The sequence below is a fragment of the Oryzobacter faecalis genome (assembly GCF_046764005.1).
In the GTDB taxonomy this organism is placed as follows: Bacteria; Actinomycetota; Actinomycetes; order Actinomycetales; family Dermatophilaceae; genus Oryzobacter; species Oryzobacter faecalis.
The window spans coordinates 224783-280134 of sequence record NZ_JBKOFW010000005.1 but is presented as its reverse complement, the minus strand read 5'-3'; the positions used below and the strand labels follow the sequence as shown (position 1 = coordinate 280134).

60 protein-coding genes (2 of these 60 running past the window's edge) are annotated in these 55352 nt (G+C 74.2%); 16 read left to right on the top strand and 44 right to left on the bottom strand.

Going from position 1 to position 55352, the window contains the following annotated elements; genetic code table 11:
* The 13 genes from nuoL to ACK8HX_RS12010 all read right to left on the bottom strand — a co-directional run.
* On the bottom strand, positions 1-206 hold the 5' portion of the coding sequence (gene nuoL, locus ACK8HX_RS12070; RefSeq protein WP_411940944.1) for an NADH-quinone oxidoreductase subunit L. The gene continues 1729 nt to the left of window position 1, outside the view; 206 of the gene's 1935 nt are visible here — the first part of the coding sequence; it begins with the start codon at positions 204-206; the stop codon falls past the left edge of the window.
* Positions 207-215: 9 nt separating this feature from the next.
* Positions 216-515 carry an NADH-quinone oxidoreductase subunit NuoK gene (nuoK, locus tag ACK8HX_RS12065; RefSeq protein ID WP_411940943.1) on the bottom strand — a complete coding sequence of 100 codons (300 nt, stop codon included), beginning with the start codon at positions 513-515 and terminating at the stop codon, positions 216-218.
* Positions 512-1282, bottom strand: a complete 771-nt coding sequence (locus ACK8HX_RS12060; RefSeq protein WP_411940942.1) for an NADH-quinone oxidoreductase subunit J — start codon at positions 1280-1282, stop codon at positions 512-514. The genes nuoK and ACK8HX_RS12060 overlap by 4 nt, the downstream gene beginning before the upstream one ends.
* On the bottom strand, positions 1279-1893 hold the full coding sequence (gene nuoI, locus ACK8HX_RS12055; protein ID WP_411940941.1) for an NADH-quinone oxidoreductase subunit NuoI: 615 nt from the start codon (positions 1891-1893) through the stop codon (positions 1279-1281). Before nuoI ends, ACK8HX_RS12060 begins: the two co-directional genes overlap by 4 nt.
* The gene (nuoH, locus tag ACK8HX_RS12050; protein WP_411940940.1) at positions 1886-3268 is read right to left on the bottom strand and encodes an NADH-quinone oxidoreductase subunit NuoH; all 1383 of its coding nucleotides are present in this window, start codon (positions 3266-3268) and stop codon (positions 1886-1888) included. The genes nuoI and nuoH overlap by 8 nt, the downstream gene beginning before the upstream one ends.
* On the bottom strand, positions 3265-5754 hold the full coding sequence (locus tag ACK8HX_RS12045) for an NADH-quinone oxidoreductase subunit G (RefSeq protein ID WP_411940939.1): 2490 nt from the start codon (positions 5752-5754) through the stop codon (positions 3265-3267). The genes nuoH and ACK8HX_RS12045 overlap by 4 nt, the downstream gene beginning before the upstream one ends.
* The gene (nuoF, locus tag ACK8HX_RS12040) at positions 5751-7073 is read right to left on the bottom strand and encodes an NADH-quinone oxidoreductase subunit NuoF (protein WP_411940938.1); all 1323 of its coding nucleotides are present in this window, start codon (positions 7071-7073) and stop codon (positions 5751-5753) included. Before nuoF ends, ACK8HX_RS12045 begins: the two co-directional genes overlap by 4 nt.
* On the bottom strand, positions 7073-8008 hold the full coding sequence (gene nuoE / locus ACK8HX_RS12035; RefSeq protein WP_411940937.1) for an NADH-quinone oxidoreductase subunit NuoE: 936 nt from the start codon (positions 8006-8008) through the stop codon (positions 7073-7075). The genes nuoF and nuoE overlap by 1 nt, the downstream gene beginning before the upstream one ends.
* The gene (locus tag ACK8HX_RS12030; protein WP_411940936.1) at positions 8008-9408 is read right to left on the bottom strand and encodes an NADH-quinone oxidoreductase subunit D; all 1401 of its coding nucleotides are present in this window, start codon (positions 9406-9408) and stop codon (positions 8008-8010) included. The genes nuoE and ACK8HX_RS12030 overlap by 1 nt, the downstream gene beginning before the upstream one ends.
* Positions 9408-10253 carry an NADH-quinone oxidoreductase subunit C gene (locus tag ACK8HX_RS12025; protein ID WP_411940935.1) on the bottom strand — a complete coding sequence of 282 codons (846 nt, stop codon included), beginning with the start codon at positions 10251-10253 and terminating at the stop codon, positions 9408-9410. The genes ACK8HX_RS12030 and ACK8HX_RS12025 overlap by 1 nt, the downstream gene beginning before the upstream one ends.
* Positions 10250-10849, bottom strand: coding sequence for a NuoB/complex I 20 kDa subunit family protein (locus tag ACK8HX_RS12020; protein WP_411940934.1), 600 nt, complete (start codon positions 10847-10849; stop codon positions 10250-10252). The genes ACK8HX_RS12025 and ACK8HX_RS12020 overlap by 4 nt, the downstream gene beginning before the upstream one ends.
* Positions 10850-10910: 61 nt before the next feature.
* Positions 10911-11273, bottom strand: coding sequence for an NADH-quinone oxidoreductase subunit A (locus tag ACK8HX_RS12015; RefSeq protein WP_411940933.1), 363 nt, complete (start codon positions 11271-11273; stop codon positions 10911-10913).
* Between the two features lie 268 nt (positions 11274-11541).
* The gene (locus tag ACK8HX_RS12010; RefSeq protein WP_411940932.1) at positions 11542-12234 is read right to left on the bottom strand and encodes a demethylmenaquinone methyltransferase; all 693 of its coding nucleotides are present in this window, start codon (positions 12232-12234) and stop codon (positions 11542-11544) included.
* A gap of 298 nt (positions 12235-12532) precedes the next feature.
* Here ACK8HX_RS12010 and ACK8HX_RS12005 point away from each other — a divergent pair, with 298 nt between their 5' ends.
* Positions 12533-13867: an isochorismate synthase gene (locus tag ACK8HX_RS12005; RefSeq protein ID WP_411940931.1), complete on the top strand. Its 1335-nt coding sequence runs from the start codon at positions 12533-12535 to the stop codon at positions 13865-13867.
* A gap of 71 nt (positions 13868-13938) precedes the next feature.
* Here the strand turns inward: ACK8HX_RS12005 and ACK8HX_RS12000 are convergent, their stop codons facing one another.
* From ACK8HX_RS12000 to ACK8HX_RS11980, 5 genes are all read right to left on the bottom strand, one after another.
* A complete protein-coding gene (locus tag ACK8HX_RS12000; RefSeq protein ID WP_411940930.1) occupies positions 13939-15195 on the bottom strand; it encodes a geranylgeranyl reductase family protein in 1257 nt (418 codons plus the stop codon).
* Positions 15196-15386: 191 nt separating this feature from the next.
* Entirely contained in the window at positions 15387-17099 is a 1713-nt protein-coding gene (menD, locus tag ACK8HX_RS11995) for a 2-succinyl-5-enolpyruvyl-6-hydroxy-3-cyclohexene-1-carboxylic-acid synthase (protein WP_411940929.1), read from the bottom strand.
* A gap of 46 nt (positions 17100-17145) precedes the next feature.
* On the bottom strand, positions 17146-19230 hold the full coding sequence (locus tag ACK8HX_RS11990; protein ID WP_411940928.1) for a PQQ-dependent sugar dehydrogenase: 2085 nt from the start codon (positions 19228-19230) through the stop codon (positions 17146-17148).
* Positions 19231-19263: 33 nt separating this feature from the next.
* Positions 19264-20433: a hypothetical protein gene (locus tag ACK8HX_RS11985; protein WP_411940927.1), complete on the bottom strand. Its 1170-nt coding sequence runs from the start codon at positions 20431-20433 to the stop codon at positions 19264-19266.
* A gap of 64 nt (positions 20434-20497) precedes the next feature.
* Entirely contained in the window at positions 20498-20800 is a 303-nt protein-coding gene (locus ACK8HX_RS11980) for a hypothetical protein (RefSeq protein WP_411940926.1), read from the bottom strand.
* 148 nt (positions 20801-20948) lie between these two features.
* Between ACK8HX_RS11980 and ACK8HX_RS11975 the strand changes: the two genes are divergently transcribed.
* Positions 20949-22346: a mycothione reductase gene (locus ACK8HX_RS11975; RefSeq protein ID WP_411940925.1), complete on the top strand. Its 1398-nt coding sequence runs from the start codon at positions 20949-20951 to the stop codon at positions 22344-22346.
* A 59-nt stretch (positions 22347-22405) separates the two neighbouring features.
* Here ACK8HX_RS11975 and ACK8HX_RS11970 read toward each other — a convergent pair whose 3' ends face one another.
* Positions 22406-23149, bottom strand: coding sequence for a VOC family protein (locus tag ACK8HX_RS11970; RefSeq protein WP_411940924.1), 744 nt, complete (start codon positions 23147-23149; stop codon positions 22406-22408).
* Positions 23146-24177, bottom strand: a complete 1032-nt coding sequence (locus ACK8HX_RS11965) for an o-succinylbenzoate synthase (protein ID WP_411940923.1) — start codon at positions 24175-24177, stop codon at positions 23146-23148. Before ACK8HX_RS11965 ends, ACK8HX_RS11970 begins: the two co-directional genes overlap by 4 nt.
* Before the next feature lie 113 nt (positions 24178-24290).
* On the opposite strand from ACK8HX_RS11965, the gene ACK8HX_RS11960 reads away from it, so the two are divergent.
* Entirely contained in the window at positions 24291-25232 is a 942-nt protein-coding gene (locus ACK8HX_RS11960; protein WP_411940922.1) for a 1,4-dihydroxy-2-naphthoyl-CoA synthase, read from the top strand.
* A 35-nt stretch (positions 25233-25267) separates the two neighbouring features.
* On the top strand, positions 25268-25966 hold the full coding sequence (locus ACK8HX_RS11955) for a Type 1 glutamine amidotransferase-like domain-containing protein (RefSeq protein WP_411940921.1): 699 nt from the start codon (positions 25268-25270) through the stop codon (positions 25964-25966).
* On the opposite strand, the gene ACK8HX_RS11950 is transcribed toward ACK8HX_RS11955, so the two are convergent.
* Complete coding sequence (locus ACK8HX_RS11950; protein ID WP_411940920.1) at positions 25936-26388, bottom strand: hypothetical protein; 453 nt, start codon at positions 26386-26388, stop codon at positions 25936-25938. The two genes, ACK8HX_RS11955 and ACK8HX_RS11950, sit on opposite strands and share 31 nt — an antisense overlap.
* 137 nt (positions 26389-26525) lie before the next feature.
* Between ACK8HX_RS11950 and ACK8HX_RS11945 the strand changes: the two genes are divergently transcribed.
* The 8 genes from ACK8HX_RS11945 (at position 26526) to ACK8HX_RS11910 (ending at position 33428) form a co-directional block, all read left to right on the top strand.
* Complete coding sequence (locus ACK8HX_RS11945; RefSeq protein ID WP_411940919.1) at positions 26526-28184, top strand: NAD(P)/FAD-dependent oxidoreductase; 1659 nt, start codon at positions 26526-26528, stop codon at positions 28182-28184.
* 11 nt (positions 28185-28195) lie between these two features.
* On the top strand, positions 28196-29605 hold the full coding sequence (locus tag ACK8HX_RS11940; RefSeq protein ID WP_411940918.1) for a sensor histidine kinase: 1410 nt from the start codon (positions 28196-28198) through the stop codon (positions 29603-29605).
* 21 nt (positions 29606-29626) lie between these two features.
* Positions 29627-29995 carry a UBP-type zinc finger domain-containing protein gene (locus ACK8HX_RS11935; RefSeq protein WP_411940917.1) on the top strand — a complete coding sequence of 123 codons (369 nt, stop codon included), beginning with the start codon at positions 29627-29629 and terminating at the stop codon, positions 29993-29995.
* Positions 29992-31194, top strand: coding sequence for an o-succinylbenzoate--CoA ligase (menE, locus tag ACK8HX_RS11930; protein WP_411940916.1), 1203 nt, complete (start codon positions 29992-29994; stop codon positions 31192-31194). The genes ACK8HX_RS11935 and menE overlap by 4 nt, the downstream gene beginning before the upstream one ends.
* 30 nt (positions 31195-31224) lie before the next feature.
* Complete coding sequence (locus ACK8HX_RS11925) at positions 31225-31524, top strand: PLDc N-terminal domain-containing protein (protein WP_411940915.1); 300 nt, start codon at positions 31225-31227, stop codon at positions 31522-31524.
* 8 nt (positions 31525-31532) lie between these two features.
* Positions 31533-32417: a 1,4-dihydroxy-2-naphthoate polyprenyltransferase gene (locus ACK8HX_RS11920; protein ID WP_411940914.1), complete on the top strand. Its 885-nt coding sequence runs from the start codon at positions 31533-31535 to the stop codon at positions 32415-32417.
* Positions 32418-32482: 65 nt separating this feature from the next.
* Positions 32483-32908 (top strand): DUF2200 domain-containing protein, encoded by a 426-nt coding sequence (locus ACK8HX_RS11915; RefSeq protein ID WP_411940913.1) that lies wholly within the window; start codon positions 32483-32485, stop codon positions 32906-32908.
* A 319-nt stretch (positions 32909-33227) separates the two neighbouring features.
* Complete coding sequence (locus ACK8HX_RS11910; RefSeq protein WP_411940912.1) at positions 33228-33428, top strand: hypothetical protein; 201 nt, start codon at positions 33228-33230, stop codon at positions 33426-33428.
* A 41-nt stretch (positions 33429-33469) separates the two neighbouring features.
* On the opposite strand, the gene ACK8HX_RS11905 is transcribed toward ACK8HX_RS11910, so the two are convergent.
* The 14 genes from ACK8HX_RS11905 to ACK8HX_RS11840 all read right to left on the bottom strand — a co-directional run bounded on the left by ACK8HX_RS11905 (position 33470) and on the right by ACK8HX_RS11840 (position 43912).
* Positions 33470-33715, bottom strand: a complete 246-nt coding sequence (locus tag ACK8HX_RS11905) for a hypothetical protein (RefSeq protein ID WP_411940911.1) — start codon at positions 33713-33715, stop codon at positions 33470-33472.
* Positions 33716-33846: 131 nt separating this feature from the next.
* A complete protein-coding gene (locus tag ACK8HX_RS11900; RefSeq protein ID WP_411940910.1) occupies positions 33847-34242 on the bottom strand; it encodes a DUF1801 domain-containing protein in 396 nt (131 codons plus the stop codon).
* A gap of 67 nt (positions 34243-34309) precedes the next feature.
* On the bottom strand, positions 34310-34762 hold the full coding sequence (locus ACK8HX_RS11895) for a hypothetical protein (RefSeq protein WP_411940909.1): 453 nt from the start codon (positions 34760-34762) through the stop codon (positions 34310-34312).
* Between the two features lie 71 nt (positions 34763-34833).
* Positions 34834-35535 carry an FMN-dependent NADH-azoreductase gene (locus ACK8HX_RS11890; RefSeq protein ID WP_411940908.1) on the bottom strand — a complete coding sequence of 234 codons (702 nt, stop codon included), beginning with the start codon at positions 35533-35535 and terminating at the stop codon, positions 34834-34836.
* Between the two features lie 351 nt (positions 35536-35886).
* Entirely contained in the window at positions 35887-36405 is a 519-nt protein-coding gene (locus ACK8HX_RS11885) for a putative immunity protein (protein ID WP_411940907.1), read from the bottom strand.
* 26 nt (positions 36406-36431) lie between these two features.
* A complete protein-coding gene (locus ACK8HX_RS11880) occupies positions 36432-36929 on the bottom strand; it encodes a GNAT family N-acetyltransferase (RefSeq protein WP_411940906.1) in 498 nt (165 codons plus the stop codon).
* Between the two features lie 25 nt (positions 36930-36954).
* Positions 36955-37263 (bottom strand): DUF4229 domain-containing protein, encoded by a 309-nt coding sequence (locus tag ACK8HX_RS11875; RefSeq protein ID WP_411940905.1) that lies wholly within the window; start codon positions 37261-37263, stop codon positions 36955-36957.
* A gap of 3 nt (positions 37264-37266) precedes the next feature.
* A complete protein-coding gene (gene ccsB / locus ACK8HX_RS11870) occupies positions 37267-38253 on the bottom strand; it encodes a c-type cytochrome biogenesis protein CcsB (protein ID WP_411940904.1) in 987 nt (328 codons plus the stop codon).
* Positions 38250-39812 (bottom strand): cytochrome c biogenesis protein ResB, encoded by a 1563-nt coding sequence (gene resB / locus ACK8HX_RS11865; protein ID WP_411940903.1) that lies wholly within the window; start codon positions 39810-39812, stop codon positions 38250-38252. The genes ccsB and resB overlap by 4 nt, the downstream gene beginning before the upstream one ends.
* Entirely contained in the window at positions 39809-40585 is a 777-nt protein-coding gene (locus ACK8HX_RS11860) for a cytochrome c biogenesis CcdA family protein (protein WP_411940902.1), read from the bottom strand. The genes resB and ACK8HX_RS11860 overlap by 4 nt, the downstream gene beginning before the upstream one ends.
* Positions 40585-41187, bottom strand: a complete 603-nt coding sequence (locus ACK8HX_RS11855; protein ID WP_411940901.1) for a TlpA family protein disulfide reductase — start codon at positions 41185-41187, stop codon at positions 40585-40587. Before ACK8HX_RS11855 ends, ACK8HX_RS11860 begins: the two co-directional genes overlap by 1 nt.
* Positions 41184-41861 carry a histidine phosphatase family protein gene (locus ACK8HX_RS11850; RefSeq protein WP_411940900.1) on the bottom strand — a complete coding sequence of 226 codons (678 nt, stop codon included), beginning with the start codon at positions 41859-41861 and terminating at the stop codon, positions 41184-41186. The genes ACK8HX_RS11855 and ACK8HX_RS11850 overlap by 4 nt, the downstream gene beginning before the upstream one ends.
* 184 nt (positions 41862-42045) lie before the next feature.
* The gene (hemL, locus tag ACK8HX_RS11845) at positions 42046-43401 is read right to left on the bottom strand and encodes a glutamate-1-semialdehyde 2,1-aminomutase (protein ID WP_411940899.1); all 1356 of its coding nucleotides are present in this window, start codon (positions 43399-43401) and stop codon (positions 42046-42048) included.
* Between the two features lie 25 nt (positions 43402-43426).
* Complete coding sequence (locus tag ACK8HX_RS11840) at positions 43427-43912, bottom strand: MarR family winged helix-turn-helix transcriptional regulator (protein ID WP_411940898.1); 486 nt, start codon at positions 43910-43912, stop codon at positions 43427-43429.
* A 184-nt stretch (positions 43913-44096) separates the two neighbouring features.
* Between ACK8HX_RS11840 and ACK8HX_RS11835 the strand changes: the two genes are divergently transcribed.
* A complete protein-coding gene (locus ACK8HX_RS11835; RefSeq protein ID WP_411940897.1) occupies positions 44097-44630 on the top strand; it encodes a YceI family protein in 534 nt (177 codons plus the stop codon).
* A 183-nt stretch (positions 44631-44813) separates the two neighbouring features.
* Positions 44814-45383, top strand: a complete 570-nt coding sequence (locus ACK8HX_RS11830) for a hypothetical protein (protein ID WP_411940896.1) — start codon at positions 44814-44816, stop codon at positions 45381-45383.
* A gap of 10 nt (positions 45384-45393) precedes the next feature.
* Here ACK8HX_RS11830 and ACK8HX_RS11825 read toward each other — a convergent pair whose 3' ends face one another.
* A complete protein-coding gene (locus ACK8HX_RS11825; RefSeq protein WP_411940895.1) occupies positions 45394-46116 on the bottom strand; it encodes a VOC family protein in 723 nt (240 codons plus the stop codon).
* A gap of 133 nt (positions 46117-46249) precedes the next feature.
* On the opposite strand from ACK8HX_RS11825, the gene ACK8HX_RS11820 reads away from it, so the two are divergent.
* The gene (locus ACK8HX_RS11820; RefSeq protein ID WP_411940894.1) at positions 46250-46678 is read left to right on the top strand and encodes a nitroreductase family deazaflavin-dependent oxidoreductase; all 429 of its coding nucleotides are present in this window, start codon (positions 46250-46252) and stop codon (positions 46676-46678) included.
* On the opposite strand, the gene ACK8HX_RS11815 is transcribed toward ACK8HX_RS11820, so the two are convergent.
* On the bottom strand, positions 46665-47681 hold the full coding sequence (locus ACK8HX_RS11815; RefSeq protein ID WP_411940893.1) for an ABC transporter permease: 1017 nt from the start codon (positions 47679-47681) through the stop codon (positions 46665-46667). The two genes, ACK8HX_RS11820 and ACK8HX_RS11815, sit on opposite strands and share 14 nt — an antisense overlap.
* Positions 47682-47790: 109 nt before the next feature.
* On the opposite strand from ACK8HX_RS11815, the gene ACK8HX_RS11810 reads away from it, so the two are divergent.
* A complete protein-coding gene (locus ACK8HX_RS11810) occupies positions 47791-48399 on the top strand; it encodes a TetR/AcrR family transcriptional regulator (RefSeq protein ID WP_411940892.1) in 609 nt (202 codons plus the stop codon).
* Positions 48400-48482: 83 nt separating this feature from the next.
* Here ACK8HX_RS11810 and hemB read toward each other — a convergent pair whose 3' ends face one another.
* The 7 genes from hemB to ACK8HX_RS11775 all read right to left on the bottom strand — a co-directional run.
* A complete protein-coding gene (gene hemB, locus ACK8HX_RS11805) occupies positions 48483-49454 on the bottom strand; it encodes a porphobilinogen synthase (RefSeq protein ID WP_411940891.1) in 972 nt (323 codons plus the stop codon).
* A 14-nt stretch (positions 49455-49468) separates the two neighbouring features.
* A complete protein-coding gene (locus ACK8HX_RS11800; protein ID WP_411940890.1) occupies positions 49469-51100 on the bottom strand; it encodes a bifunctional uroporphyrinogen-III C-methyltransferase/uroporphyrinogen-III synthase in 1632 nt (543 codons plus the stop codon).
* Between the two features lie 49 nt (positions 51101-51149).
* Complete coding sequence (hemC, locus tag ACK8HX_RS11795) at positions 51150-52124, bottom strand: hydroxymethylbilane synthase (RefSeq protein ID WP_411940889.1); 975 nt, start codon at positions 52122-52124, stop codon at positions 51150-51152.
* Positions 52121-53431 (bottom strand): glutamyl-tRNA reductase, encoded by a 1311-nt coding sequence (locus ACK8HX_RS11790; protein WP_411940888.1) that lies wholly within the window; start codon positions 53429-53431, stop codon positions 52121-52123. Before ACK8HX_RS11790 ends, hemC begins: the two co-directional genes overlap by 4 nt.
* Positions 53428-54090, bottom strand: coding sequence for a redox-sensing transcriptional repressor Rex (locus ACK8HX_RS11785; RefSeq protein WP_411940887.1), 663 nt, complete (start codon positions 54088-54090; stop codon positions 53428-53430). The genes ACK8HX_RS11790 and ACK8HX_RS11785 overlap by 4 nt, the downstream gene beginning before the upstream one ends.
* A gap of 259 nt (positions 54091-54349) precedes the next feature.
* Positions 54350-54613, bottom strand: a complete 264-nt coding sequence (locus ACK8HX_RS11780; RefSeq protein WP_411940886.1) for a glutaredoxin family protein — start codon at positions 54611-54613, stop codon at positions 54350-54352.
* A 16-nt stretch (positions 54614-54629) separates the two neighbouring features.
* Positions 54630-55352, bottom strand: the 3' end of a protein-coding gene (locus ACK8HX_RS11775) for a 1-acyl-sn-glycerol-3-phosphate acyltransferase (RefSeq protein WP_411940885.1). It continues 879 nt past the right edge of the window; only the last 723 of its 1602 coding nucleotides appear in the window; its start codon lies beyond the right edge, outside the window; its stop codon occupies positions 54630-54632.

The following is a 55352-nucleotide window of genomic DNA, read 5'->3' as shown; positions in this document are numbered from 1 at the left end:
TGGAGGAGCACGACGAGCCCGACGACGAAGGAGCCCCACGACAGGCCGGTGGCCAGCAGCGGACCCCAGCGGTCGGTGCGACGCCCGCCGAGCAGGAGGACCGCGGACCCGAGCAGCGGCAGCGCGACGAGCAGCCAGGCGACCCCGGCGGCTCCGGTCGCGTCGACCGCGGCGAGCCCGCTGTCGGCGGTGATGAGTGACGTCACAGGTGCTCCTTACAGCTTCAGCAGGTTCGCGTCGTCGACCGAGGCCGACCGGCGGGACCGGAAGATCGCCATGATGATCGCGAGGCCGACGACGACCTCCGCGGCCGCGACGACCATGACGAAGAGGGCGAGGACCTGGCCGTCGAGGTTGCCGTGCATCCGCGCGAACGTCACGAAGACGAGGTTCGCCGCGTTGAGCATGAGCTCGACGCCCATGAAGACGATGATCGCGTTGCGCCGGGTCAGCACGGTCGCGCCACCGATGACGAAGAGGATCGTCGCCAGGTAGATGTAGTTGACCAGGCTCATCGCTCGCTCCCCTCGCGCAGGTCGCGCTCGATCTCGGCCTCGTTCTCGCGGTAGATCTCGGGCGAGGTGTTCTGCTCGCGCGCGGTGAGCACCCGCGAGACCGACAGCTCGGACGCCGTGCCGTCGGGCAGCAGGGCCGGGGTGTCGACGGCGTTGTGCCGCGCGTAGACGCCGGGGGCCGGGAGGCCGGCGAGGTGCTCGCCGTCCTTGAAGCGCCGCTTGCTCCACTCCTTCTGGTCCGGGCCCTTGCCGAGGCGCTCGCGGTGGGCGAGCACCATCGCGCCGAGGGCGGCGGTGATGAGGAGGGCGCTCGTCATCTCGAAGACCCAGACGTACCGGCCGAAGATCAGCTGCGCGACGGCGCTGACGTTGCCGGTCTGGGCGTTGATCGACTCCACGCCGGCCGGCTCCGGGAAGGTCACCCGCCCGATGGCGGCGGCGAGGAAGCCGCCGAGCCCGAGGCTGAGCAGGGCGGTGGCCCAGCGCTGCCCGGTGATCGTCTCGACGAGGCTGTCGGAGGAGTCGACGCCCACGAGCATGAGGACGAAGAGGAACAGCATCATCACCGCGCCGGTGTAGACGAAGATCTGGATGACGCCGAGGAAGTCCGCGCCCTGGGTGACGTAGAAGACGCCGAGGACGATCATCGTCAGCGCCATGCCGAGGGCCGCGTGGACCGCCTTGCGCGCGAAGACCAGCCCGAGGGCGCCGAGGACGGCCGTCGGGCCGAGGATCCAGAACAGGACGGCCTCACCGGTGCCGGTCACGAGGTCACCTCCGCGTCGTCGGTGCGGGTGTGCGCGGCGACGTACTCGCGCTGGGAGTCGGTGGCCCCGGTGACCTTGCCGAGGTAGTAGTCGCGCTCCTCCATGCCGTCGGCCATGGGGAACGGCGGGGGGAGCATGCCGGGCTGGAGCGGGGCGAGGAGCTGGTCCTTGGTGAAGATCAGGTCGGCGCGGTTGTCGTCGGCGAGCTCGTACTGGTTCGTCATCGTCAGCGCGCGCGTCGGGCATGCCTCGATGCACAGCCCGCAGAAGATGCAGCGCAGGTAGTTGATCTGGTAGACGCGTCCGTACCGCTCACCGGGGCTGAAGCGCCCCGCGCCGCCCTCGGTGTCGTCGTTGTCCGCGCCCTCGACGAGGATCGCATCGGCCGGGCAGGCCCAGGCGCACAGCTCGCACCCGACGCACTTCTCGAGGCCGTCGGGGTGGCGGTTGAGCTGGTGCCGGCCGTGGAAGCGCGGCTGCGTGGGCCGCTTCTCCTCCGGGTACTCCTCGGTGACGACCTTGCGGAACATCGTCGAGAAGGTGACGCCGAACCCGCCGACGGGGGCGAACAGGTCGGAGAAGAAGCCGGACTTCTTCTGCTCGTCAGCCACGAGCGTCCTCCTTGGTGTCGCTGCCGGACGTGAGGGCCGGCGCGGTCAGCGAGGGCTCGCGCAGGCGCTGCCCCGGCAGGGGCGGCACCGGGAAGCCCCCGGCGTAGGGGTCGATCTCGTCGGGGATCGTCGGGTGGAGCGCGGCCTCCTTGCGCTCGGCGCGTCGGTCCCAGAACCAGCCGGCGACGAGCGCCCCCACGGCGATGACGCCGACGAGGAAGAGGGAGGTGATGGGGAAGGTCCGGCCGGCGAGGACGACGTTGCCGCCGAGCCAGCCGTTCTGGCCGGCGCGGAAGAACGCGATGAGGACGACCCAGCCGAGCGTCGCCGGGATGAGGAACTTCCACCCGAAGCGCATGAACTGGTCGTACCGGACGCGCGGCAGGGAGCCGCGCAGCCAGACGAACACGAACATGAACATCCACAGCTTGACGGTGAACCAGAAGATGCCCCACCAGCCGGTGGCGAACATCCCGTCGGCGATGAGCGAGACGCCGGGGGGCGCCGCGTAGCCGCCGAGGAACATCGTCGTGGCCAGGGCCGCGACGGTGAACATGTTGATGTACTCGCCGAGGAAGAACATCGCGAAGCGCATCGAGCCGTACTCGGTGTGGAACCCGCCGGTGAGCTCGCCCTCGCCCTCGGCGAGGTCGAACGGGAGGCGGTTGGTCTCGCCGACCATCGTGATGACGTAGACGAAGAAGCTGAAGAACGCCGGCACGACGAACCACAGGTCGCGCTGCGCGGAGACGATCTGCGAGGTCGACATCGACCCGGCGTAGAGGAAGACGCCGACGAGCGAGAGGCCCATCGCGATCTCGTAGGAGATCATCTGCGCCGAGCTGCGCAGGCCACCGATGAGCGGGTACGTCGACCCCGAGCTCCAGCCCGCGAGGACCACGCCGTAGATGCCGACGCCGGCGACGGCGAGGACGACGAGGACCGCGACGGGGGTGTCGGTCAGCTGGAGCGGGGTGCGGTGCCCGAACATGCTGACCTCACCGCCCAGCGGCATGATCGCGAAGGAGACGAACGCCATCGTCGCCGTGATGAGCGGGGCGAGCGTGAAGACGACGACGTCGGCGGCCTTGGGCCGGACGTCCTCCTTGAGCATCGACTTCATGCCGTCGGCGAGGGTCTGGAGCAGCCCGAACGGGCCGTTGCGGTTCGGGCCCGGGCGCTGCTGCATGCGGCCGATGACGCGGCGCTCGAACCAGATGACGAGCAGCGTCGAGAGCAGCAGGTAGACGAAGATGACGAGCGCCTTGACGAGCGAGAGCCACAGCGGGGTGTCGCTGAAGTCGGCCCGCGGGTTGTCGGTGCCCGCCGTGGCGAGCGAGACGACCTCGGGCAGTGCGGCGAGCGTGCTGCTCATGCCAGGGCCTCCTTCGTGACGGAGACGAGGGCGCCGGGGGCGCCCTCGAGGGCGGGGCGGAGGTCCGAGCCCGCGGAGTTCGTCGGCAGCCAGACGACGTGGTCGGCCATCTCGGACACGAGCACCGGCGCGGTGACCGTGAGGCCCTCGCCGACGGTCACGGTCAGGTCGTCGCCGTCGACGACGCCGAAGGCCTCGGCCGTCGGAGCGGAGACCCGCGCGACCGGCCGCGGCGCGGTGCCGGCCAGGAACGGCTCGCCGTCCTGGAGCGACCCACGGTCGAGCAGGTGGCGCCACGTCGCGAGGACGAGCGTGCCGGCGTCGAGGCTCGGCACCTCGCCCGCCTCGACCGTGGGGGCGGCGGCGCGGGCGCCGGTCCAGGGACCGAGCTCGGCCATCTCGGCGCGGACCTCGCGCAGCGTGCGCGTGCCGAGGAACTCGCCCATCTCGTCGGCGAGCATGTCGAGGGCGCGGTAGTCGCTGACGTGGCCGGTCTCGAGGGCGGCCTCGAAGGCGCGGACCCGGCCCTCCCAGTCGACGAAGGTGCCGCCCTTCTCGGCGTGCGCCGCGACGGGGAGCACGACGTCGGCGACCTCGGTGACCGCCGACGGGCGGATCTCGAGGGAGACGACGAACGGCGCTGCGAGGGCCTCGGCGGCCCCGGCGAGGCCGAGGTCGGCGGGGTCGACGCCGCCGACGACGAGCGCGTCGACCTCACCGGCGGCGGCCGCCGCGACGATCGCGGCGGTGTCGCGGCCGTCGGCCTCGGGCAGCGACGGGACACCCCAGGCCCGCGCGACCTCCGCGCGGGCGGCGGCGTCGGCGACCGGGCGGCCACCGGGCAGGAGCGTCGGGAGGGCGCCGGCCTCGAGGGCGCCGCGCTCGCCGGCGCGCCGGGGGACCCAGGCGAGGCGGGCACCGGTGGACCCGGCCAGCGCCGCGACCGCACTCAGTGCACCGGGGACCGTGGCGAGGCGTTCGCCGACGAGGACGACCGCGCCCTCGCGCAGGGCCTCGCCGGCCGCGGTGACGGCGTCGGTGCCCCGGGCCTCCCCGAGCGCGCGCAGCACCTCGGGCTCGGTGCCGGGAGCGGTCGGGATGAGCGTGCCGCCCATCTTCGCCAGGCCGCGCGTCGCGACCGGCGCGACGGCGAAGACGCGGGTGCGGCTCTTGCGGAACGCCTTTCGCAGCCGGAGGAAGACGATGGGGCTCTCGTCCTCGGGCTCGAAGCCGACGAGCACGACGGCCTTGGCGGCCTCGAGGTCGGCGTAGGTGACCGCGCCGCCGTCCGGGCCGGTGGCGACGACGTGGGAGGCGAGGAAGTCGGCCTCCTCCGCCGAGTGCGGGCGGACGCGGAAGTCGACGTCGTTGGTGCCGAGGACGGTGCGGGCGAACTTGCCGTAGGCGTAGGCGTCCTCGCTGCTGACGCGCCCGCCGGTGAGGACCGCGGGGGCGGTGGCCGCGCGCAGCCCGGCCGCGGCGGCCTCGAGGGCCTCGCGCCACGAGACGACACGGAGCGTGCCGTCCTCGCCGCGGACCTGCGGCAGCTGGAGGCGGTCGGGCAGCGCGGTGTACGCGAACGCCCAGCGGCCCTTGTCGCAGTTCCACTCCTCGTTGACGGCCGGGTCGTTGACGGCCATCCGCCGCAGCACGGTGCCGCGGCGGTGGTCGGTACGGGTGGCGCAGCCGCTCGCGCAGTGCTCGCAGACGCTCGGGGTCGACACGAGGTCGAAGGGACGGCTGCGGAAGCGGTAGGCCGCTCCGGTGAGCGCGCCGACCGGGCAGATCTGCACGGTGTTGCCCGAGAAGTAGCTCTCGAAGGGCTTCTCCTCGTAGATGCCGACCTGCTGGAGGGCGCCGCGCTCGACGAGGGCGATGAACGGGTCGCCGGCGATCTGCTCGGAGAAGCGGGTGCAGCGGGCGCACAGGACGCACCGCTCACGGTCGAGGAGCACCTGGCTGGAGATGTTGACCGGCTTGGGGTAGGTGCGCTTGACGTCCTCGAAGCGCGAGGTGGAGCGCCCGTTGCTCATCGCCTGGTTCTGCAGGGGGCACTCGCCGCCCTTGTCGCAGACCGGGCAGTCGAGCGGGTGGTTGATGAGGAGCAGCTCCATGACGCCCTGCTGCGCCTTGTCGGCGCCCTCGGACGTGTACTGCGTCTTGACGACCATGCCGGGGGCGACGGCCATCGTGCACGAGGCCTGCGGCTTCATCCGCCCGGGCGGGCCCTGCATCTGGCGCGGCTCGCTCGGCGTGCCGTCGGGTCCGGGCGGGCCCGGCATCCAGACCTCGACGAGGCACTGGCGGCAGGCACCGACCGGGTCCAGGCCGGGGTGGTCGCAGAACCGCGGGATCTCGATGCCGACGGTCTCGGCGGCGCGGATGATGAGGGTGCCCTTGGGGACCGAGACCTCGCGGTCGTCGATCGTCAGGGTGACGAGGTCGGGCGCGGCGGGCGCCTCGACCTTCTCGGGCGTGGTCGTCATGCGGTCACGCTTTCCTTCTCGTCCTTGGCGAACAGCGTCGAGGCGTGGCGGTCGAACGGGCACCCACCGTGGGTGAGGTGGGCGACGTACTCGTCGCGGAAGTACTGGATCGAGCTCGTGATGGGGCTCGTGGCACCGTCGCCGAGCGCGCAGAAGCTGCGACCGAGGATGTTGTCGCAGATGTCGAGGAGCTTGTCGAGGTCCTCCTCGCTCCCCTCGCCCTGCTCGAGGCGGCCGAGGATCTGCTTGAGCCACCACGTGCCCTCGCGGCAGGGGGTGCACTTGCCGCACGACTCGTGCTTGTAGAAGTCGGTCCAGCGGTCGACGGCGCGCACGACGCAGGTCGTCTCGTCGAAGATCTGCAGGGCGCGGGTCCCGAGCATGGAGCCCGCCGCCCCGACCGACTCGAAGTCGAGCGGGACGTCGAGGTGCTCGGCCGTGAACAGCGGTGTCGACGAGCCGCCGGGCGTCCAGAACTTGATCGCCTTGTCGGGGTCGCGCATCCCGCCGGCCATCTCGAGCAGCTCGCGCAGGGTGATGCCGAGCGGCGCCTCGAACTGGCCGGGGTTCCTCACGTGGCCGGACAGGCTGAAGATGCCGAACCCGGTGGACTTCTCGGTGCCCATGCCGGTGAACCAGTCGACGCCCTCGAGGATGATCCCGGGGACCGAGGCGATCGACTCGACGTTGTTGACCGAGGTCGGGCGGGCGTAGAGCCCCTGCGCGCCGGGGAACGGCGGCTTGCTCCGCGGCTGGCCGCGGCGGCCCTCGAGGGAGTCGAGGAGCGCGGTCTCCTCGCCGCAGATGTAGGCACCCGCGCCGGCGTGCACGGTGATGTGGAGGTTGACGCCGGTGCCGTGCACGTCGTCGCCGAGGTGCCCTGCCGCGTAGGCCTCCTCGACCGCGCGCAGCAGGCGGCGGTAGACGTGGACGACCTCGCCACGCAGGTAGATGAAGGCGTGCTCGCACCCGATGGCGAACGAGGAGATGGCGACGCCCTCGATGAGGACGTGCGGGTTCGCCATCATCAGCGGGATGTCCTTGCAGGTGCCCGGCTCGGACTCGTCGGCGTTGACGACGAGGTAGCGTGCACCGCCGTCCGGCGGGGCCATGAAGGACCACTTCATGCCGGTGGGGAAGCCCGCACCGCCGCGGCCGCGCAGGCTGGAGTCCTTGACGGCCTGGATGATCGCGGCCGGCGCCATGCCGAGCGCCTTGTCGAGCGCCTTGTAGCCGTCGTGCCGCGCGTAGGTCTCGAGCGTCCAGCTCCGGGGGTCGTCCCAGAACTTCGACAGGATCGGGGTCAGGGTGCTCGCCATCACGCGTCCTTCGCCTTCTTGGGAGTCGCCTTCTTCGCGGTGCGTCCGGCCGCGGGCGTGCCGGCCGCCTTCGCCTCGTCCTCGGCCGGGGTGTCGTCGGCGGCGTTGGCGACCGCGGCCTCCTCCGCCTTCGGGGCCTTCGCCTCGTCGTGGGCGGGGGTGACCTCGGTGTTGCCGGGGGTGACCGGTGCGGACGTCCCGGCGCCACCGGCGCTCGCGCCCTCGGGAGCGGTCCAGCCGTTGCGCTTGGCGAGCTCGAGCCCGACGAGGGAGGCCGGGCCGGCGCCCACGCCCTCGTCGGCGAGGCCGTCGTGGAAGCCGGCGAGCACGCGGCTCACCTGCTTGAAGGTGCACAGGCGGGCGGGGCCGCGGGTGGGGCGGACGTCCTCACCCGCGCGCAGCCGGTCGACGAGCTCGATCGTGGAGCCGACGGTCTGGTTGTCGAAGAACTCCCAGTTGCCCATGACGACCGGGGCGTAGTCGCACGCCGCGTTGCACTCGATGCGCTCGAGGGTGATCTTGCCGTCGTCGGTCGTCTCGTCGTGGCCGATGCCCAGGTGCTCGGAGACGGCGTCCCAGATCTCGTCGCCGCCCATGACCGCGCACAGCGTGTTGGTGCAGACACCGACCGTGTACTCGCCGTTGGGGTGGCGCTTGTACTGCGTGTAGAACGTCGCGACGCCGCTGACCTCGGCGGTCGTGAGGTCGAGCAGCTCGGCGCACAGGTCGATGCCGCGCCCGGTGACGTAGCCGTCGACCGACTGCACGAGGTGCAGCAGCGGCAGGAGGGCCGAGCGCTTCTCGGGGTAGCGCGCGATGACCTCGGCGGCGTCGGCGCGGAACTGCGCCTCGACGTCGGCGGGGTACGGCTCCTTGGACTCCTCACTGACCGTGAGGTGACCGGATGCGGTCTGGAGGCCGAAGTCGTGGGCCATCAGCGGTCGACACCTCCCATGACGGGGTCGATGGAGGCCACGGCGACGATGACGTCGGCGACCTGCGATCCCTCGCACATCGCCGCCACGGCCTGCAGGTTGTTGAAGCTCGGGTCACGGAAGTGCGCGCGGTAGGGGCGGGTGCCGCCGTCGGAGACGGTGTGGCAGCCGAGCTCGCCCTTGGCCGACTCGACCGCCGCGTAGGCCTGGCCGGGCGGCACGCGGAAGCCCTCGGTGACGAGCTTGAAGTGGTGGATCAGCGCCTCCATCGAGGAGCCCATGATCGTGCGGATGTGCTCGAGGCTGTTGCCCTGGCCGTCGCCGCCGATGGCGAGCTGGGCCGGCCAGGCGATCTTCTTGTCCTCGACCATGACCGGCTGCCCCTCGGTGCGCTGGAGGCGGTCGAGGCACTGCTCGACGATCTTCAGCGACTCGTACATCTCGTCGATGCGGATGCGCAGGCGGTCGTACGCGTCGGCGCCCGTGCGGGTCTTGACCTCGAAGTCGTAGGTCTCGTAGCCGCAGTACGGGGCGGACTTGCGCAGGTCGTGCGGGAGCCCGGTGCTGCGCAGGACCGGACCGGTGATGCCGAGGGCGGTGCAGCCGGTGAGGTCGAGGTAGCCGACGCCGACCGTGCGGCCCTTGAGCAGCGGGTTCTCGTTGAGGAGCAGCTCGAGCTCGTGGAGGCCGCGGCGCAGCTCGCCGACGACCTCGCGGACCATGTCGACCGCACCGTGCGGGACGTCCTGGGCCACACCGCCGGGGCGGATGTAGGCGTTGTTCATCCGCAGGCCGGTGATCGCCTCGAACACGCGCAGGATGCGCTCGCGCTCACGGAACCCGACCGTCATCACCGTGGTCGCGCCCATCTCCATGCCGCCGGTGCCGAGGCACACGAGGTGGGAGTTGACCCGCGTGAGCTCCATCATCATGACGCGGATGACGTTGGCGCGCTCCGGGATCCGGTCGGTGATGCCGAGCAGCTTCTCGATGGAGAGGCAGTACGCCGTCTCCTGGAACATCGGCGTCAGGTAGTCCATCCGGGTGCAGAACGTCACGCCCTGCACCCAGGTGCGGAACTCCATGTTCTTCTCGATGCCGGTGTGGAGGTAGCCGATGCCCGCGCGGGCCTCGGTGACCGTCTCGCCGTCGAGCTCGAGGATGAGGCGGAGCACGCCGTGCGTCGACGGGTGCTGCGGGCCCATGTTGACGACGATCCGCTCCTCGTGGAGCGCGGTCGCCTCGTCGACGAGGTCGTTCCAGTCGCCGCCGGAGACGGTGAAGACGGGTGCGCCCTCGGTGTCGTCGTGGGTCGACGCGCCGTACGGGTCGACGGTGGGCTCGGCGTCGCCGGCCGGGGCGTCCTCGAAGAGGTCGAAGTCCTGGTCGCGGGTCGTCATCAGGAGTACACCCTCCGCTCGTCGGGCGGGGGTACGACGCCGCCCTTGTACTCGACGGGGATGCCGCCGAGCGGGTAGTCCTTGCGCTGCGGGTGGCCGGGCCAGTCGTCGGGCATGAGGATGCGGGTCAGCGCGGGGTGGCCGTCGAACACGATTCCGAACATGTCCCAGGTCTCGCGCTCGTGCCAGTCGTTGCCGGGCCAGACCGACACGACCGACGGGATGTGCGGGTCGGCGTCGGGGGCGGTGACCTCGACGCGCACGCGCCGGCTGCCGTGGGTGATCGACAGCAGCGGGTAGACCGCGTGGAGCTCGCGGCCCTCGTCCTCGAGGTAGTGGACGCCGGAGACGCCCATGCACATCTCGAACCGCAGGCCGGGGTGGTCGCGCAGGACGCGCGCCACGGCGAGGAGGTGCTCGCGGCGGACGAAGAGGGTGAGCTCGCCCCGGTCGACGACGACCTTCTCGACCGCCTCGTTGGCGGTGGGGCCGCCGGCCTCGGTGAGGGCGCCGGCGAGGGTGTCGGCGAGCTCGTCGAAGTACGAGCCGTAGGGGCGCGGGCTGGCGCCGGGGAAGAGCGTCGGGGTGACGAGGCCGCCGTAGCCGGTGGTGTCCTGGCCGTCGCGCGGGCCGAACATGCCGCGGCGCTCGCCGACCTGCACCGGCGTGCCGTCGCCCTCGGCGATCTCCTGCCAGGTCGCGATGTTCGCGCTGTGGGCGGGTCGGAGCGCATCGGGGTCGTCGACGGTGGAGGTCTCGGGGCTGTCGATCACCTTGTCGGGGACCGCCTGCACGTCGGCGTCCTCGAGCTCGGGACCGTCGTCGGTCTTCTTCTCGTCGGTCATGCGAGCAGGTTCTTCCCGGCCGGCGCCGCGAGGTGCGCGAGGTGGTCGTGGGTGGGCGCCATGAGCGAGGTCGGGGTCGCGCGCAGGGCGGCCTCCTCGGCGGCGCGGGCGGCCGCGATGCGGTTGACGCCGAGCTTGCTGTTCTGGATCTGGTCGTGCAGCTCGATGATCGCGTTGAGCAGCATCTCCGGTCGCGGCGGACAGCCGGGCAGGTAGATGTCGACGGGGATGATGTGGTCGACGCCCTGGACGATCGCGTAGTTGTTGAACATCCCGCCCGAGCTGGCGCACACGCCCATCGAGATGACCCACTTGGGGTTGGGCATCTGGTCGTACACCTGGCGGACGACCGGCGCCATCTTCTGGCTGACCCGGCCCGCGACGATCATCAGGTCGGCCTGGCGCGGGGTGGCGCTGAAGCGCTCCATGCCGAAGCGGGCGATGTCGTAGTCGGGGGTCCCGACGGCCATCATCTCGATGGCGCAGCAGGCCAGGCCGAAGGTGGCCGGCCAGATCGAGGCCTTGCGCATGTAGCCGGCGACGTTCTCGAGCGTCGTGAGGACGAACCCCGCGGGCAGCTTCTCCTCGAGTCCCATCACGCCTCCTCGGCGGTGCAGTCGGGTGCGGTTCGTGCGGTCCGTGCGGTCGGTGCGGTGCTCAGTCCCACTCCAGCCCCCCGCGCTTCCACACGTAGGCGTAGGCGACGAACACGGTGAGGATGAACAGGACCATCTCGACGAGGGCGAACAGCCCCAGCTGGTCGAAGGCCACCGCGAAGGGGTACAGGAACACGGCCTCGATGTCGAAGATGATGAAGAGCATCGCCGTGAGGAAGTACTTGATCGGCACGCGGCCACCACCCGCGGCGCGCGGCGTGGGCTGGATCCCGCACTCGTAGGCCTCGAGCTTCGCGCGGTTGTAGCGCTTCGGGCCGACGACGAGGCTCGTGCCCACCGAGAGCAGGGCGAAGCCGAAACCGAGGGCCAGCAGGATCAGCAGCGGGACGTAGGGGTTGTTCATCGGGCGACAACTCCCCTTTCGGTGCTCGGGTGCGTCCGGGGCGGGGCGGACGGGTCGAGGTGCGGCGTCCCGGCCATCCTAGGGGGAGTGACGTACGGCACACCCGGGGAGGTGGTCCTCCCGGGAGCGGGGCGCCGGAGGGCGCGGTGTGCGGTCGTCACTGAGGCCTCGAGGGTGCTTGTGAATGTCTTCACGATCGGCGCAACTCTACGACTCCCGAAATGCCGGACGCACTGAGGGGGGCCTTACCTCGTCGAAGCCTGCGAGGTCAGCGCTTCGTCGCGCGGTGGAGGGCGACGATGCCGCCGGAGAGGTCGCGCCACTGCACGTCCTCCCAGCCCGCGGCCTGCACGCGGTGCGCGAGGGCGCGCTGGTCGGGCCACGCCCGGATCGACTCGGCGAGGTAGACGTAGCTCTCCGGGTTGCTGCTCACCCTGCGCGCGACCGCGGGCAGGGCGCGCATGAGGTAGCGGCTGTAGACCGTGCGGAACGCGGCGTTCGTCGGGCTGCTGAACTCGCACACGACGAGGCGTCCACCCGGCTTGGTGACGCGGAGGAACTCGCGCAGCGCGGCGTCCGGGTCGGCGACGTTGCGCAGCCCGAAGCTCATCGTCACGACGTCGAAGCTCTCGTCGGCGAAGGGCAGGTTCATCGCGTCGGCGGCGGTGAACCCGAGGTCCGAGCGGCGGCGGTGGCCCACCCGCAGCATCCCGAGCGAGAAGTCGGCGGGGACGACGTCGACGCCGTCGTCGGCGAAGGGCTCGCTGCTCGTGCCGGTGCCCGCGGCGATGTCGAGGACGGTCTGGCCGGGCCGCGCCTCGCAGGCGGCGACGACGGCGCGACGCCACAGCCGGTCCTGCCCCAGGCTCAGCACGTCGTTCGTCACGTCGTACTTGCTCGCGACGTCGTCGAACATCGCGGCGACGTCGCGGGGGTCCTTGTCGAGGGAGGCACGGCTCATGCGCGTCATCCTCCCACTGCGCCGGCGCCCACCTGACGGCCCACCTCCCCGTCCAGGGTGCTCGCGTGTGCCCCGGCGGTCGCCCGGGCAGCCGGGTGAGCACACGCGGCTCGTTCAGGGCCTCGCGTGTGCCCAGGCGGTCACCTGGGCAGCCGGGTGAGCACACGCGGCTCGTCCAGGGTGCGCGCGTGCGCCCAGGCGGTCGCCTGGGCCGCCGGGTGAGCACACGCGGCCGGAGGGCGAGGGTTCCGTGAGGCGATGCCGGGACTCCGGGGTGCGCGCCGTATCCTCCTGCGTGATGACCTCGCTGCCCGCGGGCGAGCGGTCGACCGACGCGATCGGGGCGGCCGCCGCGCCTCTCGTGTCCCGAACCGTCCCGCTCCCCCCGGAGCTCGGCGACGCCCTCCTGTCGCTCGTGCCCGCGCGCGACGCGCGCGACGTCGTGTCGTGGGTGCGTCGCGGTGAGGGCCTCGTCGGATGGGGTCGCGCCGCCTCGCACACGGCCTCCGGGCCGGAGCGGATGGCCGAGCTCGAGCACTGGTGGTCCACGCTCGTCGGCACCGCCGTGGTCCGCGACGAGGTCGACCGCCCCGGCACGGGACCGGTGGCCTTCGGGTCGGTCTCGTACGCGGCCGGGTCGCCCGCCGGGGGGACGCTCGTCGTGCCCCAGGTCGTCGTCGGCAAGCGCGGCGGTCTCGCCTGGCTGACGACGGTGGGGGTCGAGTCGGCGCCGTCCGTGGCCGCCGTGCCGCGCGTCCCCGAGGTGCGGGTGCAGCCGGCGCCGTCCGCGCCGCGCGACGTCGCGTTCGCCGACGGCGCCCTGTCGCCCGCCGAGTGGGCGGGTGCCGTGGCGGAGGCCGTCTCGCGGATCACCGACGGCTCCCTCGACAAGGTGGTGCTCGCGCGCGACCTCGAGGTGACGGCGTCGTCCTCCCTCGACGTCCGCTGGCTGCTGCACCGACTCGCGGAGCAGTACGACACGACGTGGGTCTTCGCCGTCGACGGGCTCGTGGGGGCCACCCCCGAGCTGCTCGTGCGGCGCGAGAAGGGCCTCGTCACCTCGCGGGTGCTCGCCGGGACGATCCGGCGCACCGGCGACGACGAGCACGACCTCGCCCTCGCGGCCTCGCTGGCCCGGTCCTCGAAGGACCTCGAGGAGCACGAGTACGCCGTGCGGTCGGTCGCCGAGGCCCTGGCCCCCCACTGCTCGTCGATGAACGTGCCCGAGGCGCCGTTCGTCCTCCACCTGTCCAACGTCATGCACCTCGCGACCGACGTGGCGGGGGTCCTCGTCGACGACGCGTCCTCGCTGACCCTGGCGTCCTCGCTGCACCCCTCGGCCGCCGTGTGCGGCACCCCGACCGCCGACGCCGACGCCGTCATCGCCGAGCTCGAGCACATGGACCGGGGCCGCTACGCCGGCCCGGTCGGGTGGATCGACGCCACGGGTGACGGCGAGTGGGGCATCGCGCTGCGCTGCGGCGCCGTGTCGGCCGACGACCCGTCGCGCATCCGGCTCTACGCGGGCTGCGGCATCGTCGCCGGGTCCGACCCGGAGGCCGAGGTGGCGGAGTCGTCGGCGAAGTTCGTGCCGATGCGCGACGCCCTCACCGCGACCTCCCCCGCTCCCTGACCCACCTCATCCTCGGGTCGTGTGCCCACGTGGTCGCCCGCGCAGCCACCTGAGCACACGAGCCGAGGAGGTCAGGTGAAGGGCGGGCGGGCGTCGACGGCCACCGAGCGGCGGCCGGCCCAGCGCCACACGCGGGCCGAGCGGTCGCGGTCCTCGTCGGTGACGAGGTTGCCCATCCAGCGCAGCGCGAGCGTCATCAGCCAGTCGCTGCGCATGCCGACCGGCCCCAGGGCGCTGAGCACCCTCGGGGTCGTGAAGACGCCGGCGAGGCGCCGGGCGATGGAGAAGGCCTCGCCGTAGTGGTCGCGCAGCAGGGCCGGCCAGACGGTGGCGAGGTCGTCGTCGAGGTGGTCGACGAGCAGGCGCCCGGTCTCGAGGCCGTAGTCGATGCCCTCGCCGTTGAGCGGGTTGACGCAGGCGGCGGCGTCGCCGACGAGCGCCCAGTTGGAGCCGGCGACGTTGCTCACGGCGCCGCCCATCGGGAGCAGCGCGCTCGTCGGCAGCCGCTGCTCGCCGCTGAGGCCGAAGTCGGCGCGGCGCTCGTCGGTGTAGTGCCGCATGAGGGGCTTGATCGCGACGTCGGCCGGGCGCTTCGTCGTCGCGAGGGTGCCGACGCCGACGTTCACCTGCCCGCCGCCGAGGGGGAAGATCCAGCCGTAGCCCGGGAGCGCCTCGCCGGTGTCGGCGCGCAGCTCGAGGTGGCTGCTGATCCACGGGTCGTCGGCGCGGTCGGAGTCGACGTAGCAGCGGCCGGCGACGGCGTAGACGGTGTCCTGGTGCCACTCGCGGCCGAGCACCTTGCCGAGGCCGGAGCGGACGCCGTCGGCGACGACGAGCCGTTCGCAGGCGATGTCGAAGGTCTCGGTGCCGCGCCTGAAGGTGACGCTGCGGACCCGTCCACCCTCGACCGTCGCGTCGACGGCCTTGGCGCCCTCGACGCCGGTCGCGCCGTCGTCGAGGGCCGTGGTGCGGATGCGGTCGTCGAGCTCGGTGCGCGCGACGGCCGACCCGTGGTCGGGCAGGGTGCCGCCCGGCCACGGCAGGTGGAGGGTCTGGCCGAAGCCGTGGGCCCGCAGGCCCTGGTTGACGGTGTGCTCACGGACCCAGTCGCCGAGGCCGAGCCGGTCGAGCTCGTCGATGGCGCGCGGTGTCAGGCCGTCGCCGCACGTCTTGTCGCGCGGGAAGGTCGCCGCGTCGGCGAGGACGACGTCACGGCCGGAGCGGGCCGCCCACGCCGCGGCCGCCGATCCGGCGGGGCCGGCACCGACGACGAGGACGTCGGTGCGGGTGGGGGGCTCCGGAGCGGTGCGCTCGGGGGTCACGGTCACCCGGGCATTCTCGCAACCCGGCGTCCTCCGGCCGAATCCGCCCCCGCCCTCCCTCGCTTTCGTCCAGCCCCCCGGTCGAGTGGCCGCGACACGCTGATGCCCGGGCTCGAACATCAGCGCGTCGTGACCACTCGACTCGACTCGGCGCGGGGCGCGGGTGCGGCGGTCCGGTCGTCCGCCGGACGGCGGGGTCAGCGGCCGAGGGCGCGAGCGGCGAGGGCGCGCAGGTCGGCGTGCGCCTGCCGGTGGGTGGCCCGGTCGACGACGACCTCGACGACCCGGAGGCCGCTCGGGACGCGGGCGACCTCGGTGGCGAGCTCCTCGGCCGTGGTCGCGCGGGTGTGGACGACGTCGTGGGCCGCGCAGAGGGCCGCGAGGTCGGTGCCGGTCGGGGTGCCGAAGACCCGCTCGAAGCCGTCGGACCGCTCGGGGGCGCCGGGCTCCAGGGTGGTGAAGATGCCGCCGCCGTCGTCGTTGACCACGACGACGGTGAGGTCGGGGCGCGGCTCGTCCGGGCCGAGGAGGAGCCCGTTCGTGTCGTGGAGGAAGGTCAGGTCGCCGAGGAGCGCGTAGGTGGGTGTGCCGGGGCGGGCCAGGGCGACGCCGACGGCCGTGGAGACGAGCCCGTCGATGCCGGCGAGGCCGCGGTTGGCGACGACCTCCTCCGCGACGCTGCGGGCGACGCCGAGGTCGAGGTCGCGCACCGGGTTCGACGACCCGACGACGAGCACCGCCCCGTCGGGGAGCTTCGCCGACACCGCCTCGGCCACCGCGAGCCCTGTCGGCCACGGATGAGGGTGTGCCGCAACGGCGGCCGCGAGTGCTTCCCCGGCCTCCCCCCAGATCCCCACCCAGTCGTGCGCGGACTCCTCGGCGGGTCCGCCGCCGACGCGCAGCGCGTCAGGACCGTGGACGACGCCGACGACGTGCGACGGGTCGGGCCAGGCACCACCTTCCGACACCACCTCGACGCGCAGACCGGGCCGCCGGAGCAGCGCCCCGACCGCGCGGGACAGGGTGACCCGTCCGACGACGAGGACGCGGTCGGGGGCGTGTGCGTCGAGCCAGGCGGTGGCGGTGAGGAGGAGCGGGCCGTGCGGCACGGCCTCCTCGCGGACCGCTGCGGGGCCGAAGGGCTCGGCCACGACCGGGTGACCGCGCTCACGCGCCCACGCCACGGCATCGAGGGCGACGCGCGGGTCGCCCGTCGACCCGATGACCACGAGGGTGCGGGCGACCTCGTCGATCGGCGCGGCCACGGACTCGGGCCGCGGCGCGACCCGGACCCAGGGCCCACCGTCCGGGCGGCCGTCGAGGGAGTCCGGCCAGGGCGGCGCGGCCGACGGGTCGAGGTCGGGGACGAGCGGCTCGCGGAAACAGACGTCGAGGTGGACCGGGCCCGGCTGCGGGCCGGTGGCGCCGGTGGCCGCGGCGAGCGCGCGGCACACGGTGCTCCGCCAGAACGGTCCGAGGCCGGGGCGCGCCACCGGGGCGGGCAGGTCGAAGGACCAGCGGACCGCGGGGCCGAAGATGCCCGGCTGCTGCGTCGTCTGGTTGGCGCCGGTCCCCCGCAGCTCGTGCGGGCGGTCGGCGCTGAGGACGACGAGCGGCACCGCGGCGTGGTGGGCCTCGAGGACCGCCGGGTGGAGGTTCGCGACCGCAGTGCCCGAGGTGGTGACGACCGGGACGGGGCGCCCCGACCCCTTCGCGAGACCGAGGGCGAGGAAGCCGGCAGAGCGCTCGTCGACGCGGACGTGCAGGCGCAGCCGCCCGGCGCGCTCGGCATCGAGGAGGGCGTGGGCGAGGGGGGCCGACCGCGAGCCGGGGCTGAGGACGACGTCGCGCACGCCGCCCCGCACGAGCTCGTCGACGAGCACGGACGCGAGGGCGGAGGACGGCGTCACGAGGCGCGATTCTGCCAGTCCGGTCCCCGGACCACCGGCGGCGCGGTCAGGGCGTCGCGACGAGCCGTCGCGTGGCCGCGGCGACCTCGTCGGAGAGCGCCCCGGCACCACCGACGAGCGTGACGCGGTCGGGCGACAGGCGGAGGAGCTCCTGGCCCGAGGTCAGCGGCACCGACGTCGGGGCGGCCATGACGAGCGAGGCCCGCAGCGCACCCGCCGCGGCCCCGCCGGTGAGGGCGTCCGGGAAGGTCGCCCCGGAGGCGACCCATGCGTCGGCCGTCGTGAAGAACGCCCGGCCCACTGCCTGGCCCGTCGCGTACCGGTCGGCGCCGGCGAGCCGGACCACCGGCCCCGTCGTGTAGCCGTCGAGCGCCGAGGCGACGGCGGACGAGACCGCGCCGGTCCCGCCGAGCACGTGGACGGCCCGCGGGTCGAGCCGCTGGAGCTCGGCGGCGGTGGCGGGCGGGATGCCGTCGCGCGTCACGAGGAGGAGCGGTGCGTCCCGCAGGGCCGCGGCGGGCGTGCCCGCCAGCGCGTCGGCGAAGTCGGCGCCGGTCGCCACGAAGACGGAGGACACCCCGGGCGAGTACCAGCGCCTGCTGACCGCGGCTGCGGTCGCGTACCGGTCGGACCCGGCGACCCTGGTCACCTGGCCGGAGGAGGCGTACGGCTGGAGGGCTGCGAGCACCGAGGCGTCCACGACGCCCGTGCCGCCGACGACGACGATCCGCTGCGGGTTCAGCCGGTCCAGCTCGGCGCGGCTGCTCGCCGGCAGCGACGTCCGCGCCGTGAGGAGCACCGGCATCCCGAGCCGTCCGGCCGCCGCACCGCCGGCGAGGGCGTCCGGGAAGTCGGCTCCGGTCGCGACGAGGACGTCGGTCGCGCCACCCGGGTACGCGGCGGCGCTGACGGCCGCAGCGGTGGCGTAGCGGTCGGCGCCGCTCGCCCGTGTGACGACGGGGGTCGAGGGCGACACGCGGATGACGCGGTCGTTGCTGCCGTTCGAGGTCGTGAGGTAGAGCTGGCCGCCGGGGCCGACCGTCGCGGCGCGCAGCCGCCCCCACGTGCCGTTGAAGTGCGTCACAGGCGCGCTGAGCGAGGGTCCGGCGCCCACGACGAACCGGCGCAGGTCGGACTCCTTGAGCGTCGGGACGAAGAGGTTCCCCACGAAGTCGGCCCACTGCGACCCACGCGCGATGGCGGCGCCGGACGTCGCGAGCGTCGAGCTCCCGGAGGCCCACAGGGGCGCGAGGTACCCCGACGCGGCCTGGCACCCGGACGTCGAGTTCGGTTGTCCGTCACCGGTGTAGCACGGCCAGCCGTAGTTGCCGCCGGGCACGATGCGGTTGACCTCGTCGTTGACGCTCGGCCCGTGCTCGACCTCCAGCAGCTCGGTCGTCCCCGGCCGGAAGGCGAGCCCCTGCGGGTTGCGGTGCCCCATCGACCAGACCTCGTCACGGACGCCGCCGATGACGGGGTTCGTCGCGGGCACCGCGCCGGTGCGGGTGACGCGCAGGACCTTGCCGTTCAGGCTCGACCGGTTCTGCGCCAGCGAGGCGTTCGCCGCGTCCCCCATCCCGACCCAGAGGTGGCCGGAGGGGTCCATCTCGAGGGCGCAGCCGTTGTGCGTCGACGCCGCGGCCATGTCGGCGACGACCACGGTCGGCGCGGACCACTCTCCCGAGGTGGCCACCGTGTAGCGCAGGACATGGTTCTTCCACCCGTTCGTGCCGGTGGTGTCGCGGGAGGCGCACACGTACACCGAGCGGTTGCTCGCGAAGTCGACGTCGACGGCGAGGCCGAGGAGGCCGGACTCCCCTTGGGCACGCACGCCGGGAACCTCGACGGTCCGCAGGAGCGCGGCGCCGGGGGACCCGCTGGCGTACACCCGGATCAGTCCGGGTCGCTCGGTGACGACCATGGACCCGTCGGGCAGGAAGCCGACGTCCCACGGGACGACGAGCCCGCTCGCGACCGTCGCCGTGGCCAGCGTGGGGGGTGCGAGCGCCGTCGCGGCGGCAGTCGTGACCCCGGGAGCGGTCGCCCCGACCACGGGCGACAGGGCGACGAACGGCGCGAGGACGAGGGCCGCGAGGACCGCCGTCCTTCCCTGACGTCGGTTCCGGACCATGGCCAACCTCCCCGAGGACACGTGTGTCGGAGTCTAAGGAGGCCTGTCAACCGGAAGGCGGGCTCCCGGCGCCGCCGGCCCCGGACGTTCGACGACGATCTCCGACACCGAGAGCACGGCCACCCCGACGAACGAGCCGGCGCCCGCCCGCCAGTCCTCGACCTGCGGAAGCGTTCCGCGAGGGGCCTCCTCGACGGCCCGCAGGGTGCGGACGTGGGCCTCGAGGGCGTGCCGCCGCGGGTCGAGCGGCGCACGCCCCGACGGCGGCGCCTCGACGGTCACCCACGACGCGCCGGCCGGGTTGGGGGTGAGGTCGAGCCGGTGCACCGGGTCGTCGGCGTGCTGGACCGACAGCACCCGCACGGAGGGCGGCACGGGGAACAGCCCGACCGGCGCCCCCGAGGTCACGACGTGGGTGACCCGGTGGCGGCGGGCGAACCCGGCGTCGCCGGCAAGCGCCGCCGCGAGGATGCCGCCCTGACTGTGCCCCACGAGGAGCACGGGGTCGTCCGGGCGCGAGCGCGCCGACCCCGACCGGGCGAGGACGAGCGCGGCATCGACCCCGGCCGCCGCCACGGTGGCCGCACCGGTGACGGCCCGCACGTCGGTGGTGAGGTCGAACGGGTTGGACCCGGCACGCCCCGACCACTCCTGCGTCCCGGGCACGACGACGACCCAGGCGGACCCGCCGCCGAGGGCGGCCGTCTCGATGACGCGCACGCGCCCGCCGTCGAGCCCGTCACCGGCCGCGAGGAGGTCTGCGGCCGACCCGACGCGGGACCACGTCGCGGTCGGCGGTACGGCCCGCACCGATGGTGCCCCGGCACCGTCGACGAACCAGCCGTACCGCGAGGCCGCGTCGGCAGCGCCGGACACCCCGGTGAGCACCGCCGCCACGCCGCCCTCGACCTCCTCGTAGGCCCGCGCGGCGGAGCGCAGCCCGCCGGCGAGCGTGTCGAGGGCGAGCGCGTGCCCCCACAGCCCGGTGGGCCCGGCGACGGCAAGCACCCTCGTCTCGACCCGGGCCCACGACCCCCACGTCGACGGGTCGAGCACCAGGACCCCACCGCGCCACGCGACGGGCGAGCCCGCGCGGGCCAGGGCACCGGCCACCGTCGCGGCGTCGCCCCGGACGGCGTCGGCCACCCGTTCGACGACGCGGGCCGCCGCCGCCAGCGCCTCGGAGCGCACGGTCACCCTCACGGCGGCACCCCCTCGACGACCGGCGCACCCTCAGCCGTGGGCACCCCCTCGACCACACCCCGCGTCACGAACCCGCCCCCTGACCGGACCCCTGTCCCGATGCGGCCCGCACCCGTGCCGCGAGGTGCTCGGCCTCCGCCGCCGCCTCCCGCAGGTCGTCGGCGACCCGGGCCAGCCCCGCGCTGCGCTCGGCGACCTCGGCCCGGGCGCGGTCGGCCGCCGGCCCGGCCCACCACTCCAGCGCCGCCGGACCGAGGGCCGCGCGCCGCACGTCGACCCCGGCCGCGACCGAGCGCAACGTCGTCGCCAGCAGGCGCAGGGCCTCCTCACCCGGCTCGCGAGGCCCCGCTCCGGCCACCTCGTCCACCCCCTGTCGACCACCCCCTCGTCGGCCACCACCCGGCCACGCGTCCACCTCACCCGAGCGGGCCCGCCCCCGTCCACCTCGCAGGGGTTCCTGTGGAGAAGCCCGCCCCGACGCCCCGCCTGTGGACGACACGCCTACGCTCGACGCCATGCCGCACCACGACCTCGTCATCATCGGCAGCGGCTCGGGGAACTCGCTGCTGACGCCCGAGCTCGCGGGCCTCGACGTCGCCATCGTCGAGAAGGGGACCTTCGGCGGGACCTGCCTCAACGTCGGGTGCATCCCCACGAAGATGTTCGTCGTGCCGGCGGACCGGGTGGTCGAGGCCCACGACGCGCACCGCCTCGGCGTCACGTTCGACCGCCCTCGTGTCGACTGGCCGGCCATCCGGGACCGCATCTTCGGCCGGATCGACCCGATCTCACGCGGGGGCGAGGACTACCGGCGCGGCCAGGAGCACGTCACCCTCCACCGCAGCCGCGCGCGCTTCACCGGGGACCGCGCCCTCGTCCTCGACACCGGTGAGGAGGTGACCGCCGACCGCGTCGTCGTCGCGGCCGGCTCCCGGCCCAACGGGCTCGACCTCGACGGGCTGCGCGCCGCCGACCCGGCGACCGGCGTCCACACCTCCGACACCGTGATGCGCCTGGACTCCCTCCCGCCCCGGATGGCCGTCGTCGGCGGCGGCTTCGTCGCCTGCGAGCTCGCGCACGTGTTCTCCGCGCTCGGGGTGCACGTGACCCAGCTCCAGCGCAGCGGCCACCTCCTCATGCACGAGGAGGAGGAGATCGGCCAGCGCTACACCGAGATCGCCCGGCACCGGTACGACGTGCGGCTCGGCACGACCGTCACCGCCGCCGACCACTCCCTCGGCGTGTGGCGCCTCGAGACCGAGGGCCCCGGCGGACCCGCCCACGTCGAGGCCGAGGTCGTCCTCCTCGCCGTCGGGCGACGCCCCAACACCGACCTGCTCGACGCGCAGGCCGGTGGCCTCGACGTCACCGAGGACGGGCTGCTCGTCGTCGACGACCAGCTCCGGACCACGGCACAAGGCGTCTGGGCCCTCGGTGACGTCTGCTCACCCCACCAGCTCAAGCACGTCGCGAACCACGAGGCGCGGGTCGTCGCGCACAACCTCGCCGTCGACCTCGGCCGCCTCGAGGGCGAGCCCCGCCGCCTCGACGACCGGCCCATCCCCCACGCCGTGTTCGGGCACCCGCAGGTCGCCTCGTTCGGCCCCACCTGCGCTGAGCTCGACGCCGCGGGAACGCCGTACGTCACGAAGACCCAGTCCTACGGCGACGTGGCGTACGGCTGGGCGCTCGAGGACACGACCGGCATCCTCACGGTGCACGCCGACCCGTCGGGACGCGTCCTCGCCGCCCACGTCCTCGGCCCCCACGCCTCGACCGTCATCCAGCCGCTCGTGCAGGCGGCGACGTTCGGGCAGGACGCGCTCGAGGTCGCCCGCGGCCAGTACTGGATCCACCCGGCGCTCGCCGAGGTCGTCGAGAACGCCCTGCTGGGCCTCCCGCTCGACACCTGAGGACGGTCCGGGCGTCCGCAGATCGGTACGCCTCGGGGCCAGCCCTCGGCTGTCACGCGTCAGGGGCCGGGCGGCGGCTGGGGGCTTCGGCTCGTGAGGCAGTAGACCCGCCCGACGGGGTCGGCCATGACCGTCCAGTAGCGGTGCTCGCGCACGACGCGCGCCCCGAGGGAGACGTGGCGTGCGGTCTCGGCGCCCCGGTCGGCGCAGGCGAGGTCGACGTGCCCACGCACCGGCCCGTCGTCCTCGTCGAGGCGCTGGAGGAGCAGGCGCACGGCGAGGTCCGGTGGCCGCACGAGGTAGGCGAACCCGGGTTCGTCGGAGTCGCGCAGCTCCCACCCGGTGAGCGCCTCCCAGAAGCGGACCTCGGCGTCCCAGGCGGCGCGCGGCACGTCGAGGCAGACCTGGTCGAGGGCCACGGGCAGCCCTTCGCGGACCGGCCCGCCGGTGTCGTCGCCGTCCCACGTCGTGAGGCAGAAGGTGAACCCTCCCGGCGACCGGAGGATGACGACGGTGTCCCCGATGGCGCCCACCCGCACCGCGCCGAGCGCCTCCGCCCGCGCGGCCTCCGCACCGACGTCGTCGACGTCGAGGTCGAGGTGCACCCCGGCGCCCGGCTCCCCGACGGCCTGGACCTTCACCCAGGCCCGGCCGCGGGCGGGGAGCAGCGTCGAGAACTCGCCGTCCTCACCGCGCACCGGGGCGAGGGACGTGGCCGTCGCCTGCGCCCAGAACCGCCACGAGGTCGCGGCGTCGGCGCTCGGGGTGTCGAGGAAGATCCAGGCCCACCGCACGCTGCTCACGGGCACTCCTTCCCTCGGCCGACGAGAAGAGCGTGGCAGGCGGCGGCCCGGTCCCGCCACCACTCGACCCGCTCGGGCGCTGCGGCCCAGCGGTCGAGGAGCGCGGGGTCGGGGGCCACCCGGCCCACCGGCAGCGCCCCTTCGACCGGGACGAGGGAGGGCGCCGCCACGTCACCGTCGAGGAGGGCGACGGTCCCGAGCCCGCAGGCGTGGTCGAGGGACGGCAGTGCGGCCGCGAGGGCGACCCCTGCCGCGATGCCGATGCTCGTCTCGAGCGCCGACGACACGACAGCGGGCAGCCCGCAGGCCTCGACGACGGAGAGCGCCGCAGCCACCCCGCCGAGCGGTGCCACCTTGACGACGACGAGGTCGGCCGCCTCGAGGTCGCGGACGAGCATGGGGTCCTCGGCGCGACGGATCGACTCGTCGGCGGCGATCGGGACGTCGATCCCCTTGCGGGCCAACGCCATCCGCAGTTCCCGCAGGTCCTCGACGGTGGCGCACGGCTGCTCGGCGTACTCGAGGTCGCTGGTGGCGAGGCGCCGGAGGGCCTCCACGGCGTCGCCCACCGACCAGGCCCCGTTGGCGTCGACACGCACCCGCGCCGCCGGCCCCATGACCGCGCGCACCTCGGCCACCCGCGCGACGTCCTCCGCGAGGGACTGGCCCGGCTCCGCGACCTTGACCTTGGCCGTCGTGCAGCCGGGGAACCGGGCGAGCACCCCGGCGACCAGCTCGGGTGCGACGGCCGGCACGGTGGCGTTGACGGGCACGGTCGCCCTCAGCGGCTGCGGCCACTCCCCCCACGCGGACTCGACCGCCGACGCGAGCCAGCGAGCGGCCTCCTCCGGCGCGTACTCGGGGAACGGGCCGAACTCGCCCCAGCCGCGGGGGCCCTCGACGAGCGCCACCTCGCGCGTCGTCACCCCGCGGAAGCGCACCCGCATCGGGACGGCGACGACGCGCAGCGCGTCGAGCAGCTCTCCGACCGGGGGCACGGGCGGGGTCGACGGGGCCAGCGGGACCATGGCCCCACGCTAGGCGCTCCCGCCAGCACACCCGTGACCTCCCGGCCCGTGGGCTCAGGTGGTCGCCGGGGCAGCCACCTGAGCACACGACTCCGGGGAATACCCTTGCGCCCGTGAGTGCGATCGACGCAGTGAGCGGGACCTTCGACCCCGAGGCGTGGCAGGAGGTCCCCGGCTTCGAGGACCTCACCGACATCACGTACCACCGGGCCGTCGACCTCGGCGCGGTGCGGGTCGCGTTCGACCGGCCCGAGGTGCTCAACGCGTTCCGGCCGCACACCGTCGACGAGCTGTACCGGGTCCTCGACCACGCGCGCCGCACTCCCGACGTCGGCGTCGTCCTCCTCACCGGCAACGGCCCCGGACCCGAGGGGACCGGCTCCGCGGGCAAGTGGGCGTTCTGCACGGGTGGGGACCAGCGGATCCGCGGGCGCTCGGGGTACCAGTACGCCGAGGGCGCGACGGCCGACACGGTCGACGAGCGGCGCGTCAAGGCGGAGGGCGGGCGGCTGCACATCCTCGAGGTCCAGCGGCTGATCCGGACGATGCCGAAGGTCGTCGTCGCGGTCGTCAACGGCTGGGCGGCCGGCGGGGGGCACAGCCTGCACGTCGTCTGCGACCTCACCATCGCCAGCCGCGAGCACGCGGCCTTCAAGCAGACCGATGCCGACGTCGGCTCGTTCGACGGCGGCTACGGCAGCGCCTACCTCGCGAGGATGGTGGGGCAGAAGTTCGCCCGCGAGATCTTCTTCCTCGGGCGCACCTACTCGGCGGAGGACATGCACCGGATGGGCGCGGTCAACCTCGTCGCGGACCATGCCGACCTCGAGTCCACGGCGCTGGAGGTCGCCCGCGAGGTCATGGGCAAGAGCCCCCAGGCGCAGCGGATGCTGAAGTTCGCGTTCAACCTCGTCGACGACGGGCTCATGGGCCAGCAGGTCTTCGCCGGCGAGGCCACCCGGCTCGCCTACATGACCGACGAGGCCGTCGAGGGGCGCGACCAGTTCCTCGAGAAGCGCGACCCCGACTGGTCGCCCTTCCCCTGGTACTTCTGACCCCCTCGTCAGCACGTCCGGGCAGGATGGCGCGGGTGAGGCTCCTGCTGACGTCCGGTGGTGTCACGAACCCGTCCATCCACGCCGCCCTCGCGCGGCTCCTCGGCAGGCCCGTCGCCGAGAGCCACGCCCTCGTCGTCCCGACGGCGCAGTGGGGACACCCGATGTGCGGCCCGCCGTCCGTGCGGGGGCTCGTCGCGGCCGAGCCCGACTGGCGCCACCTCACCGGCCTGGGCTGGGCGTCGCTCGGCGTCCTCGAGCTCACCGCCCTCCCCTCCGTCGGGCGGGACCGCTGGGTCCCGTGGGTCGAGGCGGCCGACGTCCTCCTCGTCGACGGCGGCGACGCGACCTACCTGGCCCACTGGATGCGCGAGTCCGGGCTGGCCGACCTGCTGCCCGGGCTCGGCGACACCGTCTGGGTCGGCGTCAGCGCGGGGAGCATGGTGATGACGCCCCGCGTCGGCGAGTACTTCGTCGAGTGGCAGGGGGCCGAGGACGACCGCGGGCTCGGCGTCGTCGACTTCTCGATCTTCCCGCACCTCGACCTGTTCCCGACCAACACCCTCGCCCACGCCGAGCGCTGGGCGGCCGGGCTCGGGAACCCTGCGTACGTCATCGACGAGCAGACCGCCATCACCGTCGTCGACGGGGACGTGGAGGTGGTCTCGGAGGGCGAGTGGCACCGGTTCGAGGCCGGGACCGCTCAGCCCGACCCACCGAGGTCGAGGTCGTAGGCCTCCCACACGAGGTCGGACCCGCGCTGGCGGTGCCGGACGAGCAGCCCGACGAGCCTGGTCGCCGCCTCGCGGTGGGCGGCGACCGCTTCGCCCTCGAGCCCCTCGTCGCGCTCGCCGAGCAGCCGCTCGACCTCGGCGAGGACGACGCGGTGGTCCTCGAGCTGCTGGTCGACCTTGTGCCCCAGCCGCGGTGCCGAGCGCCGGATGTCGTCGTAGAGGCCGCCCTCGCCCTCGGTCAGCTCGACGTGGTCGCGCAGGTCGTGGGAGAGCTCGGTGAGCGCCGCCCGGACCCGCCGGCGCCACGTCGGCCCGAGCCCGACCGGCAGGGCGAGCGCGGCGTCGAGCGCCGCCATCGCCTCGCCGAGCTCGGCGCGCTGCCTCTGCAGCCGCTCGAGGTAAGCAGCGAACGACTCGTCCATCACCGCACCTCCTCGCCCAGCCCATCGTCCACCACCACGGGCATGCGCGCGAGGGGGGTCCCGGATCCCTTCCCGTGCGCCCCGCCCCGTCCTAGGGTGAGCGCGGACCACGATCCGTGACGGAGGGAGGACCCCCGGTGCCCCGCGCCACGATCCTCGCCGTCGACGACGACCCGCAGGTCGTGCGGGCGATTGTCCGCGACCTGCGGGCGCGGTACGGCGAGACGCACCGGATCGTCCGGGCGACGTCGGGCACCGAGGCGCTCGACGTCCTCGCCGAGCTCGTCCTGCGCGACCGGCCGGTCGCCCTCGTCGTCTGCGACCAGCGGATGCCCGGCATGACCGGCATCGAGGTGATGGCGCGGGTCCGCGAGGTCACGCCCGACACGCGGCTGCTCCTCCTCACCGCGTACGCCGACACCGAGGTCGCGATCCGCGCCATCAACGAGATCGGGCTCGACCACTACATGGTCAAGCCCTGGGCGCCGCCCGAGAGCCAGCTCTACCCCGTCGTCGACGACCTCCTCGACGACTGGGCCCGGGACCACCCGGAGGCCGAGTCGGTCGTCCGCGTCGTCGGTCACCAGTGGTCCGACCGGGGCCACGAGGTGAGGACGTTCCTCGCGCGCAACCACGTGCCGTACCGCTGGCTCGACGTCGAGCGCGACGAGGAGGCCACCCGGCTCGTCGAGCTCGCCGGGGCCGCGCCGGCCGACCTCCCCCTCGTCCTCGTGCCCGAGGGCGAGACCCTGCGCAGCCCGACGACGCTCGAGCTCGCCGAGGCGGTCGGCCTGTCCACCCGCGCGGTCCAGCCGCTCTACGACCTGTGCATCGTCGGCAGCGGCCCGGCCGGTCTGGCGGCGGCCGTCTACGCGGCCTCCGAGGGGCTGCGCACCGTCGTCGTCGAGCGCGACGCCCCCGGCGGGCAGGCCGGCCAGAGCGCCGCCATCGAGAACTACCTCGGGTTCCCCAAGGGAGTGTCGGGGGCCGACCTCACGCGCCGCGCCGTCGCCCAGGCCTCGCGGTTCGGGGCCGAGTCGGTGCTCGCGCGGGAGGTCGTGGCGCTCGAGCACCGCGGACCGGTCCACGCCGTGCGGTTCGCCGACGGCGGCGAGGTCGAGAGCCGGGCGGTCCTCGTCGCGACCGGTGTCGCGTACCGGCGACTGGAGGCCGAGGGTCTCGAGGAGCTGGGGTCGCGAGGGGTCTACTACGGGTCCTCCGCGAGCGACGCCGCCCAGACGGCGGGCGAGACCGTCTACGTCGTCGGGGCCGCGAACTCCGCGGGGCAGGCCGTCCTCAACTTCGCCGCGGTCGCCGAGCGGGTCGTCATGGTCGTGCGGGGGGCCCGGCTCGAGGACTCGATGTCGGAGTACCTCGTCGAGCGGATCCGGGCGGCCGCGAACGTCGAGGTCCGCTTCCGCAGCGAGGTCGCGGCGGCGCACGGCGACGGCCACCTCGAGGGCGTCACCCTCGTCGACCGTGACACCGGTGAGCGGTGCGAGGCCGAGACCTCGTGGCTGTTCGTCTTCATCGGCGCCGCCCCCCGCACCGACTGGCTCGGCGAGGAGGTCGTCCGCGACTCCAAGGGCTTCGTCGTCACCGGGCCCGACCTCGCGCTCCCCGACCGCGCCCACCACTGGCCGCTCACCCGCCCACCGTTCGCGCTGGAGACGAGCGTGCCGGGCGTCTTCGCCGCCGGCGACGTCCGCCTCGACTCGATGAAGCGGGTCGCCTCGGCCGTCGGAGAGGGCGGGATGGCCGTCCACCTCGTCCACCGCTACCTCGCGACGGTCTGAGGACGACCGCCGTGGACCGCACCGAGCTCCGGGCCCTGCCGCTCTTCGACGGGCTCAGCGACGCCCAGCTCGACGACCTCCTCGCGGCCGCCGACGAGCACCACGCCACCCCGGGTGAGGAGCTGTTCCACGAGGGCGCCCCGGCCGACACGTGGTGGGTGCTCCTCGACGGGGCGGTCGCCCTCTCCCGCCGGGTCGGGAACGAGGACACGACGATGGGGATGATGGCCAACCCCGGCCAGTGGGCCGGGGGGTTCGCCGCCTGGGACGAGCACGGCAACTACCTCGCGACCGCCCGGGCCGAGGCCCCCAGCCGGGTGCTGCGGCTGCCGTCGGCCGAGCTGCGGCGCCTGTCGCAGCAGTGGTTCCCCTTCGGGCTGCACTTCATCGACGGCCTCGTCAACACGGTCCGCCGGATCGAGTCGACCGCGCGGCAGCGCGAGGCGCTCGTCGCGCTCGGGACCCTCTCGGCGGGCCTGGCGCACGAGCTGAACAACCCCGCCGCCGCGGCCGTGCGGGCGGTCGACGCCCTCCGCGAGACGTCCGACCGGCGCCTCGAGACGCTCGCCCGGCTGGCTCGGGGCGGCATCAGCGCCGACCAGTTCACCGAGGTCGACGCCCTCCGGCGGCGGATCAGCGCCGGCGGCCAGGCGGGCGGGCTCACCGGGCTCGCGCTCGCCGACCGGGAGGACGAGCTCGGCGACTGGCTCGGCGACCACGGCGTCGAGCGCGGCTGGGACCTCGCCCCCGCCCTCGCGGCCGCCGGCGCCGACCTCGCGTGGTGCGAGGACCTCGCGAGGGCCGTGCCCGAGGCCTCGCTCTCGCCGGCGGTCGAGTGGGTCGCGGCGTCGGTGCTCATGGACGCGCTGCTCGGGGAGGTCAAGGAGGCGACAGAGCGGATCTCCACGCTCGTCGCCGCCGTGAAGTCCTACTCGCAGATGGACCGTGCCTCGCTGCAGGTCGCCGACCTCGTCGAGGGCCTGGACAGCACGCTCGTCATGCTCGCGCACAAGCTCGGCACTGGGGTGCGGGTCGAGCGCCACTACGCCCCCGACCTCCCGGCGGTCGAGGCGATGGCCGGCGAGCTCAACCAAGTGTGGACCAACCTCGTCGACAACGCGGTCGACGCGATGGGCGGGAACGGCGTCCTCACGGTCTCGGCCCGACCCGACGCGGACGCGCCCGGCTGGGTCGTCGTCGAGGTCGCCGACACCGGCGGTGGGATGACGCCCGAGGTCGCCGCCCGCGCCTTCGAGCCGTTCTACACGACGAAGGAGGTCGGCAAGGGGACCGGCCTCGGGCTCGACATCTCGCGGCGCATCGTCGAGGAGCGCCACTCGGGGGAGATCGCGATCGAGTCCGGCGCGGGTGGCACGCTGGTCCGGGTACGGCTCCCGGTGCGCCACACCGGGGGCACCTGACCCCGCGACGGAAGGCCACGCATGAGCGACGACGCCGCCCCGCACGACGGCATCGACCCCGCCGTCCCGCCCAGCGGGGCGGGCTGCGCCGACTGCGACGCCCACGACCCGCCCGGCTGGTGGGTGCACCTGCGGCGCTGTGCGGCCTGCGGGCACGTGGGGTGCTGCGACAGCTCCCCGGCCCAGCACGCCGCCGCCCACGCGCGCACGACCGGGCACCCCGTCGTCCAGAGCTACGAGCCCGGTGAGGACTGGTTCTGGGACTACGAGGACGAGGACTTCGTCGACGGCCCACGGCTCGCCCCGCCGACCGAGCACCCGGCGGACCAGCCAACCCCCGGCCCCCGCGGCCGCGTGCCCGCCGACTGGCTCGACCACATCCACCGATGACGGGCCTCCCGCCCGGGCGCGACGGGCGCATCGTCCTGGAGCCCCTCGCGGTGCCGGCCGGCGAGGCCGTCCTCGACCTGCTGCCCCGGCTCGCGCGGGCGCTCGGGGGCGGGGCGCCCGTCGCGCCGTACGCGGCGTCCGCCCCGGAGCCGCCCCTGCCGCCCCACACCGCGGCGGACCTGCCCGAGGGGCTGGGTGTCGTGGTCGGCACGTCCGGGTCGACCGGGACCCCGAAGCGCGCCCTGCTCGGGGCCGCGGCGCTGCGGGCGAGCGCGCGGGCGACCCATGAACGGCTCGGCGGGCCCGGCCAGTGGATGCTGCCCCTGCCCGCACACCATGTCGCCGGGCTCCAGGTCCTGTTGCGGTCGCTCGACGCCGGCACCGTGCCCGTCTGCATGGACCTCTCGAACGGCTTCTCCCCCAGCGCTTTCCGCGCCGCAACGGCTCGGCTGGATGACGGTGCTCGCCACTACACCAGCCTGGTCCCGGTCCAGCTGGCGCGGCTGCTGGACGACGCGGGGGCGTCCGAGTCGCTGCGGCGGTACGACGCGGTGCTCGTCGGCGGGGCCGCGCTGCCGCCGCGGCTGCGTCATCGGGCCGGGCTGTCCGGTGTCACCGTCGTGGCGACCTACGGGATGAGCGAGACGGCGGGGGGCTGCGTCTACGACGGAGAACCGTTGCCCTGCACCGGGATCCGCCTCGACGAGGAAGCGCGCATCGTCCTCGGCGGCGACACGGTTGCGCACGGCTACCTCGGCCGGCCCGACCTCACGGCGGCCGCGTTCTCCACGGACGCGGACGGGACCCGCTGGTTCCGCACCGACGACGTCGGCCACGTCGGCGAGGGCGGCCGCCTCCACGTGGACGGTCGGGTCGACGACCTCGTCAACACCGGCGGGCTCAAGGTCGCCCCACGGCTGGTCGAGGAGGCCGTGGCCGAGCACGTCCCCGACATCCGCGACGTCGTCGTCGTGGGGACGCCGCACCCCGAGTGGGGGGAGGCGGTGAGCGTCGCGCTCGTCCTCGAGGCGTCCGCCGCGGGGGACGGGCCCACGACCACCGACCTGCGCGCGGCCCTGCGCGGCGTCCTGCCCGACCACGCCCTGCCGGTGCGCTCGGTCACCGTCGACGAGCTCCCGCTCGCCGGACCCGGCAAGCCCGACCGCCGGGCCGTGGCCGCCCTCTTCGGCCCTGCCTGACGCGCGACCCCGACGTGGGATGATGGGGGCGTGCTCCGGTACCTGCCCGTGGTCCTCAGCCTCGCGCTGACGATCTACTGCGTCGTCGACGCGATCCAGACCGACGAGGGGTCGGTGCGCAACCTCCCGAAGCTGCTCTGGCTGCTCCTCATCCTCCTGTTCCCCGTCGTGGGCCCCGCTGCCTGGCTGCTGGCCGGGCGCCCGCAGCGCTCCCCCCGCCTCGGCGGCCTGGGCCAGCAGCAGCGGTGGGACGACCCCAGCCGCCGTCGCGACCAGAAGCCCCCGCCCCGCGGACCGGACGACGACCCCGACTTCCTCAAGGACCTCTGACCCCACCCATGGCCTCCCTCGCGCAGTGGGCCGCCGGCGCGCGCCCACGCACCCTCCCGGCCGCCGTCGCCCCCGTCGTCCTCGGCACCGCCGCGGCCCACCTGCGCGGCCGTGCCGACCTCGCCCTCGCGATCCTCGCGCTCGTCGTCGCCCTCGCCCTCCAGGTCGGGGTCAACTACGCCAACGACTACTCCGACGGCGTCCGCGGCACCGACGAGGAGCGCGTCGGGCCGGTGCGCCTCGTCGGGCAGCGCCTCGCGGACCCGCGCAACGTCAAGGCCGCTGCGTTCCTGTCGTTCGGCGCGGGTGCCCTCGCGGGCCTCGCCCTCGTCGCCCTGTCCGGCGCCTGGCTCCTCCTGCCGCTCGGCGCCATCGCGGTCCTCGCGGCGTGGCGCTACACCGGCGGGGACAACCCGTACGGGTACCGGGGCCTGGGCGAGGTGTACGTCTTCGTGTTCTTCGGTCTGATGGCGACGCTCGGCACCCTCTACACGCAGGCCGACGCCATCTCGTGGTTCGGGGTGTTCGGCGCGGTGGGCGTCGGCGCCATCGCCTCGGCCATCCTCGTGGCGAACAACCTGCGTGACATCCCCACCGACACCGAGCACGGCAAGCGCACGCTCGCAGTCCGGCTGGGCGACACCAGGACCCGGCGCCTGTACGGCGTCCTCGTCGCGGTGTCGGTCGGGATGGTGCTCCTCATGGCGCTCGTGACGCCGTGGGCCCTGCTCGGCCTCCTCGCCCTGCCGCTCGCCGTGCGCTCGCTCGCGGCGGTCCGCTCCGACGCCACCGGACGCGCCCTCGTCCCGGTGCTCGCAGCGACCGGCCTGTACGAGGTCGCCTACGCGGTCCTCGTGGCGGTCGGCGTCGTCATCGAGGTCGCGCTGCGCTGACCCGGCGTAGCGTGAGGACGTCCGCCCAGGACCCTCGACCCGACGACCGCCGAAGGACGCAGCCCGTGCCCCGACACCGGATCTTCGCCACCCCGCTGGCCGCCATCTACCCCCACTACGTCGCGAAGGCCGAGAAGAAGGGTCGCGGCAAGGGCGAGGTGGACGAGGTCATCACCTGGCTCACCGGCTACGACGAGGCGGGGCTCGAGCGGGCGCTCGCCGACGAGGTCGACCTCGAGACCTTCTTCGCGCAGGCGCCGCGGATGAACCCCCATGCCACCGAGATCACCGGCGTCATCTGCGGGATGCGGGTCGAGGAGATCGAGGACCCGCTCATGCAGCAGATCCGCTGGATGGACAAGCTCGTCGACGAGGTGGCCCGCGGCAAGAGGATGACGTCCGTCCTGCGGGGCAGCACCACGGCAGGTGCCGCGGCGAGCCCGGGAGCGAGGTCGTCCGGCGACGCCCACGGCGGTCAAGCCGGCCGATGAGTGAGCCCTGGTCCCTGGGGACCGGGGTCGTCCTCGCCTCACTGGCCGGACTCGCCCTCGTCGGTGCCGGGCCGATGCGCGTCCGAGGACGCCTTCCTCCGCTCGCCCGACGAGACCCGTGGGCAGCCCTCCCTGCAGGGCGCCCGACGGTGCCCTTCGAGGTTCCCGCTGGTCGACCCGCGTCGTCAAGGGTTCGGCCACGCCCCCTGCGGCGCCCCTGACCAGGGGCGCCCCGGGCCCTGCGCTCTGCGGCCCGCGGCCGGCGGCACGGGCGGAGACGTCCTCGACACCGGCGCCCGGTGCGTGTCACGCTCGGGCCGTGCGCGACAGCTGGAAGGCCCACCTCGGGGTCGGTGCCGTCCTCGGCCTGTTCCTCTCGGTTCCGAGCGTCGTCGTGGCTGCCATCGCCATCGGCGACGCCCAGGAGCTGCGGGCCTTCCTCCCCTTCGTGCTCGTGCCGTTCGTGTGCCTGGGTGCCGCCTTGGTGCTCGTCCTCGGACTGGCCAGGCGCCCGACCTGAGGTCGGGCCGGGGTTCTCGACGGCGGGTCACCCCCGCCGTGTCAGCCGGCGCGGACCCGCCGGCGGCGCAGCTGGGCCAGGATCTGCTGCTCGCGCTGCGACAGCCTCAGCAGCTCGGGGGCCAGCCGCGCCCGGCAGTCCGCCCCCTGCATCGACGCGCGCACGGCGAACGTGCGGTCCTCGATCTCCGCGAGCTCCTTGATGAGCTCGCGCGTGGACGGGGATGCGGTCGCGGTGGAGGGTGCGGTGGCGTGGGCGGTGGCGGTGGCGGTGGCGGACGGGGACATGGTGCCTCCTGGTCGTTCGTGCCGTGGGGCTCGGCTGCGGGAGCCATCGCACCGGGCTCAGGATCTGTGGCAAGCACTGCAGATTCGATATAGCACCGTGTAGTGATCTGGCGCAACACGGGCGCGAGCGGTCATGACCGCGCCCGGACCTTCCGCCACCCGCCGGCACGGTTGTTCGCGATCACCGCCCGGAAGAGCTCGAGCAGGGCCTGCTCGTCGAGGTGGTCCCCGCGCCGCACCTGGATGCCGCGCGCCGTCGCGTTGTCGTGGCCCTGGTTGACCAGCCCGTGCGGATCAGGGGCGATCGGGTCGTAGATGAACACGTTGAGGTGGTCCCGAGTCCCGAGCAGCGCACAGATGTTGCCCTCCAGGACGAAGTACGGCTGGACCCGCCGCTTGATGACCTCCTCCACGCCGGGGTCGGCCTCGTGGACGAGCCGCCGCACCGTCTCCGCCACCTCGCGCTGCCACGGTACGAGGCCGTCGATGTAGGCGTCCACGGCCGGATTGCGCTGGGCGTCATCCACCCGTCGAGGCTAGACCCGCAGCACCCACGACGGGTTCGGAGCTTCGCTCGACGGCGGGTGGGGGCCGTCAGGAGGGGAAGTCCTGGCCGGCGTCCAGCCGCAGCTGGAGCAGGACCGCGAGATCCACCGAGTCACCGTCCCTGCCACCCGCTCCGACCTGGAGCGGGGCGTCACTGGGCTCGACGTGGACGCCGGTCAGCCGGCCCCGCAGGCTGGGCGCGACGACGAGGACGTACCAGCGGCCGTCCGTGCCGACGGCGGCCCGCAGGTCGCGTCGCACGTACCAGCCGACGACGTCGGTCCGCAGGCGCCCGCCGCCGCTGTAGGGGCGCGCCCGCAGCCGGGTGGGCTCGACGCCTGCCGAACGCATCGCCTCGGCGAAGGCCGCCACCATCGGGGCGGTCCGCCGCGCCTCGGCCTCCGCCGCCCGGGCCGCGGCGGCGTGGTGGTACTCGGCGTTCTCACGGGCCTGGCGGCGACGCTCAGCGGTCTGGTCCGTCGGCTCGCTCTCCGGGTTCACCGACCGATCATCGCAGCGGTGCGGCCATGCGCGTGGGTGGGTGCCGGGGGTCCGTCGGCGGATGGACCACCTCAGTCGAGGATGACCGGCGGGTTGAGGTCCGAGGGGATCTCGTCGATGCCGACGTCCGGCATGCCGTCCCACGCGCCGTTGGCCACCCAGGAACGGACGTCGTTGATCGCGGACCGGAACGCGTCCCTTCGTGCCTCCTGCGAGACGTCCATCGGCTGCACGTTGAAGAAGTGGAGGTCGGTGATGCCCACGAAGCCGAAGATGGTCCGCAGGTACGGCTCTGCGAAGTCGAGCGCTGCCGTCGGCGGCTGCGAGTAGTCCGCTCCCCGCGACGTCACGCACACCATCCGCTTGTCGTGCACGAGCCCGTGCGGTTGGCCGGTCGCGTCGTAGGCGAACAGGTACCCGGGCTGGACGATCGCGTCGATGTAGTACTTCAGGGCGTACGGGATGCTGAAGTTCCACATCGGCACCGTCATCAGGTACAGGTCGGCGTCGAGGAACTGCTCGATCGTCCTCTCGATCTCTCCCCAGGAGGTCCGCGCGGCCTCGTCGAGCGGCTGACCGGTCATCAGGGCGTACTTCGACTTGATGTTGACCCCGGCCACGGCAGGGAGGTCAGCCGCGAACAGGTCGAGGGTGTTGACGGTCAGGTCCTCGTACCGCTCGTGCAGCTCCTCGAGCAGCACGCTGGAGACCCGACCGGTGTTCGACGCCAGCCCCCTCGGAGTGGCGATGATGTGCAACAGGCGGGTACTCACGCGGGCCTCCGACCTTGTGAGCCGACAGCGCCCGCAACCACCCGTCGGTCGCGGAGTCAGCGAGGACCCACGGCGTCATCATAGGAGCGGGATGCCCGCCACGTCACTGGTCATTCCGGGGGGAGATCGCGCCATCCGAAGGCTGCACATCGCTCAGGCGAGGCCGTGTCCCGGTGTCCACCCGATGAGCGCAGGGTGCCGAGGGCGGATGCCTGATCGCCCGGAGTGAGGACGCGTAGCCACGTTCCGCGGTGGACGTCGACGCGGCTCATCCGGCCAACGGGCCCACCCGGAGAACGGCTATGTGCGTTGGTTGGTGAGGGGACTCCGGCGCGGCACCCGGGAGGGCCATCAGTCGTCGAAGGTGTTCCAGCAGATCGGGCTGCGGAGCCGCTGGTCGTCGAGAACGAGGTCGCGAACCTCTGCGGGCAGCTGGTCCCGCTGCCAGTCCCGCTCTGCGAGGCGCACGTGCTCCGCCTGGTCGACCGGCGCTGCGGCGACGGCCGCCCGGATGGCGTAGGCCGCGGCGCCGAGGTCGTGGGCGGCGACGTGCGCGACGGCGACCGCTTGGCCGGCCGAGAGCGCAGCGAACTTCGCCGGGTCGGGGGCGCCCTTCGCGGCGGCGTTCGCCACGAAGGCGGTCCGGTGGGCGACCTTCATCGGCACCTCGCCGCGGACCCACGCCCGCGCCACCTCGAGCGCCTCGCGCGGGCGCGGGTCGTCGGGCGCCACTGCCTCGAACAGCGGCAGCACGCGCTCGGCGCACAGGACGGACCACACCATGAGGAGGTGGTGGTGCTCGTCGGTGAGGGTGCCTCCCCGGCGGACGGTGACGAGCCTGGGGTCACGCGGGGTGGGCAGGATCGGCACCCGCACCACCTTGCCGCACGGGACCGTCAGTCCGACAGCGACCGCTCGTAGCGCAGGAGCTCGGCGTGCGGGGGCACCGGGCCGCGCGAGGTCTCCCCCGTCGGCCGCCACCCGAGCCTGGACCAGAAGCGGCGGCCCCGCCCGTTGGCGGCGTAGACGGTGAGCCACGCGGTCGACACCCCGGCCGCCCGCATCCGATGGAGCAGGAGGTCGTGCGCGGCCACCGCGACCCCGCTCCCCCACCGCTGCGGGGCGGTCCCGAAGTGGAGCACCTCGGCGCCGCGCGTCGCCGCGAACCCCACGACGGAGCCGCCCTCGACCACGACGAGGCAGGCGACGGCATCGTCCTCCAGCTCGTCCTCCCAGCGCCGGCGCACCGCGTCGCGGGGGAAGGGGAACCGGTCCTGCGGGAACACCGCGGCGAGCCCGAGGACGCCGCCCGCCTCCTGGGCGTCGAGGACGGCCGGGAGGTCGGCGCGCGTCATCGGGCGGAACTCCACCCGGGTCGCGTCGTCGCGAACCACGCGCCTCCTCGAGCTGGTCACTGCGTCAGCGGAAGTCGCCCTCGCCGTCGGTGGGGCGGGGCCGGGCGACCTCGGCGTCCTCGACGTCCTCGTCGGAGGGCCGGTCGGCCGCCCTGGCCCGCTTCGTGGCCGACCGCTCCTCGAGGCGCGCCGCGAGCTGCGCCGAGTAGTCCTCGCGGAAGCGGCGCAGCGCGACGTAGGAGATGACGGCCGACAGCACGGCGGCGCCGGCGACGAGCAGCAGCATGTCCTCCTCGTCGCGCAGCCCGAGCAGCCAGAGGGCGGCGAGGCAGCCGAAGAAGACGAGGACCCGGAGCAGGGTGTAGCGCAGCACGGCTCAGAGCCCCGAGTACGAGTGCTGGCCGACGAAGAACACGTTGACGACGGCGTAGTTGATGATGATGCAGCCGAACCCGGCGAGCGCGATCCACGCGGCGCTCTGGCGGCGCAGGCCGGTCGTCGCCCGGGCGTGGAGGTAGGCGGCGTAGACGGTCCAGATGACGAAGGTCCACACCTCCTTGGGGTCCCAGCTCCAGTAGGCGCCCCACGCCTGGCGCGCCCAGATGGCGCCGGCGATGAGCGTGAACGTCCACAGCGGGAAGGCCACGACGTGGACCGCGTACGTGAGCCGCTCGAGCGCGCGGGCGTCGGGCAGGCGGTCCATGAACGACACCGGGCGCGGCTCCGAGGCCTCGAGCCGGGCCTGGACGAGGTAGACGATGCCGAGCGAGAACCCGATGGTGAACAGCGCCACCGACAAGGTCGCCACGGAGACGTGGATCGCCAGCCAGATCGAGCGCAGCGACGGCATCAGCTCGGAGGCGTCGGTGTACCAGACGGTGATGGCGAGGCCGAGGGTGAGCAGGACCGGCCCCACGACGAACAGCCCGAGCCAGCGCAGGTCGCGACGGGTCGCCCAGACCGCGTAGGCGACGAGCGTGAGCATGCAGCCGACGATCGCGAACTCGTACATGTTGCCGAGCGGCCAGCGGTGCACCTCGGCCGCCCGCAGCGCCACCCCGGCGGTCGTGAGCAGCGTGCCGAGCAGCGTCAGCGACCAGGCGATGCCGGCCGCGCGGCGCGCCCCGGCCGACTCGGTCAGGCCCGACCCGGCCGCGTCGGCCGCGGCCTCGGGCGTCGCGGGTGTGCCCGGCGCGTCGGCTCCGCCGGCGGCGACGAGCTCGCGCTCGGCGACCTCGACCCGCCCCCGGGTCGGCGCGAGCCGGGCGAGGTAGACGGCGTACATGACCATGGCGAGCGTCAGCACGGCCATCGCCGAGTAGATCGCCAGGTTCGAGAGCTGGGCCAGCGTGGTGTCGGTCATCGGGTTCCTTCGAGTGCGTCCAGGACGGCGGCGACCTCGTCGCCCATCCCTTCGTCGTCGTCCTTCGCGAGGCCGCCGACGGAGACCACGGTACGTCCCTCGGCCGGCGCGGCCGCAACCCGCACGAACACCCGCCGCCGGCGGACGACGAGCGAGGCGACGAGGCCGAACAGGGCGGCCATCGCCGAGACGAGGGTGACCAGCTTGCCGGGGTCGGTACGGACCGAGAAGCCCGCGAACCGCTCGACCCCGTCGAACGTGATCGAGCCGCGCCCGCCCGGAAGGTCGAAGGTCTGGCCCGGCTTGAGGAGGATGCGCAGCTGGTCGGTGCCGTCCTTGCCGGGCAGGGGCGTCATCTCCTCGGTGTCGAGCTGGTAGACCGACTGCGGCCGCCCGCCCGGGAACAGCTCGCCCTCGAACGCGGTGAGTGCGAGCTGGGGGTCGAGGGTGTCGGGGAAGACCGAGTGCGGGCCCTGCTCGTCGATGACTCCGGTCGGCAGGAAGAAGCCGGCGAACCCCAGCTGCTCCGGGCCCGCGCCGGGCACCTTGACCGCCCCGACAGAGGTGTAGAAGTCGTCCTGCGGGAGGAACGGCGTGGGCTCGGAGTACAGGACGGTGCCCTGCGCGTCGCGGACCGTGATGACGGGGGCGTAGCCGTTGCCGAGGAGGAACACCGTGCCGTCGCCGGTCTCCAGCGGGCCGTTGACGCGCACCGCGCGCTGCTCGGGCTCGCCACCGGCCGGGGTGAACGTGGTCGTCGCCTCGAAGTCGCGCGGTGCCCCGAACTGCCCCCGGCCCGTCGTCTCCCGCTCGAACTCGACGTCGAGGCGGTCGAGCGCGAGGGTCCAGGGCTCGAGGTCGTTGACGTCGACCCACGGACCGGGGCTGAAGGTGTCGTACCGGATGAGCGTGTTCGCCACGGCCTCGCCCTCGGGGACGATGACGTCGGCGCGCCACCCGAGAAGGTGCCCCCACGCCACCCCGACGAGGACGCCGATGAGCGCGACGTGGAAGACGAGGTTGCCGGCCTCGCGCAGGTAGCCCTTCTCCGCCGAGAGCGTCGTGTCGTCGTGGGAGTGCACCCGGTAGCGGCGTCCCCTGAGGGCGTGGCGCAGCCGCTCGCGCACGTCATCGGGCGACCCGTCGACCTCCGTGCTCCGGTGTGCGGCGAGGCGGTCGAGCCGGCGCGGCGCCCTGGGCGGGGCCGCACGGGTCTGGTGCCAGAGGATGCGGGTCCGCGGCAGGACGCAGCCGATGAGCGAGACGAAGAGCAGGAGGTAGATCGCCGCGAACCACGGCGAGGCGTACACCTCGAAGAAGCCGAGGGCGTCGAGGACCTTGCCGGCCGTCGGGTTGTCCGCGATCCACTGCGCGGTGCGGGCGGAGTCGATCGAGCGCTGCGGGAACGTCGAGCCGGGGATGGCGCCGACGGCGAGGAGCAGGAGGAGGAAGAGCGCCGTGCGCATGCTCGTCAGCTGGCGCCAGGTCCAGCGCAGCCAGCCGACGAGCCCGAGCCTGGGCTGGGCCACGTCGGGGCGCTGGGCGGTCCCGGTGCTCACAGGGCCACCCGGAACCCGCTGACGAGCTCGGCCTGGAGCCAGGTGTTGAGGTCCTGCCACACCCCGGTGACGAGGAGGACCCCGACGAGGACGAGCATCGCCCCACCGACGAGCTGGACCGTGCGGGTGTGCCGGCGCAGCCAGCCGGAGACCCGTCCGGCCCGGTCGAGCCCGGCGGCGACGAGGACGAACGGCAGGCCGAGGCCGAGCCCGTAGGCGACGGCGAGCCCGGCGCCGCGCGCGACCTCCGGCTCCTGGCTGGCGGTGGCCATGACGAGGACGGCGGCGAGCGTCGGCCCGGTGCACGGCGCCCACCCGAGCGCGAAGACGGCGCCCAGCAGCGGCGCGCCGACCAGGCCGGTCGGGGGCCGCCACCGCAGCCTCGCCTCGCGCTGGCTCCCCCACCGCGCCCCGACGCCGACGAAGACGAGGCCCATGAGGATGACGAGCACGCCACCGACCCGCATGAGGAGGTCGCGCTGCTCGACGAACACGCGCCCCACCCCGGTGACGAACACCGACCCGAGGACGAACACGGCCGTGAAGCCGGCGACGAAGAGCAGCGCGCCGAGCACCGTCCTCCCCCGCCGCCGGGTGGCCTCCCCGGTCAGCCCGGAGACGTAGCCGAGGAACCCGGGGACGAGCGGCAGGACGCAGGGGCTGGCGAAGGACACCAGGCCGGCGAGGGCCGCGACGGCGACCGCCAGGGGCAGGGCCCCGCTGACGACGGTGTCGCTCGCGGTGAGCACCGCGGCGGGGGCGGCGGTCGTCATCACGACTCGGCGACGGCGTCGTCGACGAGCCCGCGCAGCGTGGTGGCCGAGACGGGTCCGTTGACCCGGGCGGCGATCCGGCCGTCGCGGTCGAGGACGAGGGTCGTCGGGACGGTCGGCGCCTTGCCCTGGAGGGCGAGGATGAGGACGCCGGACTCGTCGGACAGGCTCGGGTAGGTGATGTTCGCGCGCTTGAGGAAGGCGGCTCCGCGCTCGGGCCCCTCGCGGAAGTCGATGCCGATGAACTCCACCGGCGCGGAAGCCCTCTCGAACCCCGCCCACGCCTCCTGGAGCTCCGGCGCCTCGGCGACGCAGGGCGCGCACCACGAGCCCCAGACGTTGACGACGACGACCTTGCCGCGCCTCGAGGCACTGTCCCAGGTGCCGCCGTCGACGAGGTCGCCGCTCAGCTCGACCGGCTCCCCCCGGTCGGCCACGGCGATCGTCTCGACGGTGCCGTCACCGGAGATGTAGCCCTTCTGGTCACCCGCCTTCGCCTGCGCTGCAACGGAGTTCGGGTCCTCGGAGCACGCCGCGGCACCGAGGAGCAGGGCGACGGCGGCGAGCGCCCCGGCGAGCCGGGTCGCGGGGCGATCGGTCATGCGCCGGCTCCCGGCTGCGCCTGGTCGAGGAGGGAGGCCGCAGGCTCGCTGTAGGAGAGGGAGAGCAGCTCGTCGCCGATGAAGGTGAACGAGGTGAGCGAGGCGAGCGAGCACTCGCGCCGCGTGGGGTTGTGGACCAGCGGGCGGCCCTCGGTGGCGAGGCGGATCATCCAGATCGGGGCCTGGTGGCTGACGATGACCGCCTCGTGCCCCCGGGCGACCTCACGTGCGGAGACGATGGCGCGCCGCATCCGCTCGACGATCTGGGTGTAGGGCTCGCCCCACGACGGCCGGAACGGGTTGAGCGTGAGGGGCAGCTTCGTCGGGTGCCGCAGGAAGCCCCGGCCGCCGGCGACCTCGAGCCCCTCGAACTTGTTGAGCGCCTCCGTCACGCGGTCGTCGACCGTGACCTCGAGGCCGTGCGACTCGGCCACCGGGGCGGCCGTCTCGCGGGCCCGCTCGAGGGGGCTCGACACGACGTGGACGACGTCGTGGTCGCCGAGGTGCTCGGCGGCGAGGTCGGCCATCCGGCGCCCGAGCTCGGAGAGGTGGTACCCGGGCAGGCGGCCGTAGAGGAGGCGGTGCGGGTTGTGCACCTCGCCGTGCCGCAGGAGGTGGACGACCGTGCGCGGCGGGTCGGCGACGGGCGCGCCGGCCTCGGGTGCGGTCGTCATGCGTCCGATTGTCGCAAACCCCGCTGGGAGCCGCGGCCCCCGGCCTTCCCACCCGCCTCCACTTTCCCGCCTGATGCCGGAACCTTCGGTGGGGCACCCCGAACTTCGGGGTGCCCCACCGAAGGTTGGGGTGCCCCACCGAAGGTTGGGGTGCCTCTGCCCCGCCCGCCGGGGCGAGAACGGGTCAGCCCGCGGCGGCTGCGCGGGCCGCGCCGGGCAGGGCCGCGAGGACGTGCTCGACCGCCCGGTCGTCGTGCGCGCCCGACACGAACCACGACTCGAAGGCGCTCGGCGGCAGGTAGACCCCGGCCTCGAGCATCGCGTGGAAGAACCGCCCGAACGCGGCCGTGTCCTGGTCGCGGGCGTCGTCGTAGGTCACGACCTCGCCCTCGCGGAAGAACACCGAGAACATCGACCCGGCCCACTGCACCCGGTGCGCCACGCCCTCCGCCTCCAGCGCGGCCGAGGCTGCGTCGGCGATGGTCCGCGACACCGAGCCGAGGTGGGCGTAGAGCGCGTCGTCGCAGGCGAGCAGCGTGGCGAGCCCGGCCGCGGTCGCGACGGGGTTCCCGCTCAGCGTGCCGGCCTGGTAAACCGGGCCCTCGGGAGCGAGCAGCGCCATGACGTCGGCGCGACCCCCGAAGGCTGCCGCAGGGAAGCCGCCGCCCATGACCTTGCCGAACGTCAGGAGGTCGGGGCGCACGTCGGCGCCCTCGTGGCCCCACCAGCCGGCCCGGGAGACGCGGAACCCCGTCATCACCTCGTCGGAGACGAGGAGGGCGCCGTGGGCGGCGGTCACCCGGCGCAGCGCCTCGGTGAAGCCCGGCGCCGGCGGGACGACGCCCATGTTGCCGGCGGCGGCCTCGGTGATGACGCACGCGATGTCGGGGCCGCGGGCCGCGAAGACCGCCTCGAGGGCGTCGACGTCGTTGTACGGGAGGACGAGGGTCTCGGCGGCCATCTCCGGGGGCACGCCGGCGCTGTCGGGCAGGGCGAGGGTCGCAATGCCGGAACCGGCGCTGACGAGGAGGGAGTCGACGTGCCCGTGGTAGTGCCCGGCGAACTTCACGACGAGCGAGCGGCCGGTGAACCCGCGGGCTAGGCGGATGGCGCTCATCGTCGCCTCGGTGCCGCTCGACACGAGGCGCACCTGCTCGACCGGCTCGACGCGGGCGACGATCTCCTCGGCGAGGGCGACCTCGTTCTCGGACGGGGTGCCGAAGGAGTAGCCGCGGGCGGTGGTGGCCTCGACCGCCGCGACGACCTGCGGGTGGCGGTGGCCCAGGATCATCGGCCCCCAGCTGCACACGAGGTCGACGTAGCGACGACCGTCGGCGTCGGTCAGCCAGGCGCCCTCGCCGCTCACCATGAACCGGGGCGTGCCGCCGACGGCGCGGAAGGCGCGGACCGGGCTGTTGACCCCGCCGGGGGTGACCGCGCGGGCGCGGGCGAGGAGGGCTGCCGAGGCGGGCGCGTCGGCGCCGGGGGCGCCGGGGGTGCCTGACGTGCCGGGGGCTGTGCTCGTGGGGTCGGAGGTCACGTCCTCCATCGTCGCAGCCGGGCCCTCAGCACTCCGACTCGGGCATCGTCGGGTCGGCGGCGTAGGCGTCGCGCACCGCCTGCATCGCCTCGCCGAGGGCGGCGAACTGCTCGGGCGTGAGGACGTCGACGAGGTGCCGCCGCACGCTCGCGACGTGGACGAGGGCAAACTCCTCGATGGCGCGCTGCCCGTCCTCGGTGATCCGCAGCAGGACCCCGCGGCCGTCGTCCGGTGCCGGGGTGCGGACCACCCAGCCGCGGCGCTCGAGGCGGGCCGCCGTGTGGGTGACGCGGCTGCGGGACTGGACGATGAGGGCCGCCAGGGTCGACATCCGCAGCTGCCCCATCGGCGACTCCGAGAGCATCGAGAGCAGCTCGTACTCGGACAGGCTGATGCCGACGCCCTGCAGGTCGCGGTCGAAGGCGACGTCGAGCTCGCGGCTGGCGCGCAGGAAGGCACGCCACGAGACCTGCTCCCCCTCGTCGAGCCAGCGGACGCCGTCGTCGGACATGCGCCCATCGTGGCACGTCAGGCACGGGCGGCGCGGGCGTCCGCGCCGGACGGTGGCCACGCGTCGGTCGTGATCCGTCCCACGATGTGAGACGAGGGAATCGCCCCCGGTGGCCTTTAGTTGAAGCGTCAACTAACGTCGGACTGTCCGACAGGAACCCCTGACTTCCGAAGGAGCACCCCCCATGGCCAACATCAACGACCTCCCCGCAGGCACCTGGGCGATCGACCCCACCCACTCCGAGGTGGGCTTCGTGGCCCGTCACCTCATGGTCACCAAGGTCCGTGGCTCGTTCACGGACATCTCCGGCACCGTGCACGTCAAGGACGAGGTCACCGAGTCCGTCGCCGACGTCACCATCAAGACCGCGTCCGTCGCCACCGGCACCCCCGACCGCGACGGCCACCTGCGCAGCGCCGACTTCTTCGACGTCGAGAACCACCCCGAGATCCGCTTCGTCAGCACCGCCTTCACCGGCGACACCCTCACCGGCGACCTGACGATCAAGGGCGTCACCAAGCCGGTCACCCTCGACGTCGACTTCAACGGCGTCGCGACCGACCCGTGGGGCAACACCAAGGCCGCCTTCGAGGCGACCGGTGAGCTCGACCGCACCCAGTGGGGCCTGACCTGGAACGCCGCGCTCGAGACCGGTGGCGTCCTCGTCTCCGAGAAGGTCAAGCTCGTCCTCGACGTGCAGCTCGCCCTCCAGGCCTGAGCCGCCTCACCCCTCGGGGCGCCCTCCCCGGCGGCCCACCACGGCGCATCCTCCGGCGCCCGCTACGGCGCAGTAGGTGTCGCGATCGCGACACCTACTGCGCCGTAGCACGTTGAGGAGGGGATGCGGCCCTGCGCTCCCCGGTGGCGGCGTCAGTAGGCTGACGGGGACGGAGGGCACGGCATGAGCACGTACGGCACGGCGGTGGCGATCGACGTCGCGCCCGACGGCCGCCTCGACTCCACCCTGGCAGCGCTCCACGACTGGTCCGCATGGGCGCGTCCGCTCGGTGACACCGGCTGGGCGCGGATCACCCTGTCGTCCAGCGGCATCGAGCGTCTCGGCGACGTCCGTCACCTCCTCACCACCGCCGGCAAGGCGTGCGCCGCGGTGGCCGAGGACAACGACGAGCACGGCGCCCTCTGGGTCGTCCTCGCTGCGCGGCCCGGGGCGCTGCGGGTCGTGCACCGGCGCTACATCCTCAACGCGGACCCGCACGACGCGAAGGAGGTCGCCCGCCAGGTCGCGCAGTTCGGGGAGGACCCCCGGCGGCGTGACGTCGCCGGCCCCGCCGCGGCCCGCGCGGCGGCGGAGATGTTCGGGGTCGACCCCGGACCCGTCGTGAGCGCCGAGGCGTCCTCGGACCGGCTCCACCACAGCATCGGCGTCGTGGGCGGTCCCTTCCCGTGGTGGGACGCCCTCGGCCTGACCTGGCCCGGACCGGGCGCCGGCGTGCCGATCCCGCCGGTCTGACCCCGTGGCCTCAGGGCCGCGGGAGGACGCAGAACTCGTTGCCGTCGGGGTCGGCGAGGACGACCCACGGCACGTCACCCTGTCCGATGTCGACGTGCGTGGCCCCGAGCCCCCGCAGCCGCTCGACCTCCTCCGCCAGCGTGGTCCCCTCGTCCGGGACGAGGTCGAGGTGGAGCCGGTTCTTGCCGAGCCTGGGGTCGAGGGGCGGTCCGCCCCACGAGATCTTCGAGCCGCCCCGCGGCGACTGGATCGCCGTCTCCTCGTCCTGGTCCCAGACGAGCGGCCAGCCGAGGGCGGCGCTCCAGAAGTACCCGACCGCCTGCGACCCGTCGCTCGACAGGCAGCCGATCGTGCCGCAGCCGGCGAGGAAGCCGTTGCCCGGCTCGATGACGCAGAGCTCGTTGCCCTCGGGGTCGGCGAGGACGACGTGCGCCTCCTCGGGGAGCTGGCCGACGTCGATGTGCCGCCCCCCGAGCTCGAGGGCCCGGGCGACCAGGGCGGCCTGGGCCTCGGACGAGTCGGTGGGCAGGTCGAGGTGCATCTGGTTCGGGCCGCGCTTCGGCTCCTCGCCCGGCTGGACGTGGATGCCGAACTCGGTGTCGCGGGAGGGAGGGAGCGACCGCCCGCCGCTCACGGCGGGGACGACCTCCCGCTCGAGCAGGCCGCCCCAGAAGCGGGCCACCACCTCGGGGTCGTTCGCGTCGAAGGTCAGCAGGTGCAGCTCGCTCGTCATCGGTCCACCCGTCCTCGGCAGTCGGTCCCCGGACGACGCTAGGCAGCCTGCCGGACGACGTCCACAGGATTTCCACGGACCCGGGCCGAGCCTAGGATCGGAGGTGGTGCTCCTCCGACCACAGGAGGTAGGGATGGGCGTCCTCAGGTCCGTGATGCGCGTCGGGAACAGGGTCGGCGTCTGGGTCTACCGCACGAGCAAGGGGCGGGTCGGCGGGAAGGGCAGGGGCGGCACGCCCGTCCTCGTCCTGACGGTGAGGGGCCGCAGGTCGGGTCGTGAGTTCAGCTGTCCCGTGGGCTACTTCGAGCGTGATGGCGGCTACCTGGTCGTCGGCTCCGCCGGCGGCCTGCCCGACGACCCGCAGTGGTTCAAGAACCTGCGGGCCGTCGAGCGCGCGGTGGTGCAGGTCCGCGACCGGCGCCATGACGTCGCGGTGCGCATCCTGCAGGGGCAGGAGCGGGACGACGCCTGGGCCCAGGTGCTCTCGGAGAACCCCGCGTTCGGCGCCTACGAGGGCAAGTCGGGACGCCGGATGCCGCTCGCCCTCCTCACGCCGCACTGACCGACCGGGAGCGGCGCGTCGGCAGCGCCAGGAGGACGAGCCCGGCGAGCAACCACAGACCGAGGGCGACGAACGCCCGCCCTGACCCGGCTCCCTCGAAGAACGCCACCGAGCGCAGGGCCGTCGCGCCGGCCCCGGCAGGCAGCCACTGGCCGAGCGCCCCCCAGCCGGCAGGGAGCATCTCGGGAGCCGAGGCGACACCCGACAGCGGGTTGCCGAGGACGATGACGAGCAGCGCGCCCAGCGCGATGCCGGGGGTCCCGAGGTGGCGGTGCAGCCCGGTGACCGTCGCCGCCACGGCCCCGACGACGAGGGTCGCCACGGACCAGGTCAGCCAGGGCGACCCGTCGAGCGCACCGAGCCAGCCCTGGAGCAGCCCGATGACGACCGCCCCACCCGCCGCGGCGCCGAGCGCCAGGGACACGAGGCGCACCCCGCGCCGGCGGACCTCGACCGCGGCCAGGGCGCCGAGGGCGACGCCTCCGGCGAGGAGCGGCAGGAGTCCGGTGGCCAGCCCCACCCCACGCGGGTCCTCGGCCGGCAGCGGCACCACGTCGGTGACCGGGAGGGGACCACCGGCCCCGGCGGGGATCCGGGCCGCGAGTTGGGTCAGGGCCTGCCCGACGGCGGGGCTCGCGGCCGACGCGACGAGCATCTCCCCGCCCGAGGGGCCGAGGACGACGGCGCCGTAGACCTCGCGTTCGCGGATCGCCTCCTCCGCCGCGGCCCGGTCGGCGACGACGGTGACGTCGAAGGCGTCCTCCCCCGCCGCCGCGGCGAGCCGACCCTCGAGCTGCGCCGCCGCGGGAGCGGGTGCGGCGACGGCGAGGCCGATGCCGTGCGGTGCCGACCGGACCGCGGGCCAGGCGAAGGCGCTCACCAGGACGGTGAGGAGGACGGCGACGGCCGCGGCAGGGGCGAGCACCTGCCTCCAGCCGGGGTGGCCACCTCCGGCCTCGGGGGTGGTCGTCGGGTGGTCGTGGGTCCGGGTCGTGGCGGTCATCGTGCTCTCCTCCTCAGTATAAAGCGAATGTTCGTTCGCTATAGGACGAGGATCCTCCACGAGGGAGGCTGTGCCGTCAAGAACGGTCGTTCGGTTTACGATGGCGGGCATGCCCAGGGTCAGCGAGGAGCACCGCAGCGCCCGCCGCGAGCAGATCCTGCGCGCGGCCATGGACAGCGCCGCCGAGGAGGGCTTCCACAAGACGACGATGGCCCACGTCATCGAGCGGTCGGGGCTGTCGGCCGGTGCGGTCTACGGGTACTTCCGCAGCAAGGACGAGATCATCGCCGCCCTCGCCGAGCACGCCCTCGGCATCGTCGGCCACGCCCTCGACGGCCTCCTCGCCGGGGGCCACACCCCCTCGGTCCCCGAGCTCGTCGGCCACCTCGGCCGCACCGTCGAGGCGCAGGCGGCCGCGACCGGCGTCGACCTCACGCGGGTCATGGTCGCCGCGTGGGCAGAGGCCGTGCGCGACGAGGCGGTGCGGGCCGTCGCGGGCCCCAAGGTCGCCGAGCTGCGCGGGCGGGTCGCGGACGTCATCGCGGCGCTCCAGGCGGAGGGCCGCTGGGACCGTGACGCCGACCCCGCCCTCGTCGCGCAGGCCGCCATCGGGCTCGTCCCGGGCTTCGTCCTCCAGCGGCTCATCGTGCGCGACGTCACGCCGGAGGGCTACAGCGCGGCGGTCGCCGGGCTCCTGGGCGGCCAGCGCGAACCCTGACCACCCCGGGTGTCGCGACCTACCGCCTGGTAAGCGTCGTGATCGCGACGCTTACCAGGCGGTAGGTCGCGCGACAGGGCGTGTCAGAGGCGTGCTGCGGCCTCGAGGGCGTGGTAGCTGAGGATGACCTGCGCACCGGCCCGGCGGATGTGGAGCAGCGACTCCATCATCACGCGGTCGCGGTCGACCCAGCCCCGCTCGGCGGCGGCCTCGATTTGCGCGAACTCACCCGAGATCTGGTACGCCGCAACGGGAACCGGCGACATCGCGGCCGCGGCGGCGATGACGTCGAGGTGCGGACCGGCGGGCTTGACCATGACGATGTCGGCGCCCTCGGCGATGTCGAGCTCGAGCTCGCGCAGCGCCTCCGTGGCGTTGGCGGGGTCCTGCTGGTAGGTCGCCCGGTCGCCGACGAGCGAGGAGTTCACCGCCTCGCGGAAGGGCCCGTACAACCCCGAGGTGTACTTCGCCGCGTACGCGAGGATCGCCGTGTCGGTGTGCCCGGCCGCGTCGAGCGCGGCCCGCACGTACCCGACCTGGCCGTCCATCATCCCGGAGAGCCCGAGGACGGGGGCGCCGGTCGCGGCCTGCGCCAGCGCCATCGACGCGTACCGGTCGAGGGTGGCGTCGTTGTCGACGGAGCCGTCGGCGGCGAGGACGCCGCAGTGCCCGTGGTCGGTGAACTCGTCGAGGCAGAGGTCGGACATGACGACGAGCTCGTCACCGACGGCGTCCTGGAGCCGCGCGAGCGCGACGTTGAGGATGCCGTCGGGGTCGTCGGCCCCGGACCCCCGCGCGTCCTTCGCCTCGGGGACACCGAAGACCATGATCCCGCCGAGGCCGGCGTCGACGCAGCGGCGCCCCTCCTCGACGAGGGTGTCCAGCGTGTGCTGCACGACGCCCGGCATCGACCCGATCGGTTGCGGCGCGTCGACCCCCTCCCGCACGAACACGGGAAGGACCAGCTCGGCCGGGTGCAGCCGCGTCTCGGCGACGAGCCGCCGCAGCGCCGGCGTGCGACGCAGCCGGCGCGGACGGCTCTGCGGGAAGCCCACGGGGAGAACCGGACTCAGGTCGCCCGGCGGCGCGAACCCGGGCGGCGCTGGCTCGGACGCAGGACGTCCTCACCGGCCTCCTGGGCCGCGAGCGCGAGCGATCGGCCGTGGTCGGCGAGCGCGTCGACGAGGGCCTCGGCGGTCGGCTCCGGCGCGAGGACGTCGACCCGCAGGCCGTGCTCCTCGGCCGTCTTCGCCGTGGCCGGGCCGATGCACGCGACGACGGTCGTCGGGTGCGGCTTCCCGGCGATGCCGACGAGGTTGCGCACCGTGGAGGACGACGTGAACAGGACCGCGTCGAAGGCACCCGACTTGATGGCGTCGCGGACCGGCGCCGGCGGCGGGGTGGCCCGCACCGTGCGGTAGGCCGTGACGTCGTCGACCTCCCAGCCGATCTCGAGCAGGCCGGCCACGAGGGTGTCGGTGGCGATGTCGGCGGCGATGTCGGCGCGCGGGAGGAAGACCCGGTTGATCGGGTCCAGGTCGTGGTCGAAGGCGGGCCACGCCTCGAGCAGGCCCTTGGCGGACTGCTCCCCCTCGGGCACGAGGTCGGGGTTGATGCCCCAGTCGCGCAGCGCCTGAGCGGTGACCCCGCCGACGGCCGCGACCTTGAGCCCGGCGAACGAGCGGGCGTCGAGGCCGAACTCGTCGAACTTCTCGCGGATGGCGCGCACCGCGTTGACCGAGGTGAACCCGACCCACTCGTAGCGGCCGGTGACCATGCCCTTGACGGCCCGCTCGAGCTGCTGCGGGGTGCGCGGCGGCTCGACCGAGATCGTCGGGACGACGACGGCGGTCGCGCCGTGGTGCTCCAGGCGCGCCGTCATCGAGCCGGACTGCTCCTTGGTGCGCGGCACGAGGACGTCCCAGCCGAACAGCGGCTTGGTCTCGAACCACGACAGCGTCTCGCGCATGGTCACAGTGGACCCCACGACGGCGAGGATCGGGAAGCGCCCGTCGGCCATGACGTCGGAGGCCTCGGCGAGCGTCGTCACGGTGGTGCGCTGCTCGGTGCTCGTGCCGCGCTCGGTGACCGCGACCGGGGTGGCGGCGTCGCGGCCGGCGGCGACGAGCGCCTCCAGCGTCGCGGCGGCCTTGTCGGGCTGCCCGATGACGACGACCGTGACGCCGGGGTCGACGACCGCGGCGAGGTCGCCGACCTTGCCGCCGGCCGCGAGCACGTGGACGCCCGTGGAGGCGGCGGAGGTCAGCGGCACACCGGCGTACGACGGCACCGCGGTGACCGACGAGACGCCGGGGACGACCTCGACGGCGATGCCGGCCTTGACGCAGGCCTGCGCCTCCTCGGCGAGGCCGTTGAAGACGGCGGGGTCGCCGTCCATGAGGCGCACGACGAGCCCGCCGGGGTGGGCCTTGGCCGCCCTGACGACGAGCTTGGCGCGCGACGCCTGCGTGAGGCGCTCGCCGTGGTCGCCGTGACCGGCGTCGACGACGTCGACGCCCGCGGCGCACCACCGTTCGACGACGGCCTCGCGGGCGACCTGGTCGATGACGACGGCGTCGGCGGCCGCGAGGAGCTCACCGGCGCGGACGGTGAGCAGACCGGGGTCGCCTGGGCCGCCGCCGACGAAGGCGACGCGTGCGGGGACGCGGGGGGTGGACTGGGTCGAGCGCGTGGGGCTCACTGGCAACGCTCCGTAGCGATGGGATCGGCGGCGGGGGACATCGTGGTGGTCATCGGGCGGTGGCGCCGGACACGGGGTCCGGCGAGGGTGGTGGCTCGGCGGCGTGGCCCGGACCCATGAGGTCGGCCGCGCCGTCGTCGAGGAGGAGGCGCGCGAGGCGGCGCCCGAGGTCGGCGGCGTCCTCGACCGCCCCCACGAGGGAACGGCGCAGGTCGGCCGTGCCGTCGACGGTGGCGACGACGGCCCGCAGCGACAGCTCCGGACCCTCCATCCCCTCGACGACCTCGGCGAGCGCCCCGACGGGCGCGGAGCACCCGGCCTCGAGCTCGGCGAGCAGGGTGCGCTCGGCGGTGGTGCAGGCGCGGGAGTCGGCGTCGTCGAGCGGGGCGACCACGGCCGCGGTGGCGGCGTCGTCGGACCGGACCTCGACGGCGAGGGCACCCTGGCCGGGTGCCGGCAGCATCTGGAGCGGGTCGAGCAGCTCGGTGGCCTCGTCGACCCGGCCGAGGCGGCGCAGCCCGGCCGCCGCGAGGACGACCGCGTCGAGGCGCCCCTCGGCGACGTGCGCCAGCCGGGTGTCGACGTTGCCCCGCAGGTCGGCGACCTCGAGCCCGAGGCCGAGCGCGGCCAGCTGGGCGCGGCGCCGGGGCGACCCGGTACCGACCCGCGCCCCGGCGGGGAGCTCGCCGAGGGTGAGGCCGTCGCGGGCGACGAGCGCGTCGCGCGGGTCCTCCCGCACGGGCACGGCGGCGACGACGACGGAGGGGTCGGCCGCGGTCGGCAGGTCCTTGAGCGAGTGGACGGCGAGGTCGACGCGGCCCTCGGCGAGCGCGGCGCGCAGGGCCGAGACGAACACGCCGGTGCCGCCCAGCTGGGCGAGCGGGGTGGCCTGGTCGCGGTCGCCCTCGGTGCTCACCTCGACGAGCTCGACCTCGTGGCCGAGCGCGCGGAGGCGGTCGGCGACCCACGAGGACTGCGTCGTCGCGAGCGCCGAGCGGCGGGTCCCGAGGCGCAGGGCGGTCATGCGTCCTCCCCCGGGATCGTCGGCGGGACGGACACGACGGAGACGTCGCGCGGGTCGAGGTCGAACAGGTCGGAGAGGGCACGCGCGTAGCTGCCGCCCTGTCCGTCCTGCGCGAGCTCCTTGACCCGGACCGTCGGCGTGTGGAGCAGCTTGTCGACGACCCGCTCGACGGCGCGGCGCACCTCGGCGCGCTCGGCCTCGGAGAGGTCGGGGGTCCGCCGCTCGAGGCGGCGCAGCTCGGCGTCGACGAGCTCGCCGGCGCGGGTGCGCAGGGCGGTGACGGTGGGGGCGACGGCCTCGGCCGAGCGGGCGAGGAGGAAGGCCGCGACCTCGGCCGTGACGAGGTCGGACGCCTCGGCGACCTGCGGCGCGGACCCGGCGCCGGCGAGGTCCTCGCCGAGCTCGGCGAGCCCGACGCGGGTCGCGCCGTCCAGGCCGGCGACGGCGAGGTCGACGTCGTGCGGGAGTGCGAGGTCGACGTACACCTGCGGCCGGCCGCCGCGGGCGGCGAGCGCCTCGGTGACGTCGTCGAGGACGACGACGCGTCCCGGGGAGCCGGTGCTCGACACGACGACGTCGGCGTCGACGAGGGCGGCGCGCAGGTCGGTGAGCGGGCGGGCCGACCCGCCCACCCGGTCGGCGACGGTGCGGGCGCGGTCGTGGTTGCGGTTGGCGACGACGACGGTGCAGGCTCCCTCGCGGGCGGCGGTCGTGGCGGCGAGGGCCCCCATGCCACCGGCGCCGACGACGAGGACGGCGAGCCCGCCGAGCGGGCCCAGCACGGCTTCGGCACGGGTCAGCCCGGCCTGCACGAGCGAGCCGCTGACGAGGTCGATGTCGGTCTCGGTGTGGACCCGCTTGGCCACGCGCAGCGCCTGCTGGAGGACGCCGTTGAGCGCCGGGCCGACGTGGCCGTGGCGCTGGGCCCGCGCGAGCGAGCGGCGCACCTGGCCGAGGATCTGGACCTCGCCGACCGCCATCGAGTCGAGGCCGGCCGCGACGGAGAAGACGTGGGCGATGCCGCGCTCCTCGTAGTGGACGTAGAGGTGCGGCTGGAGGTCCGCGCGGTCGACGGCACACGCCGCGGCGAGGGCCGCGGTGACGTCGGCGAGCGCCCCGTGGAAGGTCAGCGACTCGGCGTAGACCTCGGTCCGGTTGCACGTGGAGACGACGACGACCTCGGTGACGTGCTCCGAGCGCAGGATGTCGCGCTCGAGGGCGGTGCGCCCCTCGGGGGTCAGCGCGACCGCCTCGAGGAGGGCCAGGGGGGCGCCGTGGTGGGAGAGGCCGAGGACGACGAGGCTCACGACACGACCTCCGGGACCGCGACGCGCTGCCCGTGGAAGGCGAGGATCTGCAGCTCGGTGGACAGGTCGACGGTGCGGACCGTCACCCCGTCGGGGACGGTGAGGACGCCCGGCGCGAAGTTGAGGATCGAGCGGATGCCGACCTCGACGAGGTCGTCGCACGCCTGCTGGGCCCCCTCGGGCGGGGTCGCGATGACGCCGATCGAGAGCCCGTCGTCCTCGACGAGGGCCTCGAGGTCGGTCATGGGCCGCACGACCTGGCCGGCGACCTCCTCGCCGACGACGTGCGCGTCGCGGTCGAGGAGCGCGATGACGCGGAACCCGCGCTCGGCGAACCCGCGGTAGGCCGCGAGCGCGCGGCCGAGGTTGCCCATCCCGACGATGGCGACCGGCCAGTCCTTGGTGAGGCCGAGGACGGCGGCGATCTCGGAGGCGAGGAAGTCGACGTCGTAGCCGACCCCGCGGACCCCGTAGGAGCCGAGGTGGCTGAGGTCCTTGCGGAGCATCGCCGAGCTGACACCGGCGGCGGTGGCGAGCTCCTCCGAGCTCACCGAGACGACGCCCTCGCGCGCGAGCGTGGTGAGGGAGCGCAGGTACCCGGGCAGACGGGCCACCGAGGCCTCCGGGATGCCCCGGCGGGCTGTCGCTGCGGTGGACACGTGGGGTCACCGACTCCTTTCGCGGCCCGCGACGCTCTCGTGGACATGGCGGGTCGCGCCCAGCGGCACGACGCGCGGGTCAGATCGCCCAGCCTACGCACTTGTGAACACATGCACAAAGTCGCGTGGAACCCCGTGAGGTGGCTCACGACGACCGTGTGCTACAAGCGCCCGGCCCCGCCACCTGTTCCCTGCCCGGTCGTGTGCCGAGGTGGCTGCCCGGGCGACCGCCCGGGCACGCGACTGCCTCGGGGGCGGGTCAGGAGAGGGCGGCGCGCAGCCGGGCGGCGTCGACCCGCCAGTAGTCGTGCTGTCGCCCGTCGACGAAGGTCACCGGGATCTGCTCGGCATAGCGCTCGCGGAGGTCGGGGTCGTCGTCGATCGAGCGCTCCTCCCAGCCGACCCCCAGCTCGGCGGCCACCTGCTCGATGGTGGCGCGCGCGGTGTCGCACAGGTGGCAGCCGTCGCGCCCGAGGAGGAGGACGCGGACCGGCGGGTCCGCCGCGCCGCCGGCGCTCGTCATCGAGGGGACGCCGTCATCAGAAGAACACCGAGCGGCGCTGCATCAGCAGGGTGTAGAGCGTCTGCTGGATCGTCTCGCGGACCTGGTCGGTGAGGTCGAAGACGAGCATGGGGTCGTCGGCGGCGCCGGGTCCGTGGGTGTCGGTGGGGATGGGCGCCCCGAACTCGATGATCCACTTGCTCGGCAGCGGGATGAGCCCGAGCGGGCCGAGGAGCGGGAAGGTCGGCGTGATCGGCGCGTAGGGCAGGCCGAACAGGCGGGCCACCGTGCCCATGTTGCCGATGATCGGCATGATCTCCTCGGCGCCGACGACCGAGCACGGGATGATCGGCACCTCGGCCGCGAGCGCCGCGGCCACGAACCCGCCGCGCCCGAACCGCTGGAGCTTGTACCGCTCGCGGAACGGCTTGCCGACGCCCTTGAACCCCTCGGGGAACACCCCGACGAGCTCGCCGCGGGCGAACAGCCGCTCGGCGTCCTCGTTGGCGGCGAGGGTCGACCCGGAGCGACGGGCGATCGTCCCGAGGAACGGGGTCTGGAAGACGAGGTCGGCGCCCAGGGCCCGCATGACCCGGTGCTGCGGGTGCTCGTCGTGGATGGCGAGCTGGACCATGAGCGAGTCGATGGCGACCGTGCCCGAGTGGTTCGACACGACGAGCGCGCCGCCCTCGGCCGGGATGTTCTCGATGCCGCGGACCTCGACCCGGAACCAGTGGCGGTAGATGGGGCGCAGCACCGG

What these genes read in the sequence shown, in the direction of transcription:
- nuoK (WP_411940943.1), bottom strand. Translation starts at nt 515, where the DNA reads ATGAGCCTGGTCAACTACATCTACCTGGCGACGATCCTCTTCGTCATC.
- nuoH (WP_411940940.1), bottom strand. Translation starts at nt 3,268, where the DNA reads ATGAGCAGCACGCTCGCCGCACTGCCCGAGGTCGTCTCGCTCGCCACG.
- ACK8HX_RS12045 (WP_411940939.1), bottom strand. Translation starts at nt 5,754, where the DNA reads ATGACGACCACGCCCGAGAAGGTCGAGGCGCCCGCCGCGCCCGACCTC.
- nuoF (WP_411940938.1), bottom strand. Translation starts at nt 7,073, where the DNA reads ATGGCGAGCACCCTGACCCCGATCCTGTCGAAGTTCTGGGACGACCCC.
- nuoE (WP_411940937.1), bottom strand. Translation starts at nt 8,008, where the DNA reads ATGGCCCACGACTTCGGCCTCCAGACCGCATCCGGTCACCTCACGGTC.
- ACK8HX_RS12030 (WP_411940936.1), bottom strand. Translation starts at nt 9,408, where the DNA reads ATGACGACCCGCGACCAGGACTTCGACCTCTTCGAGGACGCCCCGGCC.
- ACK8HX_RS12025 (WP_411940935.1), bottom strand. Translation starts at nt 10,253, where the DNA reads ATGACCGACGAGAAGAAGACCGACGACGGTCCCGAGCTCGAGGACGCC.
- ACK8HX_RS12020 (WP_411940934.1), bottom strand. Translation starts at nt 10,849, where the DNA reads ATGGGACTCGAGGAGAAGCTGCCCGCGGGGTTCGTCCTCACGACGCTC.
- ACK8HX_RS12015 (WP_411940933.1), bottom strand. Translation starts at nt 11,273, where the DNA reads ATGAACAACCCCTACGTCCCGCTGCTGATCCTGCTGGCCCTCGGTTTC.
- ACK8HX_RS12010 (WP_411940932.1), bottom strand. Translation starts at nt 12,234, where the DNA reads ATGAGCCGTGCCTCCCTCGACAAGGACCCCCGCGACGTCGCCGCGATG.
- ACK8HX_RS12005 (WP_411940931.1), top strand. Translation starts at nt 12,533, where the DNA reads ATGACCTCGCTGCCCGCGGGCGAGCGGTCGACCGACGCGATCGGGGCG.
- ACK8HX_RS11990 (WP_411940928.1), bottom strand. Translation starts at nt 19,230, where the DNA reads ATGGTCCGGAACCGACGTCAGGGAAGGACGGCGGTCCTCGCGGCCCTC.
- ACK8HX_RS11975 (WP_411940925.1), top strand. Translation starts at nt 20,949, where the DNA reads ATGCCGCACCACGACCTCGTCATCATCGGCAGCGGCTCGGGGAACTCG.
- ACK8HX_RS11965 (WP_411940923.1), bottom strand. Translation starts at nt 24,177, where the DNA reads ATGGTCCCGCTGGCCCCGTCGACCCCGCCCGTGCCCCCGGTCGGAGAG.
- ACK8HX_RS11950 (WP_411940920.1), bottom strand. Translation starts at nt 26,388, where the DNA reads ATGGACGAGTCGTTCGCTGCTTACCTCGAGCGGCTGCAGAGGCAGCGC.
- ACK8HX_RS11935 (WP_411940917.1), top strand. Translation starts at nt 29,627, where the DNA reads ATGAGCGACGACGCCGCCCCGCACGACGGCATCGACCCCGCCGTCCCG.
- menE (WP_411940916.1), top strand. Translation starts at nt 29,992, where the DNA reads ATGACGGGCCTCCCGCCCGGGCGCGACGGGCGCATCGTCCTGGAGCCC.
- ACK8HX_RS11920 (WP_411940914.1), top strand. Translation starts at nt 31,533, where the DNA reads ATGGCCTCCCTCGCGCAGTGGGCCGCCGGCGCGCGCCCACGCACCCTC.
- ACK8HX_RS11905 (WP_411940911.1), bottom strand. Translation starts at nt 33,715, where the DNA reads ATGTCCCCGTCCGCCACCGCCACCGCCACCGCCCACGCCACCGCACCC.
- ccsB (WP_411940904.1), bottom strand. Translation starts at nt 38,253, where the DNA reads ATGACCGACACCACGCTGGCCCAGCTCTCGAACCTGGCGATCTACTCG.
- ACK8HX_RS11860 (WP_411940902.1), bottom strand. Translation starts at nt 40,585, where the DNA reads ATGACGACCGCCGCCCCCGCCGCGGTGCTCACCGCGAGCGACACCGTC.
- ACK8HX_RS11855 (WP_411940901.1), bottom strand. Translation starts at nt 41,187, where the DNA reads ATGACCGATCGCCCCGCGACCCGGCTCGCCGGGGCGCTCGCCGCCGTC.
- ACK8HX_RS11850 (WP_411940900.1), bottom strand. Translation starts at nt 41,861, where the DNA reads ATGACGACCGCACCCGAGGCCGGCGCGCCCGTCGCCGACCCGCCGCGC.
- ACK8HX_RS11840 (WP_411940898.1), bottom strand. Translation starts at nt 43,912, where the DNA reads ATGTCCGACGACGGCGTCCGCTGGCTCGACGAGGGGGAGCAGGTCTCG.
- ACK8HX_RS11835 (WP_411940897.1), top strand. Translation starts at nt 44,097, where the DNA reads ATGGCCAACATCAACGACCTCCCCGCAGGCACCTGGGCGATCGACCCC.
- ACK8HX_RS11830 (WP_411940896.1), top strand. Translation starts at nt 44,814, where the DNA reads ATGAGCACGTACGGCACGGCGGTGGCGATCGACGTCGCGCCCGACGGC.
- ACK8HX_RS11825 (WP_411940895.1), bottom strand. Translation starts at nt 46,116, where the DNA reads ATGACGAGCGAGCTGCACCTGCTGACCTTCGACGCGAACGACCCCGAG.
- ACK8HX_RS11820 (WP_411940894.1), top strand. Translation starts at nt 46,250, where the DNA reads ATGGGCGTCCTCAGGTCCGTGATGCGCGTCGGGAACAGGGTCGGCGTC.
- ACK8HX_RS11815 (WP_411940893.1), bottom strand. Translation starts at nt 47,681, where the DNA reads ATGACCGCCACGACCCGGACCCACGACCACCCGACGACCACCCCCGAG.
- ACK8HX_RS11810 (WP_411940892.1), top strand. Translation starts at nt 47,791, where the DNA reads ATGCCCAGGGTCAGCGAGGAGCACCGCAGCGCCCGCCGCGAGCAGATC.
- hemC (WP_411940889.1), bottom strand. Translation starts at nt 52,124, where the DNA reads ATGACCGCCCTGCGCCTCGGGACCCGCCGCTCGGCGCTCGCGACGACG.
- ACK8HX_RS11780 (WP_411940886.1), bottom strand. Translation starts at nt 54,613, where the DNA reads ATGACGAGCGCCGGCGGCGCGGCGGACCCGCCGGTCCGCGTCCTCCTC.